Source organism: Chryseobacterium sp. Marseille-Q8038, assembly GCF_965111995.1.
The window spans coordinates 2131111-2188781 of the sequence record NZ_CBCOPN010000002.1; the positions used below are offsets into that span (position 1 = coordinate 2131111).

The 57671-nt window shown below is 36.8% G+C and carries 51 protein-coding genes, 4 tRNA genes and 1 riboswitch (2 of these 56 only partly in view); of the genes, 36 read left to right on the top strand and 19 right to left on the bottom strand.

Annotation, left to right across the window (positions count from 1 at the left end):
• The 18 genes from ACWPWS_RS23605 to ACWPWS_RS23690 form a co-directional block, all read left to right on the top strand.
• Nucleotides 1–2742, top strand: the 3' portion of a protein-coding gene (locus ACWPWS_RS23605; RefSeq protein WP_454048118.1) for a CusA/CzcA family heavy metal efflux RND transporter. 1620 nt of this gene lie to the left of the window's left edge; only the last 2742 of its 4362 coding nucleotides appear in the window; the start codon falls outside the window, past its left edge; it ends in the stop codon at nt 2740–2742.
• A gap of 82 nt (nt 2743–2824) precedes the next feature.
• Nucleotides 2825–4054 carry an efflux RND transporter periplasmic adaptor subunit gene (locus ACWPWS_RS23610; protein ID WP_309511686.1) on the top strand — a complete coding sequence of 410 codons (1230 nt, stop codon included), beginning with the start codon at nt 2825–2827 and terminating at the stop codon, nt 4052–4054.
• Nucleotides 4055–4187: 133 nt separating this feature from the next.
• Nucleotides 4188–5069, top strand: a complete 882-nt coding sequence (locus ACWPWS_RS23615; RefSeq protein ID WP_454048119.1) for a bestrophin family protein — start codon at nt 4188–4190, stop codon at nt 5067–5069.
• 16 nt (nt 5070–5085) lie between these two features.
• The gene (locus ACWPWS_RS23620) at nt 5086–5982 is read left to right on the top strand and encodes a cation diffusion facilitator family transporter (RefSeq protein ID WP_209786207.1); all 897 of its coding nucleotides are present in this window, start codon (nt 5086–5088) and stop codon (nt 5980–5982) included.
• 17 nt (nt 5983–5999) lie between these two features.
• On the top strand, nt 6000–6419 hold the full coding sequence (locus ACWPWS_RS23625; RefSeq protein WP_034691375.1) for a Fur family transcriptional regulator: 420 nt from the start codon (nt 6000–6002) through the stop codon (nt 6417–6419).
• Nucleotides 6420–6797: 378 nt separating this feature from the next.
• The gene (locus ACWPWS_RS23630; RefSeq protein ID WP_454048210.1) at nt 6798–8447 is read left to right on the top strand and encodes a heavy metal translocating P-type ATPase; all 1650 of its coding nucleotides are present in this window, start codon (nt 6798–6800) and stop codon (nt 8445–8447) included.
• A gap of 771 nt (nt 8448–9218) precedes the next feature.
• A complete protein-coding gene (locus ACWPWS_RS23635; RefSeq protein WP_454048120.1) occupies nt 9219–9599 on the top strand; it encodes a hypothetical protein in 381 nt (126 codons plus the stop codon).
• Nucleotides 9600–9771: 172 nt separating this feature from the next.
• Nucleotides 9772–10047, top strand: a complete 276-nt coding sequence (locus tag ACWPWS_RS23640) for a YHS domain-containing protein (protein ID WP_454048121.1) — start codon at nt 9772–9774, stop codon at nt 10045–10047.
• Nucleotides 10034–10711 carry an SCO family protein gene (locus ACWPWS_RS23645; protein WP_209786202.1) on the top strand — a complete coding sequence of 226 codons (678 nt, stop codon included), beginning with the start codon at nt 10034–10036 and terminating at the stop codon, nt 10709–10711. Before ACWPWS_RS23640 ends, ACWPWS_RS23645 begins: the two co-directional genes overlap by 14 nt.
• Nucleotides 10712–10898: 187 nt before the next feature.
• Entirely contained in the window at nt 10899–11573 is a 675-nt protein-coding gene (locus tag ACWPWS_RS23650; RefSeq protein ID WP_105683287.1) for a superoxide dismutase, read from the top strand.
• A 4-nt stretch (nt 11574–11577) separates the two neighbouring features.
• Entirely contained in the window at nt 11578–11946 is a 369-nt protein-coding gene (locus ACWPWS_RS23655; RefSeq protein ID WP_454048122.1) for a hypothetical protein, read from the top strand.
• 186 nt (nt 11947–12132) lie between these two features.
• The gene (locus ACWPWS_RS23660) at nt 12133–12963 is read left to right on the top strand and encodes an MbnP family protein (protein WP_309511679.1); all 831 of its coding nucleotides are present in this window, start codon (nt 12133–12135) and stop codon (nt 12961–12963) included.
• On the top strand, nt 12956–14005 hold the full coding sequence (locus tag ACWPWS_RS23665; RefSeq protein WP_454048123.1) for a cytochrome-c peroxidase: 1050 nt from the start codon (nt 12956–12958) through the stop codon (nt 14003–14005). Before ACWPWS_RS23660 ends, ACWPWS_RS23665 begins: the two co-directional genes overlap by 8 nt.
• A gap of 12 nt (nt 14006–14017) precedes the next feature.
• Complete coding sequence (locus ACWPWS_RS23670; RefSeq protein ID WP_454048124.1) at nt 14018–14965, top strand: transporter; 948 nt, start codon at nt 14018–14020, stop codon at nt 14963–14965.
• 93 nt (nt 14966–15058) lie between these two features.
• Nucleotides 15059–15243: riboswitch (cobalamin riboswitch) on the top strand.
• A 109-nt stretch (nt 15244–15352) separates the two neighbouring features.
• Nucleotides 15353–17386, top strand: coding sequence for a TonB-dependent receptor plug domain-containing protein (locus ACWPWS_RS23675; protein ID WP_454048125.1), 2034 nt, complete (start codon nt 15353–15355; stop codon nt 17384–17386).
• Nucleotides 17383–18516, top strand: a complete 1134-nt coding sequence (locus tag ACWPWS_RS23680) for a YncE family protein (protein ID WP_454048126.1) — start codon at nt 17383–17385, stop codon at nt 18514–18516. The genes ACWPWS_RS23675 and ACWPWS_RS23680 overlap by 4 nt, the downstream gene beginning before the upstream one ends.
• Before the next feature lie 14 nt (nt 18517–18530).
• A complete protein-coding gene (locus ACWPWS_RS23685) occupies nt 18531–19724 on the top strand; it encodes a cell surface protein (RefSeq protein WP_454048127.1) in 1194 nt (397 codons plus the stop codon).
• Nucleotides 19725–19760: 36 nt separating this feature from the next.
• Complete coding sequence (locus ACWPWS_RS23690; protein WP_454048128.1) at nt 19761–22019, top strand: DUF5074 domain-containing protein; 2259 nt, start codon at nt 19761–19763, stop codon at nt 22017–22019.
• A gap of 165 nt (nt 22020–22184) precedes the next feature.
• Here ACWPWS_RS23690 and ACWPWS_RS23695 read toward each other — a convergent pair whose 3' ends face one another.
• From ACWPWS_RS23695 to ACWPWS_RS23735, 9 genes are all read right to left on the bottom strand, one after another.
• Nucleotides 22185–22973, bottom strand: coding sequence for a T9SS type A sorting domain-containing protein (locus ACWPWS_RS23695; RefSeq protein WP_454048129.1), 789 nt, complete (start codon nt 22971–22973; stop codon nt 22185–22187).
• 224 nt (nt 22974–23197) lie between these two features.
• Nucleotides 23198–23971 carry a T9SS type A sorting domain-containing protein gene (locus ACWPWS_RS23700; protein WP_454048130.1) on the bottom strand — a complete coding sequence of 258 codons (774 nt, stop codon included), beginning with the start codon at nt 23969–23971 and terminating at the stop codon, nt 23198–23200.
• A 291-nt stretch (nt 23972–24262) separates the two neighbouring features.
• Nucleotides 24263–24334: transfer RNA gene (locus ACWPWS_RS23705), tRNA-Glu, on the bottom strand.
• A 63-nt stretch (nt 24335–24397) separates the two neighbouring features.
• Nucleotides 24398–24469, bottom strand: a tRNA-Glu gene (locus ACWPWS_RS23710).
• 82 nt (nt 24470–24551) lie between these two features.
• Nucleotides 24552–24623, bottom strand: a tRNA-Glu gene (locus ACWPWS_RS23715).
• A 10-nt stretch (nt 24624–24633) separates the two neighbouring features.
• Nucleotides 24634–24888, bottom strand: a complete 255-nt coding sequence (rpsT, locus tag ACWPWS_RS23720; RefSeq protein WP_002983073.1) for a 30S ribosomal protein S20 — start codon at nt 24886–24888, stop codon at nt 24634–24636.
• A 66-nt stretch (nt 24889–24954) separates the two neighbouring features.
• On the bottom strand, nt 24955–25275 hold the full coding sequence (locus ACWPWS_RS23725; protein ID WP_105683297.1) for a hypothetical protein: 321 nt from the start codon (nt 25273–25275) through the stop codon (nt 24955–24957).
• A gap of 347 nt (nt 25276–25622) precedes the next feature.
• Nucleotides 25623–25694: transfer RNA gene (locus ACWPWS_RS23730), tRNA-Glu, on the bottom strand.
• A 59-nt stretch (nt 25695–25753) separates the two neighbouring features.
• Nucleotides 25754–27040: an N-acetylmuramoyl-L-alanine amidase family protein gene (locus ACWPWS_RS23735; RefSeq protein ID WP_454048131.1), complete on the bottom strand. Its 1287-nt coding sequence runs from the start codon at nt 27038–27040 to the stop codon at nt 25754–25756.
• A 53-nt stretch (nt 27041–27093) separates the two neighbouring features.
• Here ACWPWS_RS23735 and ACWPWS_RS23740 point away from each other — a divergent pair, with 53 nt between their 5' ends.
• From ACWPWS_RS23740 to ACWPWS_RS23750, 3 genes are all read left to right on the top strand, one after another.
• Nucleotides 27094–29679, top strand: coding sequence for a putative LPS assembly protein LptD (locus ACWPWS_RS23740; protein WP_454048132.1), 2586 nt, complete (start codon nt 27094–27096; stop codon nt 29677–29679).
• 141 nt (nt 29680–29820) lie between these two features.
• Nucleotides 29821–30201, top strand: a complete 381-nt coding sequence (locus ACWPWS_RS23745; RefSeq protein WP_034694591.1) for a RidA family protein — start codon at nt 29821–29823, stop codon at nt 30199–30201.
• Nucleotides 30201–30656 (top strand): hypothetical protein, encoded by a 456-nt coding sequence (locus ACWPWS_RS23750; protein WP_454048133.1) that lies wholly within the window; start codon nt 30201–30203, stop codon nt 30654–30656. The genes ACWPWS_RS23745 and ACWPWS_RS23750 overlap by 1 nt, the downstream gene beginning before the upstream one ends.
• Nucleotides 30657–30723: 67 nt before the next feature.
• On the opposite strand, the gene ACWPWS_RS23755 is transcribed toward ACWPWS_RS23750, so the two are convergent.
• The gene (locus tag ACWPWS_RS23755) at nt 30724–32253 is read right to left on the bottom strand and encodes a trypsin-like peptidase domain-containing protein (protein ID WP_454048134.1); all 1530 of its coding nucleotides are present in this window, start codon (nt 32251–32253) and stop codon (nt 30724–30726) included.
• Between the two features lie 362 nt (nt 32254–32615).
• On the opposite strand from ACWPWS_RS23755, the gene trhO reads away from it, so the two are divergent.
• Together trhO and ACWPWS_RS23765 are read left to right on the top strand one after the other, a co-directional pair.
• A complete protein-coding gene (gene trhO, locus ACWPWS_RS23760) occupies nt 32616–33977 on the top strand; it encodes an oxygen-dependent tRNA uridine(34) hydroxylase TrhO (protein ID WP_209786188.1) in 1362 nt (453 codons plus the stop codon).
• 71 nt (nt 33978–34048) lie between these two features.
• Nucleotides 34049–34624 (top strand): 5-formyltetrahydrofolate cyclo-ligase, encoded by a 576-nt coding sequence (locus tag ACWPWS_RS23765; RefSeq protein ID WP_454048135.1) that lies wholly within the window; start codon nt 34049–34051, stop codon nt 34622–34624.
• Here ACWPWS_RS23765 and ACWPWS_RS23770 read toward each other — a convergent pair.
• Both ACWPWS_RS23770 and ACWPWS_RS23775 read right to left on the bottom strand, forming a co-directional pair.
• Nucleotides 34573–35154, bottom strand: a complete 582-nt coding sequence (locus ACWPWS_RS23770) for a hypothetical protein (protein ID WP_105683303.1) — start codon at nt 35152–35154, stop codon at nt 34573–34575. The two genes, ACWPWS_RS23765 and ACWPWS_RS23770, sit on opposite strands and share 52 nt — an antisense overlap.
• Nucleotides 35138–36319, bottom strand: a complete 1182-nt coding sequence (locus ACWPWS_RS23775; RefSeq protein WP_454048136.1) for a hypothetical protein — start codon at nt 36317–36319, stop codon at nt 35138–35140. The genes ACWPWS_RS23770 and ACWPWS_RS23775 overlap by 17 nt, the downstream gene beginning before the upstream one ends.
• A 183-nt stretch (nt 36320–36502) precedes the next feature.
• Here ACWPWS_RS23775 and ACWPWS_RS23780 point away from each other — a divergent pair, with 183 nt between their 5' ends.
• The gene (locus ACWPWS_RS23780) at nt 36503–36832 is read left to right on the top strand and encodes a hypothetical protein (protein ID WP_454048137.1); all 330 of its coding nucleotides are present in this window, start codon (nt 36503–36505) and stop codon (nt 36830–36832) included.
• Between the two features lie 119 nt (nt 36833–36951).
• Here the strand turns inward: ACWPWS_RS23780 and ACWPWS_RS23785 are convergent, their stop codons facing one another.
• Both ACWPWS_RS23785 and rmuC read right to left on the bottom strand, forming a co-directional pair.
• Nucleotides 36952–37719: a TrmH family RNA methyltransferase gene (locus tag ACWPWS_RS23785; RefSeq protein WP_454048138.1), complete on the bottom strand. Its 768-nt coding sequence runs from the start codon at nt 37717–37719 to the stop codon at nt 36952–36954.
• 145 nt (nt 37720–37864) lie between these two features.
• Nucleotides 37865–39370 carry a DNA recombination protein RmuC gene (rmuC, locus tag ACWPWS_RS23790; RefSeq protein ID WP_454048139.1) on the bottom strand — a complete coding sequence of 502 codons (1506 nt, stop codon included), beginning with the start codon at nt 39368–39370 and terminating at the stop codon, nt 37865–37867.
• Between the two features lie 179 nt (nt 39371–39549).
• On the opposite strand from rmuC, the gene ACWPWS_RS23795 reads away from it, so the two are divergent.
• From ACWPWS_RS23795 to ACWPWS_RS23815, 5 genes are all read left to right on the top strand, one after another.
• Nucleotides 39550–40224 carry a response regulator transcription factor gene (locus ACWPWS_RS23795; protein ID WP_105683307.1) on the top strand — a complete coding sequence of 225 codons (675 nt, stop codon included), beginning with the start codon at nt 39550–39552 and terminating at the stop codon, nt 40222–40224.
• A 2-nt stretch (nt 40225–40226) separates the two neighbouring features.
• Nucleotides 40227–41588, top strand: coding sequence for an ATP-binding protein (locus ACWPWS_RS23800; protein ID WP_454048140.1), 1362 nt, complete (start codon nt 40227–40229; stop codon nt 41586–41588).
• 306 nt (nt 41589–41894) lie between these two features.
• Nucleotides 41895–43169, top strand: coding sequence for a TolC family protein (locus tag ACWPWS_RS23805; protein ID WP_454048141.1), 1275 nt, complete (start codon nt 41895–41897; stop codon nt 43167–43169).
• A gap of 3 nt (nt 43170–43172) precedes the next feature.
• Nucleotides 43173–44288, top strand: coding sequence for an efflux RND transporter periplasmic adaptor subunit (locus ACWPWS_RS23810; protein ID WP_454048142.1), 1116 nt, complete (start codon nt 43173–43175; stop codon nt 44286–44288).
• Nucleotides 44288–47386 carry an efflux RND transporter permease subunit gene (locus tag ACWPWS_RS23815; protein ID WP_454048143.1) on the top strand — a complete coding sequence of 1033 codons (3099 nt, stop codon included), beginning with the start codon at nt 44288–44290 and terminating at the stop codon, nt 47384–47386. The genes ACWPWS_RS23810 and ACWPWS_RS23815 overlap by 1 nt, the downstream gene beginning before the upstream one ends.
• Before the next feature lie 60 nt (nt 47387–47446).
• Here ACWPWS_RS23815 and ACWPWS_RS23820 read toward each other — a convergent pair whose 3' ends face one another.
• On the bottom strand, nt 47447–48202 hold the full coding sequence (locus ACWPWS_RS23820) for a DUF5995 family protein (protein ID WP_454048144.1): 756 nt from the start codon (nt 48200–48202) through the stop codon (nt 47447–47449).
• Between the two features lie 141 nt (nt 48203–48343).
• On the opposite strand from ACWPWS_RS23820, the gene ACWPWS_RS23825 reads away from it, so the two are divergent.
• Nucleotides 48344–49744, top strand: a complete 1401-nt coding sequence (locus ACWPWS_RS23825; RefSeq protein ID WP_454048145.1) for an MAC/perforin domain-containing protein — start codon at nt 48344–48346, stop codon at nt 49742–49744.
• Nucleotides 49745–49810: 66 nt separating this feature from the next.
• Here ACWPWS_RS23825 and ACWPWS_RS23830 read toward each other — a convergent pair whose 3' ends face one another.
• Entirely contained in the window at nt 49811–50044 is a 234-nt protein-coding gene (locus tag ACWPWS_RS23830) for a hypothetical protein (RefSeq protein ID WP_105683314.1), read from the bottom strand.
• Between the two features lie 259 nt (nt 50045–50303).
• On the opposite strand from ACWPWS_RS23830, the gene ACWPWS_RS23835 reads away from it, so the two are divergent.
• Nucleotides 50304–50471: a bacteriocin-like protein gene (locus ACWPWS_RS23835; protein ID WP_156121331.1), complete on the top strand. Its 168-nt coding sequence runs from the start codon at nt 50304–50306 to the stop codon at nt 50469–50471.
• A gap of 34 nt (nt 50472–50505) precedes the next feature.
• Here ACWPWS_RS23835 and ACWPWS_RS23840 read toward each other — a convergent pair whose 3' ends face one another.
• From ACWPWS_RS23840 to ACWPWS_RS23850, 3 genes are all read right to left on the bottom strand, one after another.
• Nucleotides 50506–50976 carry a YciI family protein gene (locus ACWPWS_RS23840; RefSeq protein WP_454048146.1) on the bottom strand — a complete coding sequence of 157 codons (471 nt, stop codon included), beginning with the start codon at nt 50974–50976 and terminating at the stop codon, nt 50506–50508.
• Between the two features lie 124 nt (nt 50977–51100).
• The gene (gene pncB, locus ACWPWS_RS23845; protein WP_209786175.1) at nt 51101–52279 is read right to left on the bottom strand and encodes a nicotinate phosphoribosyltransferase; all 1179 of its coding nucleotides are present in this window, start codon (nt 52277–52279) and stop codon (nt 51101–51103) included.
• A gap of 96 nt (nt 52280–52375) precedes the next feature.
• Nucleotides 52376–52852, bottom strand: coding sequence for a Dps family protein (locus ACWPWS_RS23850; protein ID WP_105683318.1), 477 nt, complete (start codon nt 52850–52852; stop codon nt 52376–52378).
• Nucleotides 52853–53310: 458 nt separating this feature from the next.
• Between ACWPWS_RS23850 and rpsL the strand changes: the two genes are divergently transcribed.
• The 5 genes from rpsL to ACWPWS_RS23875 all read left to right on the top strand — a co-directional run.
• Complete coding sequence (gene rpsL / locus ACWPWS_RS23855; protein ID WP_002983146.1) at nt 53311–53724, top strand: 30S ribosomal protein S12; 414 nt, start codon at nt 53311–53313, stop codon at nt 53722–53724.
• A gap of 23 nt (nt 53725–53747) precedes the next feature.
• Nucleotides 53748–54224: a 30S ribosomal protein S7 gene (rpsG, locus tag ACWPWS_RS23860; protein ID WP_034694654.1), complete on the top strand. Its 477-nt coding sequence runs from the start codon at nt 53748–53750 to the stop codon at nt 54222–54224.
• A 6-nt stretch (nt 54225–54230) separates the two neighbouring features.
• Nucleotides 54231–56348 (top strand): elongation factor G, encoded by a 2118-nt coding sequence (gene fusA / locus ACWPWS_RS23865; RefSeq protein WP_105683319.1) that lies wholly within the window; start codon nt 54231–54233, stop codon nt 56346–56348.
• Between the two features lie 16 nt (nt 56349–56364).
• The gene (rpsJ, locus tag ACWPWS_RS23870) at nt 56365–56670 is read left to right on the top strand and encodes a 30S ribosomal protein S10 (RefSeq protein ID WP_002661363.1); all 306 of its coding nucleotides are present in this window, start codon (nt 56365–56367) and stop codon (nt 56668–56670) included.
• A gap of 323 nt (nt 56671–56993) precedes the next feature.
• On the top strand, nt 56994–57671 hold the 5' portion of the coding sequence (locus ACWPWS_RS23875; protein ID WP_454048147.1) for a TonB-dependent siderophore receptor. Its footprint extends 1494 nt past the window's final position; only the first 678 of its 2172 coding nucleotides appear in the window; the start codon lies at nt 56994–56996; its stop codon lies beyond the right edge, outside the window.

The following is a 57671-nucleotide window of genomic DNA, read 5'->3' on the forward strand; positions in this document are numbered from 1 at the left end:
GTTTCAGCAACGGCTGTAGTCTTCCTTATCTCTGCGTTTATTTTTAAAAATATGGGTGGTGAGTTTATTCCTCAGCTGCAGGAAGGAGATTATGCATTTCACTGTATTTTACCGCAGGGAAGTTCATTGAGCCAGAGTATAGAAACCTCCATGCAGGCATCAAGAATTATCAAACAGTTTGATGAGGTGAAAATGGTAGTCGGAAAAACCGGTTCTGCTGAGGTTCCTACAGACCCGATGCCACCTGAAGCAACCGATATGATTGTGGTATTGAAACCACAAAGCGAATGGAAAACCAAGAAATCTTACGACGAACTGGCAGATGAGATCAGTGAGAAACTGGAAACGATTCCGGGTGTATTCTTTGAGAAAAACCAGCCTATCCAGATGCGTTTCAATGAATTAATGACAGGAATCCGACAGGATGTTGCTGTAAAGATTTTCGGAGAGAATCTTGATTCATTAGCCGTGTATGCAGATAAGGTGGGGAAAATTATTCAGACAGTAGATGGGGCTACTGCGCCTCAGATTGAAAGAGTGAGCGGTCTTCCGCAGATTAATGTTCAATATGACAGAACAAGAATCGCTAATTATGGATTGAATATCGAAGATGTCAACAATGCCGTAAGTACAGCCTTTGCAGGAAAAGCTGCAGGACAGGTTTTTGAAAATGAAAGACGTTTTGATCTCGTAGTCCGTCTGGATAGCCTTCACAGAACCGATATTTCGGATGTGAATAACCTGATGATCACTTCTGCTACCGGAGCTCAGATTCCACTATCACAGGTAGCAAATATAAGCTACAAATTAGGACCCGCACAGATCAGTCGTGAACAGGGAAAACGTAGAATAGTTATCGGATTTAATGTAAAAGACCGTGATGTGGAAAGTGTGGTGAAAGATATTCAGGCAAAACTCGATAAAGTGAAACTGCCTTCCGGATACTACTTTACCTATGGTGGACAGTTTGAAAACCTGCAGGAAGCAAGCAAACGTCTGATGATCGCTGTTCCGGTCTCATTGCTTCTTATTTTTATGCTGTTGTATTTTACTTTTCGCTCATTCAAACAGGCTGCATTGATTTTTACTGCGATTCCTATGAGTGCTATCGGTGGAGTATTTGCCCTTTTAATAAGAGATATGCCATTCAGTATCAGTGCCGGGATTGGATTTATTGCCCTTTTTGGAGTGGCAGTATTGAACGGAATTGTTTTGATCGGAACATTCAACCAGTTAGAAAAAGAAGGTGAAACAGATATTCTGAAAAGAGTATTTGAAGGAACAAAAACCAGATTGAGACCTGTATTAATGACCGCTACAGTGGCTTCACTAGGGTTTTTACCGATGGCTATTTCCACCGGAGCCGGAGCCGAAGTACAGAAACCTCTTGCCACAGTGGTGATTGGTGGTCTGGTGACGGCTACATTCCTTACGTTATTTGTTTTGCCGATGCTGTATATCATTTTTAACACAAAAATTTTGAAAAGAAAAAACAATAATCCGGGAACATTTACAGTAGTTCTGGTATTAGGATTCATGATGCTGGGACAAACTTTTAAAGCGCAGTCCAGACCGGTTTCCGTAGAACAGGCGGTAGAACAGGCAGTCAATAATAATTTAACCTTACAGTCGAAAGACTTAAGCATTAAGTCTGCTGAAGCATTAAGGGCAACTGCGAAAGAGCTTCCTAAATTAAGCTTTGAAGCTCAGCTTGGACAATACAACAGCCCGAAGTTTGACCAGTCGTTTGCCATTTCACAGAGCATTCCTTTTCCTACCCTTTTTAAAGCAAGAAAAGATGTAATTACTGAGAATATTAAAAGCAAGCAGATTGATAAAGAAATCACAGCTAATGAACTGGTAAAACAGGTTCGTACCTATTATTATCAGATTGAATATCTTCAGTATAATAAAGCCCAGCTGACCAGTCTGGATAAATATTATGAGGAATTCATCAGAATTGCAACCGTAAGATTTAAAGCGGGTGATATCAAAAAGATAGAAATCAGTACTGCAGAAACCCAGAAAGGAGAAATTGATCTGCTGCTCAGACAAAATGAAGTCTTTCTGAATAATGCCTATAAAAATTTAAAGACTTTGATGAACACATCAGAAGATCTTGAAGTTCCGTTTAATAAAGACTATGTTCCTTTAAAAGCAGAAAATGTACTGGACAGTGCCGTGGTGGCCAACAATCCGTCTGTAAGAGCTTTTTACCAGGAAATGGAAATTGCTGAGAAAAATAAGAAAGTAGAAAAATCTCTTGGACTTCCAGATTTCAGCTTAGGATATACCAATCAGTCTTTGATAGGCCTTCATACCATCAACGGACAGGAAAATTTTTATAACTCGGGAAAACGTTTTCAGTCGGCAACCGTAGGAGTAGCAATTCCTTTGACCTTTGGAGCAACAAAAGCAAGAATTCAGGCATTGGAATATGACAGGCAGGTTGCGGAAACCAATGCCAAAATGCAGAAGAAACAACTTGCTGCTCAATTGGAAAACGCTTTTAGCCAATACCAGCAGGATATTCAGCAGTATGATTATTATACAAGCCAGGCACTGCCCAATGCAGAGAAAATTGTAAAGGCTGCCCAGTTAGGATATAAAACAGGGGAAATTTCCTATGTAGAATATCTTTTTGCCCTGCAAACGGCTACCAATATTCAGTTAAAATATCTGGAATCTATCCAGCAGGTGAATCAATCTGTTGTAATCATCAATTCAATCATTAATAAATAATATGAAAGTGCTGTTATCAAAATTTCCTGCCAGACCCATGAAAATGATGGCATACGGCATCAGACAAAATACATTTTTACTTATGAAACTCAAATATAATATCATTCCTTTTATCCTGATTTCACTATTGCTAACAAGTTGTGGAAAAAAAGAAGCTGCAGAAGAAAAAGCTCCTGAAAAAACAGAACAGAAAGAGGCGGCACATGAAGAAGCTCCACAAACGATAGCTTCACTCACGGAGGATCAGATGAAATCTGTAGGAGTAGCTTTAGGAGCCGTAGAAATGAAAGAGCTTACGTCCACCATCAAAGCAAATGGATTGCTGAGTGTTCCCAACAGTAATAAAGCAACCATTACTTCCCTGTATGGAGGGATCATCAAAACCATCAATATTCAGGTAGGAAGTATTGTGAAAAAAGGACAGGTTATTGCTACCATTGCCAATCCGGAATACATTCAGCTTCAGGAAGATTATCTGACTACCAACAGCAGGATAACGTATGCCGAACAGGAATACAGAAGACAACGAGAACTTTTTGATAATGATGCCGGAGCCAAGAAAAACCTTCAAAGTGCTGATGCTGAACTGAAAACATTAAGAACAAAAAGAGCTTCCCTGTTAAAACAGCTTCAGATGATGGGCATAAGCCCGGGGAAAGTAAATAATGGAAATATGCGATCAGGTTTGGTTATCACAGCACCTATCAGTGGTACGATCAGCAGTATCACAGCGCAGATTGGAAGCTATGTAGATATCTCTTCTCCGGTTGCAACCGTAATTGATAACGGTTCCATTCATCTCGATCTTCAGGTGTTTGAAAAAGATCTTCCCAAAATGAGAGTTGGGCAGATTGTTCATTTTAAACTGACCAATAATCCGGAAACAGAATATGATGCCAGAATTTACAGCATAGGATCTTCATTTGAAAATGAAAGCAAAACCATCTCTATGCATTGCGAAGTAATCGGAAATAAATCCGGTCTGATCGATGGAATGAATATCACAGGAATTGTAAGCCTCGATAAAAGTACAACCCCTGCAGTTCCTACCGAAGCCATCGTAGAAGCAGATGGTAAATACTTTGTATTTGTTCAGACTGATAAAAAAGTAGAGGAAGAACATGATGAAAAAGGAAAACCTCATCCGAAAACTTTAAACTTTGAAAAAATAGAAGTGGTAAAAGGAACTTCTGATATGGGATATACGGCGATAACTGCGGTAGGAAATATTCCGGACAATGCAAAAATAGTAGTGAAAGGAGCATTTTTTGTGAATGCGAAACTTGTGAATTCCGGGGAACACGAGCATTAATGAAAGTGGCTGGAGCCAGTAAAATGTCGATTATTATCCTTAAATTAGAGCTGTTTACGGAATTTTTTATTGAATAAAAGCGGCAGGAAAAAAGTAAAGATTATCTACCCTAATTTTAATAAATAACCTGATTATGTTATTAAACAAAAAAATATCAGTCTGGTATTTCATCCGTGAAATAAAAAGCCAAATTCTGTTTATCGGAATATTCGCTGTAGCCATCGGTCTTTTGGATATGTTGCCATGGTTTCGTAAAATTTCACTGCCTTTGAATATTCCGGCATTGCTGGGAACGGCAGTGTCTTTACTGCTGGCTTTCCGTACTTCCCAGTCCTACGAAAGATGGTGGGAAGCCAGAACCGTTTGGGGAGCTATTGTAAATGATTCCCGGACTTTTGTAAGGTTAATCATCCAGTTTATGCCGGCGGGAGAAGATAAAACAGTAAAAGATTTTGCCGAAAGACAAATCATCTGGACTTACGCGCTGGGAGAAGCCCTCAGAAAATTGCCATTCTCTGAAAAAGTTCAGCAATATCTCGATCAGCATAAGATAAAAGCGGTGAATATTCCCAATGCTATTCTGGACGAACACTCCAGACAGCTTAAAGAAATTGCCGCTTCCAAAGGACTGACCGATTTTCAACAGATGCAGCTGAATGATATCATTACAAAACTTTGCGACAGTATGGGGAAATGTGAGAGGCTGAAGAATACGGTTTTTCCACGTTCTTATAGTGTTTTAGTCCATATTTTGATTTATGTTTTTGCAGCAATACTTCCGTTTGGACTTGATGATTCACAGCTGGCAGTTGAAATTGCGATTACTTTCCTGGTTCCGGTAACATTCATTGCGATTGAAAAAACATCAATCATTATGCAGGATCCCTTTGAAAATAGCCCTGTAGATACTCCGATGACTTCTCTGGCACAAACCATAGAGATTAATATCAGACAAATGATTGGTGAGCAGAATGTTCCACCCAAAAAAGAAAATACATCTTATTATGAAATGTAATTAAACCATACACAATATGGAAAACACACCCACACAAACCGTTTCTGCAGGAAGCAGACATAAAAAGAACCTCCTTATCGTACTCTGCCTTAGTGGGACCTATCTCATTGCTGAGGTGATAGGAGGAATTGTTACCAACAGTCTTGCGTTACTGGCAGATGCAGCGCATATGCTGACAGATGTGGTAGGATTGTTGCTGGCATTTATAGCCATCAAAATAGGAGAAAGAAAAGCAGATCCTTCCCGAACTTACGGATATTATCGTACCGAAATATTGGCAGCTGTTATCAATGCGGTTGTTTTACTAGGAATTTCGATCTATGTTTTGTTTGAAGCTTACAAGCGGTTTCAAAATCCACCGGAAGTACAAAGTAAATCAATGCTGATTGTAGCAGGGATCGGATTGATCGTTAATATTGTCGGAATGATGATTCTGAGAAAAGACTCGGAAGGCAGTCTCAATATGAAAGGAGCTTATTTTGAAGTCCTTTCAGATATGCTTACTTCAGTAGGAGTGATGATTGCAGGAGTAATTATGCTGACAACAGGCTGGTATTATGCTGATCCCCTGATCTCAGCCGCAATTGGATTGCTGATCTTCCCAAGAACATGGAGACTGTTGAAAGAAGCCATTAATGTCTTGCTTGAAGGAACTCCTAAAGATGTGGATATTCATGAACTTCGTAAATCTCTGGAACAAACTCCGGGCGTGAAAAATATTCATGATCTGCATGTATGGTCACTGACATCAAGCGTCAATGCAATGAGTGCCCATGTGGTAAAAGAAGCAGCATATGCTCAGAATCAATTATTAAAAACATTGACAGATACTACTGTGAATAATTTTAAAATCAGTCATACCACTTTTCAGATAGAAGAGGAAGGCTATGAAGAAAATGAAGTACATCTGTAAAACTTTAAAAGCGTACAATGAAAAAAGATATAGAACACAAACTCATTGATAAAAATACCAAACCCACAAGCATGAGGATTTTGGTCTATGATTTTTTAAGCTCTCAGGAAGCTGCTTTATCCCTTTCTGAGATAGAAAATCATTTTGAAAATGCTGACAGAATCACCATCTACAGAACACTGAAAACCTTTGAAGAAAAAGGAATTGTTCACAGCATTCAGGAGAATACCACCACAAAATACAAGTTATGTGAAGACGATTGTGATGAAAAAACACATAAAGACTGGCATCTCCATTTTTATTGTAAAATCTGCAAGCAGACAACCTGTAAAGAAGATATTTCCTTCCCTGAAAACATACAGACCAACTTCAGGATTGATGAAATAAGATTGTTTGCCAAAGGAATCTGCGAAAATTGTCTCGAAAGTTTGCAATAGCATTGCATCAGTCTCACCTTTAAATTTGTATAAAAATATTCAGTTATGGAAAAATGCTGTAGTACAACCCCGGAAAAACCCGATACAAAAGGACACAAACATAATCATGCAGAAGGAGACGGCCATGACCACGACGGCCATGATCATTCTCACGACTCCGGAGATCAGACAGTCTTTCAGATGTTTCTTCCCGCCATTATATCCTTTGTTATCTTATTATTGGGAATTGCCTTTGATAACTATATAAAACCCGCATGGTTCACAGGCTGGGTACGCCTGGTATGGTTCCTGGCAGCGTATATTCCTGTAGGATTCCCGGTATTGAAAGATGCTTATAAAAGTATTATCAAGGGAGATGTGTTTTCAGAGTTCTTTTTGATGAGTATTGCAACGATTGGAGCTTTTGCCATCGGAGAATATCCTGAAGGTGTAGCGGTGATGCTGTTCTACGCAGTAGGAGAGGTATTCCAGTCTATGGCGGTTACCAGAGCCAAAGGAAATATAAAAGCCTTATTGGATCAGCGTCCTGATGAGGTCACCATTATAGAAAATAATCAGCCCAAAACGATAAAAGCAAAAGAAGCAAAAATCAGTGATGTTATCCAGCTGAAACCCGGTGAAAAACTGGCTCTCGATGGAGAACTGCTTTCCGATTCAGCTTCATTCAATACAGCAGCTTTAACAGGAGAAAGTAAACCCGATACCAAAAATAAAGGTGAAGCGGTTCTTGCAGGAATGATCAATATGAACAGTATTGCCTTAGTAAAAGTAAATACAGCCTATGAAGACAGTAAACTGAGTAAAATTCTTGAACTGGTTCAGAATGCAACAGCTCAAAAAGCCCCTACAGAACTATTCATCAGGAAATTTGCTAAAGTATATACGCCTATCGTTGTATTTCTTGCCATTGGAATCTGCTTGCTGCCTTATTTCTTTGTTAGTGATTATCAGTTCAGAGACTGGTTGTACAGAGCATTGATATTCCTTGTGATTTCTTGCCCTTGTGCCTTGGTGATTTCTATTCCGTTAGGATATTTTGGAGGAATTGGTGCCGCAAGCCGAAACGGAATTTTATTCAAAGGAAGTAACTTCCTGGACAGCATTGCAGAAATTCAGAATGTAGTGATGGATAAAACCGGAACGATGACAGAAGGCGTATTCAAAGTTCAGGAAGTAAGTATGGCTCCTGAATTTAATAAAGAGGAAATCCTTCAGATGGTGAATGTTCTTGAGAGCAAAAGTACCCATCCTGTGGCAACAGCTATTCACAATTATGTAGGAGATATCAACCACAATATTCTACTAGAAAATGTAGAAGAAATTGCAGGACACGGACTCAAAGCTACGATTAACGGAAAAGAAATTCTGGTAGGGAACTTTAAGCTGATGGATAAATTTAATATCAATTATGATCTTAACCATGCCAATATTGTGTACACGGTCATCGCAGTGGCTTATGATAAAAAGTTTGCAGGATATATCACCATTGCAGACAGCATAAAAGAAGATGCCAAAGAAACAGTAGACAATCTGCATAAAATGAATGTAAAAGCTACAATGCTGAGCGGTGATAAAAGTACCGTTGTGAAATATGTAGCAGATCAGTTGGGCATAGACAATGCATTCGGAGACCTTTTGCCTGAAGATAAAGTCAATAAGGTTAAAGAAATTAAAGCCAGAAAACAAACCGTAGCTTTCGTAGGAGACGGAGTGAATGATGCCCCTGTTGTTGCTTTAAGTGATGTGGGAATTGCAATGGGAGGATTAGGAAGTGATGCTACCATTGAAACGGCAGATGTAGTCATTCAGGATGACAAGCCAAGTAAAATCCCAATGGCAATCAATATCGGAAAGCAAACGAAAAAAATCGTTTGGCAGAATATAATCCTTGCTTTTGCCGTAAAAGCAGTGGTTTTAATCTTGGGTGCCGGTGGACTGGCAACTATGTGGGAAGCTGTTTTTGCCGATGTAGGAGTTGCCTTGCTGGCTATTTTAAATGCGGTAAGAATTCAAAGAATGAAATTTTAAAAAGCAAATAATAAACACAACTCAATTATATTCAATAAAAGCTCTGCTGAATTTCAGCGGGGCTTTTGTTTTTAAATTATACCCCATGGCATTCATTCCATTGAAATCCTATACTATTGAGACTGTTACTGAGTGAAGAAGAGAATGCCATTACTTTAGTATAAACCATGACTGACAATTACAACGGGTATAAAGATAATACACACACTTTGTCATTCCGTAGGAATCTCTGCAAAAACATTAGAGAGATAAATCAAACCAGCATTGCAATTTTATCGGAGATAAAATCCTTGCGCCTTAAAAAAACAGTAAGCATTTAAAAAAACTTGCGTCTTTGCGTTTCCAACATCACGTCAAAACTTAATTTAGAAAGGTAATAGTTTTTTTGTTGGATAAACGCAAAGGCGCAAAGAAGATAAAAATTGTGTTGTTTTTAAGGACGCAAGAAAATCAAAGATTTTCAGCCAGTTTACTTCTTAATTGAAAGTTTTATTCAAAAACATTAAATATTCGGAAACATTTTTAGCGCCTTTTGATTCCCAACAAAACATAAAAAAGCTCTGCCAAAAACATCAGCAAAGCTTTTATCAACAAGATTAAATTGTATATAAAGAACTAAATTTTTATTTAGGTCTAAAGTCTTACTCAAAGTTCGTGATAAAATTATACAGGTGACAGGCACAGTTTTATAATTTTTGTGGGTAACAGTAAATAACCATCAATGACATTCATCATAAATTATACATAAAACAGTTTTGAAGTAGTATATTTGTGACAGAGAAAAAATCGTTGAGGTTATTTATTTCCATATTCGTCATTTTTACCATTGCATTACGTCCCGTTTTGCCATTGGTAAACTATGCGGTGAACTATGATTATATTGTGAAAAACCTTTGTGAGAACAGAAATGTACCACAATCAACCTGTAAGGGAAAATGCTATGTGGAAAAAGAACTGGCAAAAACAGAAAAACAGTCCAATAGCTCTCAAACCATAAAGATTGCAGGATTAGATGCTTTTATCTCTCATGATATCCTTTCCTTCTCTTCACTACTCAACCCGGAATTGATTACTGAGATTCCTGATTCAAGTTACTTTAATTCTCATTCTTCAGAATATTTTTCCAGGGTTTTCCATCCTCCATTAGCTTAATTTTATTTTAAACTATATTTTTAGTTTATGAATTGGAGGTGCTGAAACTTTCAATTAAAAGTCATTACTACACTTTGCATCATTAAATTTGGGGTTAATTTCCCACAATTTATAACGCTGTGCTTTGTGTTCTAAGTTAATTTATCATTATTAATTTCAATTTAACATTAAAATGAAATCTCCTCTTATTTTGACGGCAATGCTGTCAATATCATTATTGTCGTGTGCCAAGGAAACGCCTCAGGTAAAGCATGCAAGCCACATGGATTCTTCCGGAAAGAAAATAGAAAATGTACAGGTCGTCAATGAAGAAGACCCGATCTGCCACATGAAAACGGCCGGATCTCTGAAAGATACAGCGGTATATAAAAATAAAACGTACGGTTTTTGTAGTGTTTACTGCAAAAGTGAATTCAAAAAAAGCCCTGAGAAATATGCCCAAAAATAACAAGACCAATAATAAAAGTAAAGTGATCATACCCATTGTGGTTTTTGCATTGCTTTTCCTGGGAATCGGTGTCGGAATGGGGTATTTTAAAAAGAGCCTTTATACCGTAATGAAAGTTCCGGATTTTGAACTGACAGATCAGAACAGTAAAAAAATCACCAATAAAGATATGCTGGGAAAGGTCTATCTCGTAGAATTTTTCTTCAGTAAATGTCCTACAATATGTCCGGTGATGAATACCAATATGAAGGCTATTCAGAATCAGATCGATGATCCGAATTTTGGTATTATCTCCATAAGCATTGATCCGGAAAATGATACTCCATCAGCACTGAAAGAACATGCTCAAAGAATAGGAGCGAAGTCTCCAAACTGGCATTTCCTGACCGGAGACCGTACCTATATTGGTGATCTCGCGGATAAATTTAATATCTATGTGGGGGACAAAGAAGATGAAGGAGAAAGCCTGAACCACAGCGGAATGATCGCCCTGGTAGATCAGGATGGAAATATCAGATGCAGATACAATAAAGAAAATATGCCTATTCTGTATTATTCAGGATTGAATTATGAAGATCCGGAAGGTAAAACACCTATGCTGACCGGAAAATACCATCCGGACAGAGAAATTCTGATTGAGGATATTAAGAAATTATTGAAATAAGGGAGATGGGAGCGCGAAGCTGGAAGCTGGATGTACTTCCAGACGGTGAAGCTCTGGCGATTTTTGAGATAGCTGTAAAAGCAAATAAAAGTTGAAGAAGTTATGTTATGACATTCATTACTTCCAGCCTCCATCTCCCATCTTCCAGCTTAGCAAAAAACATTGTTCAACCATAAACAAAAACATTATGAAGATTTTGAAAATAGCTGCTGTAACTGCAGTTTTCGCGGCCCAGTTTACACTGGCTCAGTTTAAGCAGACTCCTTTACCATACGCCTATAATGCTTTGGAAGGGAATATTGATGCCCAAACGATGGAAATTCATTATTCAAAACATGCGGCAGCGTATGTCGCTAACCTGAATAAAGCAATTACAGGAACTCCACAGGAAAAAGAAACGTTGTTTCAGATTCTTTCCAATGTTTCAAAACTGCCCGCTGCAGTAAGAAATAATGCAGGAGGACATTACAATCACGAACTGTTCTGGACGGTTCTTACTCCTCAGAAGAATACACAGCCTTCTGCAAAATTGGTAAAAGCCATCACTGAAACTTTCGGAAGTATGGATGCTTTTAAAGAAAAGATGGCTAAAGCAGGAGCAGACCGTTTTGGATCAGGATGGGCATGGCTTTCCGTAGATAAAAATGGAAAATTGTTTGTTTCTTCAACGCCTAACCAGGACAATCCTTTGATGGATGTGGTGGAAGAGAAGGGAACTCCTATCTTCGGAATTGATGTCTGGGAACATGCATATTATTTGAAATATCAGAATAAAAGAGCAGACTATCTTACCGCGATCTGGAACGTTACCAACTGGAAAGAAATCAGCAGAAGATATGACGAAGCTTTAAGCAAGAAATAATCTGATGAAATTATTTTACAGCATACTTTTTACTTTTTACATGGTGCTAAGACCTTTAGTACCCGTGGTAGAGTATGCTGTAAATTATGATTATATCGTTAAAGTTCTCTGTATTAATAAATCCAGGCCAGAGGTTCACTGTAACGGAAAGTGTTACCTGAGTAAAGAATTGGCTAAAACCAATGATTCAGAATCTTCACCTTTTCAGAAACTCAAAAGCTCAGGACAGAAAATTCTTGATACCTATATCCTGCCTGAAACCGCAGAGATCATTACTACTGAAAAACAACCGTTTTTCAATTTCAACTTCACTTATGAAACTGCCTATTCTTTTCTGTTTCTTACCCATATTTTCAAACCACCGGTTTTTTAAGTTAAACGATCACTATTCAACCACAAAAGTCACAAAAGCATAGATAAATAGAAATGCTTAGGTGTTCTTATTGTGCATAAAAATTACCACTTGATATACCTTAAGTGTAAGAGCTTTGGTGCCTTTTGTGGTAAAAAAAAGAATGTCTTCACATTCAAGATTGTATTCAACTTAAAAAAATCAACAATGAAAATTTATAAATTTTTATCACTATTCTTTATTGCCTTTACTTTATTCTCTTTTGTAGCCTGCGAAAACAGCAGAGATGACGAAAATCCACAGGATACTACGCCCGGAAAACTTCAGATTAAATTTGAAAACGGATTTAATAATGTAGGAGATATTGTCCTGAATCAAACGGTTCAGACTTCTTCTAATGGACAGAAACATAATTTTTCTGCTTTAAAATATGTAATCAGTAACATTTCCCTGATAGACGAGAACGGGAATGAATTTAAATACAATGAAAACAACCCTGATAAAGGTGCTTTCATCGTGGATCAGGCTGATGCGGTAGCCGGAATTATATACCTCAACCTGGAGGGTATTCCGAAAAATAATTATAAAAAAATAAAATTCGGATTGGGAATCAGTCAGAAAGCGTACTTGCTAGGGCAGGACGGGCAAGCTGAATTCTGGACAAAAGCCAAGCAGAAAGGGATGTCATGGTCATGGGCAGCCGGATATGTTTTTGTAAAACTGGAAGGGAAATATGGAGCAGATTCTCCATCAAAGGAATTCATGAATCATACAGGAAATATGGGAAATACTACAGAAAATAATACCCCTGATCTTTATCGTGAAATTACGTTGAATCTTCCAACAACAGCCAGAGTAACAGGACAAATTCGCCCTTCTGTTCATATTCTGGCAGATCTGAATCAGTTTTTGAGTGGAGATAAAGCGCTTACCCTTACCGCAACTAATGATATGCTGATGGGTTCAAATCAACATCTGGTAGACGTTACCAATAACCTTACAAAAATGTTTAAAGTAGATCACGTTCATAATGATTAATTTTTTTGTAAAAACAATACTGGTTCTGGGTGTATTTCTGCTGAGTTGTATTTCCTGTTCAGATGAGGTGATACAGCCGCTGGAAAAAGATGAAGCCTATAATCTGCAGTTTCCTTCTTATTTTCCGGAAATGACTTTTGATAAATCAACGAATCCGGTGACAAAAAACGGAGTAGAATTGGGAAGAAAATTATTCTACGAAGGAAGACTTTCCCGAAATAATACCATTTCATGCGGTTTCTGCCATATTCAGGAAAACGCTTTTACCCATCATGGGCATACTGTAAGCCATGGGGTAGATGACAGAATTGGAATCAGAAATGCTCCAGCCATTCAGAATATGGCTTTTTTGAAAAGATATATGTGGGACGGTGTCATTCATAATCTTAATGAACAGCCCATCAGCCCTATTACAGACATCAATGAAATGGACAGCTCTATACCGGAAGCTATTTCAAAAATAAAAGATGACCAGAAGTATAAAAAACTTTTCAGGGAAGCTTATGGAGATGAAACAGTTACGGGAGAAAGAATTCTAAAAGCACTGTCACAGTTTATGGCTTCGCTGATTTCTGCAGATTCAAAATATGATAGATTCAGACAGGGAAAAGAGCAGCTAACTTCAGCAGAATCCCAAGGAATGGCTTTATTCGGTCAGAAATGTGCCTCTTGTCATAGTGGAGAATTATTTACCGATGAAAGTTTCCGCAATACAGGAATGTATTATAACACCGAGTTCAAAGATGCAGGACGCTACAGAGTTACTCTTAATCAGGTAGACTGGATGAAATTCCGTGTTCCGAGTCTGAGAAATGTAGAATATACAGCACCTTATATGCATGACGGAAGATTTTACACCTTAGAGGCAGTACTCAATTTCTATTCAGGTCAGGTAGAAGATAATCCCAATCTGGATTCGCAGCTGAAACAGAATGGGCATATAGGTATTGCTATGAACAGTCAGGAAAAACAGTCGATCATTGCATTCCTGAAAACATTATCAGATAAAAGTTTTATATCCAATCCAAAATTTGCAGAATAATTTATAGAAAACATGAAGAAGATTATAGTAATACTAAGTTTAATCCTGTTTGGGCAATATCAGGCAAAAACCATCAGAGATAGCGCATATATAGCTCCGGACAGCTTTAGCAGATTTGATTTTGATGATGATTGTGATGCCTGTGGCTGTGCTGCAGGAAATGGTTCTTCCGGCTTTGAGTCTTTATTGAATCCACAGTTTATCGGAATCAAATACTTTGCACAGCATTACAAAGCAAAAGAAAACCTATTTGTGAAAGATCTTACACAGGATCAGTATTTCAATACCTTACAGCTTTGGGGAAAGATTCCTTTAACTAAAAAACTGAGTGTATATGCAAGTCTGCCATTCCATTTCCATGAAAAGAAAACCCAACAGGGAGATATCAAAATCAACGGAATCGGGGATCTTAACCTGATGGGAATTTATCAGCTGATGAGTTCTAAAGATAATTTTCACCACTTAAGCGGAGGGTTGGGTGTGAAAATTCCTTTGGGGAAATTCGATGAGAAAGGAGCTTCCGGCGTTAATCCGAGTTTTCAGCTGGGAACCGGAAGCTGGGATTATCAGGCCGCTTTGAATTATAAGTTTCAGAAAAATAAAGTGGCTGTGTTGGTGAATACAGATTATACCATCAAAACGGAGAATAAGAAAAATTACCGATTTGGAAACCAATGGAATTATGCTGCAACAGGTTTTTATCAGGTTGCGGGGAATGAAAAATCTATTTTTTCTGTAAAAACGGGAGTGCAGGGAGAAGTGTATGCCCAGAATAAACAGTTTGACGAAGCGCTGCCCAATACTGCAGGAAGCGCATTGTATGGAAAGTTAGGATTTGAAGCTTCCTATAAAAGGCTGAGTTTGGGAAGTGAACTCATGCTTCCTATGTATACCCATCTGGCAGGAGGTGATATCGAAGCAAAATCAAGATTCAGTATTTTCCTGAATATTGGGATTTAAATAAAAACCCTTTTGAAAAATCATGTTAAAGCTCCTTTGGGAGCTTTAATTGTTTATGAATCATTATTTTAATTGGGGGTTAGGAATAATTTTTTATCTTTGCCGGAATTTGGTGAGCCCTAAAAAGCTCTTAAAAGGGAATCCGGTGAAAATCCGGAACAGACCCGCTGCTGTAAGCTCCACACCAAGGTTTTTGAAGAATATATCCACTGTTTTTTAATGGGAAGGATTTCAAAAATGGAGTAAGTCAGAAGACCTGCCAGAAAATAATCGTTTGACGCTTTCGTGGAATAAAGCTTAGGACATCAATGATTCTGTGCAGTGACAGCTGTGCTTTGTCGTTGCTTTCTTATATCCATTAGCGTCTTCATTATCCTAAATGAGCTAATGGCGGCAAAACAAACTACTTCTGCAATTCATAAAGCTGTTTTCACAATACTGGTGATCACATCTCAACTTTTATATTCTCAAAAAAAGAAAAATGACACTCTGAAGGAAGAATCCATCAAGGCGATCAGCCTTTATAAAAAGAATTTTAAAGAAATTATTCCGGCACAAACCCTGCAGGGTGAGCAGCTGGAAAGACTGAACAGCCATTCAGTGGCAGATGCTTTGCGGTATTTTTCCGGAGTTCAGATCAAAGATTATGGAGGGTTAGGTGGTTTGAAAACCATTAATATCCGCAGTATGGGAAGCCAGCATGTTGGTGTTTTCTATGATGGAATTCAATTGGGAAATGCCCAAAACGGACTGGTGGATCTGGGAAGATATTCTTTAGACGATCTGGAAGAAATATCGTTGTATAATGGGCAGAAAAGTGAAATTTTCCAACCTGCAAAAGATTTTGGCTCTTCGGGATCGATCTATCTGCAGCCCAAAACACCTGTATTTAAAGGAACAAGAAAAACCAATCTCGTTATAAGAGCAAAAAGTGCTTCCATTGATCTTTTCAATCCGTCATTCCGTTTGGAACAAAAAATATCAGACAGAGTTTCTGCCAGTTTCAGTGGAGAATTCATGCAGAGTGACGGGATTTATAGATTTCGTTATGCTAAAAAATATCCCGATGGCCAGCAGGCTTATGATACCATCGCAAAGAGACAGGATTCAGATATCAGGGCAAAACGTTTTGAAACGTCTATCAACGGCAGTCTAAATAACGGAAGCTGGAATATCCGTGGCTACGGTTATATTTCAAACCGTGGGATGCCGGCACCTATCGTCAACGGCCGTTTTGGTGGAAGAGGAGCGAGACTTTCTGACGAAAATTATTTTGTACAGGCCAATCTGAGAAAAAAACTGTTCCCAAAATTTGAAACACAGCTGAAAGCAAAATTCGCCTACGATTATACTCATTTCATGGATACGGTTCGTTCGCAGTCTATTATTCATACCGATAATACCTATATCCAAAGAGAGCTCTATCTTTCCTCATCCAATATCTATTCTATCACACCCAATTGGGATGTGAGTCTGAGCGGAGATTTTCAATACAATAATCTTGATGCTAATCTGGATAACTTTTCTTACCCTACGCGCTACACAACATTGGTGGCATTGGCAACAACCTATCAGTGGAACAGGTTCAAAATTCTGGGAAGCCTTTTAGGAACTTTTACGTTTGAAGAAGTAAGAAAAAACAAAAGACCGGGAGACAGCAGAGAATGGACACCTGCCGTATTTATGAGTTATCAGCCTGAGATTATTCCTGAACTTACGCTTAGAGCTTTCTATAAACGAATTTTCCGACTTCCCACTTTCAATGATTTATATTATACCAATATCGGAAATACTTATCTGAAACCGGAATTTACCAATCAGTATGACGTAGGATTTACTTATCAGAAGAATTATACCAACCATTTCTTTAAAACCTTTTATGCTAAAGTAGATGGTTACTACAACAAAGTACAGGATAAAATTGTAGCGGCCCCTAACGGAAGTATGTTCCGCTGGCTGATGATGAATCTTGGAATGGTTGAAATCATTGGAGCGGATGTAAATATTCAGACTGAAATGCAATTAGGAAAGGTAAAGCTAAGACCATTGCTCTCTTACACATATCAAAGCGCAAGAGATATAAGTGATCCGGAAGACACCTTTTATCGTAATCAGATTCCTTATACCCCATGGCATAGCGGATCATTCAGTTTGATGGCAGATTATAAAGACTGGAGTTTCAATTACAGTGCAATGTATGTAGGAGAAAGATATGATGTGAATCAGGACAATATTCAATACAATTATGTACAGCCCTGGTATACTCACGATCTGTCTGTTCAGAAAAAATTCAATTGGGCGAATCACCAATTTAAAGTGAGCCTTGAAATGAATAATATTTTCAATCAATATTATGATGTTGTCATCAATTATCCGATGCCTGGAAGAAATTTTAAACTTATTCTAAACTTCACCTTATGAGAAAACTAAACTTTTATTTTTTATTTCTGGTATTAGCTTTTCTTACTTCATGCCGTACAGATGATATTATTGTCCGTCAGGAAGTGGTAGAAGGACTTCCTTCAGAAAATACAGCAATAAAAGGTTTTTACATGCTGAATGAAGGGAATATGGGAAGCAATAAATGTACGCTGGATTTTTTTGATTACACCAAAGGAACCTACTACCGGAATATCTATGCTGAAATCAATCCGAATGTGGTAAAAGAGCTGGGAGATGTAGGAAATGATATCAAAGTCTATGGAAGTAAACTCTATATCATTGTGAATGTTTCTAATAAAATTGAAGTGCTGGATGCTAAAACCGCTAAACGTATTACTTCCATTCCCCTGCAAAACTGCAGATATCTGGCCTTCAAAGACGGGAAAGCTTATGCGAGCAGCTATGCCGGACCTGTAGCCATTAATCCCAAAGCACCAAAAGGAAAAGTAGTGGAGATTGATACCACTTCTCTTTCTATTCAACGTGAGGTGGTGGTGGGATATCAGCCGGAAGAAATGGAAATTGTAGGCAATAAGTTATTTGTTGCCAATTCCGGAGGATACAAAGCTCCCGATTATGACAATACGGTTTCTGTAATTGACCTGAGCACTTTTACGGAAATTAAAAAAATAGAGGTTGCCATCAATCTTCATCACATTAAAAAGGACAATTATGGTGATCTGTATGTAAGCTCAAGAGGAGATTATTATAACGTTCCTTCAAGCCTTTATTTAATTGATGCAGCTACAGGAACTGTTAAAAAAGATTTCCACCTCTCAGTCAGTGAAATGACAATCGTTAATGATAAACTCTATTTCTACGGAAATGAATTCAACTACAATACCCACAGTTATAAAAAAACATTTGGAATCATTGATGTGAAAACAGAAGAGATTATTGCCAACAAAATTTTTGACAAAGAATACGAAACCGCCATTAAAACACCTTACGGCATAGCAGTAAACCCCATCACAGAAGATATCTACATCACAGATGCCAGAAATTATGTATCCATGGGATTTGTGTATTGCTTTGATAAAAACGGACACTTTAAGTGGAAAACGGAGGGAGGTAATATTCCTGCCCACTTTGCTTTTTTATACAAATAATCAAACTTTAAGAAATGAACAGAAATACCTTTACCTATTTAAAAATCGGATTTTTATCAGTTGTCCTCGTAGGAGTGATAGCCTGTAAACATGATGATGAAGATGAATTTACATTTAACGGTCTTGATGATTCCTATTCCATTGAGCGTTTTAAAGTTTTGAGTATTCCTACCCATGCATCAGGATCGGTTACATGGAGCATTAATGATTCTATCATTTCTCAAAATTCAGAACTTGAATTTATCAGTCCGGACGCAGATGTGTACCCTCTGACTTTGAAGATCAACAATAAAGGGAAGGAGCAGATTTATCATTCTAAAATAATCGTTACCAAAGAAAAAACACCTTATAGTAAATATATTTCCAAAGTATTAGAGTTCCGCCCTGCTGTAGGACAGTTCATGAATGAAATTCCGGAATATATACCTGGAAATACAGCTGCGAATATGCTTCAGAAAGCAAATGAATCATTGGTGGGAGGGAATTCTACGATGATCAGCCTTGGAGGATATGGCGGTTATGTCGTTTTCGGTTTTGATCATACAATCCCCAATCTGAATGGAAGAGATTTTAAAGTGCTTGGAAATGCATTCTTTGGAAATGATGCTAATGATCAGCGTTCAGGATCTTGTGAGCCTGGAATTATTATGGTAGCCTACGACAAAAATAAAAATGGGAAACCCGATAATGATGAGTGGTACGAAATTGCAGGCAGCGAATATTTCAAAAATACAACCGTAAAAGATTATAGCATAACGTACCATAAGCCTAATGAAAATAAAGTTCCTGTACCCGGGACCGAATTCTGGCAGACTGATGTAGAATATATCAAGTGGAATGATAATCTGGGAAATCAGGGATTTAAAACAAAAAATACGTTTCATGCACAAAGCTATTATCCTTTATGGTTTACAGATCCTTCTTACAGTTTTTCGGGAACCAGACTGGCGAATAACTTCTTCGATCAGAGCGGGGACGGATCCTATTGGGTAGGAAAATCATATGAATTCGGATATGCGGATAATGCTCCGAATACTGATGATGCCTCCAATATTGATATTTCCTGGGCGGTAGACAGAAGCGGAAAATATGTGAAACTTCCGGGAGTCGATTTTATGAAAATATACACAGGAGTTAATCAGGAAGCTGGCTGGCTGGGAGAAGTTTCCACAGAAGTGGCGGGAGCCTACGATTTACACTTCAAATAATAAGTCAATAATACAATCTATTTAAATTAATAAAAAATGAAAAAGTTTTATCTTTTTATGATGCTTTTTCTGTTTGCATGCTTATCAAATGCACAGATAAAAGTTCAGGGTGTACCCAGAAATGATATTTCAGGGATCAGTAAGCTTAATACCACTACAATCAGTTTTTCTGATATTCAGTATTGGGTAGGATCAGGCACCAACCAGGCTGCTTTTGTAGTACAGTGGAACGATGGCAAAAACCCTGATGCTATGGTTTGGGGATTCAAATGGAACGGAAATGCTACAGGTGAAGATATGCTGAAAGCTATTGCTAAAGCAGACCACAGATTATATACACTGCTTTATCAGGGAACGCAGTTTGGATCCGCTGTTGGAGGAATAGGGTTTGACCTGAATGGGCAGAATACCAATGCACTGATCAAAAGCGGAAATGCCACTTATCCACTATATCCGGTGAATGGCTTTGTGAATACTACAGCTTATGATTTTGACAGCTATACGATTGTAGATGCTGCTAATGATCACTGGCAGTCAGGCTGGACCGTGAACGGATACTGGGCATATTGGGTAAAGAACCCTGCGGATGCCGATTTTGGATATTCTAGTGTGGGAGCCTCTTCACGTGTTTTGGAAAACGGTTCATGGGATGTTTGGAATTTTAATGTAGGATTTAATGAAACTCCTATTTCTTCTACCATCACTCCGGTTTCTCCTTATGTAGCTTCCAATAACTTTACCAATGGATATTTCATGGTGAACGAAGAATGGTTTGGTCATACTAATGGTTCTGTGAACTTCATTGATAATAACGGACAGATCAACTACCGTGTGTACAGCAATGCAAATAATAATCAGGCTTTCGGTGCCACTACACAATACGGAACAATCTACGGAGATAAATTCTATTTCATATCAAAGCAGGCCGCTGATGGAGGAGATACTCAATATACTCCGGGTGGCAGACTGGTTGTAGCCAATGCACAGACCATGCAGAAAATTGCCGGATTCAACAATATCGGAGGAGGTGACGGAAGATCATTTGTAGGAGTAAACGAACATAAAGGATATATCGGTACTTCTACAGGAATTGTTACTTTCAATATCGATAATTTACAGGTAGGTTCTTTAATTACCGGAACGGGTGGAACAGGACAGATCGGAAATATGATCCGTACTTCACAATATGTATTTGCGGTGAAACAAGGAGTAGGGATTTTAGTTATAAATCCTAATACAGATACCGTAGTGAGTACTATTGCCGGAGGTTTTTACTCAGTTGCTCAGGCTAAAGACGGAAGTATATGGGGAATTCAGGATCAGAAGCTGATCAGCATCAATCCTACTACTTTTGCAACACAGGTTTACAATATCCCAACAACAAAATATATCGGTGACTGGGGAGCATGGAATGCAGGTAAATTTTCAGCAAGTAATAAAGAAAATGCTTTATATTGGATCAATTCAATCAGCAGCTGGAGTTCAGGAACACAGATTGTAAGATTCGATGTTACTACGAAAACATTTAACGAAAATTTTGCTGCAATTCCGGGACAGACGGGACAGTTTAAGCAAATCCCTTACGGTGCGGCGCTTCGTGTAAATCCTGTTACCGGAGAACTGGTTCTGAATACAACGGAAAGCGGATATGGAGCTCATTATCAGAAAAACTGGATTCATACCTATGATATGACCGGAGCTCTTATCAATACAAAAACACTGAACGATTATTATTGGTTCCCTGCATTGACAGTATTTACCAACAATTCCGTTCCTGTTGTAAGCAATGTTTTACCTTCACAGATTACAGTTGGGAATACCACAACCGTTGATCTGAAATCAATAGTTTCTGATGCGGATAACATGGCGGTATCTGTGGTAAAAACTATAAAATCAAACAGTAATCCAACAGTCGTTTCAGCTGCTATCAATAATAGTGATGAATTGGTTCTGACGCCGCTTGTTTCGGGAACATCTGATATCGTGATCAGCTTTAACTCAAATGGTAAGCTGGTAGAAAAGACAATTACGGTAAACAGTACCACATCAACTTTAGCTACAGCTGAGGTGAAAAAACTGGAATTCAGTATTTATCCGAATCCTGTAACTGATATTCTTATGATTAAAACTCAGGAGAAAATTCAGAATGTTTCTATGTATGATGCTTCAGGCAGAATAGTGAATACACAACTGAATAACGGACAGATCAATGTAAGTTCACTTCCAAAAGGTATTTATATTTTGAAAGCCGTGACAGATAAAGCTGTATATCAGCAAAAAGTAATCAAAAACTAATAGTATTTTAGTTCGTAATCTTGTTAATAAAACCCCTGATCAAAACTGATCAGGGGTTTTTATTTATCATTCACCATCATTATGAACCGGATATGATTCTAGATTGGATATAAAAAACCCGGCAAGCTTGAAAAGCTTGCCGGGTTCGATTTGTTATGTATTTTTTTATTTAACGATCACTTTTTTAGAATATGTTTTTCCCTCTTTAGTGGTAATATTCATGATGTATACTCCTTGTGGCTGTTTTGTTTCAAATGTATTTGATGTCAGCTTAGAACGGAATACTTCTTTTCCTGATGTATTCGTTAGAGTAACCTCTGAACCTTCAGCAGAAACATTTTTGTCAAGAGTGAATTGCCCGTTCTGGCTGTGAGCCATGAAATTGATGAATGGATCTTTGTACTGATAAGCATAGTATACTCTAAGCTCACCGCCAATATTCAATAACCCTGAATTCACATTGATTTTGATGCGGTCAAAAGGAATGTTCATGTTAAGTTCAATTTCAGCTTTGCTCGGATCTCCGGCTCCAAGGTTGATCAGAGTATTGGTAAGACTTTGGTAGTCGTTGTTGGTAACATCTCCGTTAAATGTTTCAATAGTTACACCTCCCAATACCTGAGCAGATAATGGAGTCCCATTGGAACCAATTCCAACCACAAGTTTATTGGTGTTGTTCGCGATATTGGTTGTTGGGAAGATCAATGTCTGTTCTGTTCTTGCCAAAAGACCTACTGAAACCTGAATGGTGGAGTAATCACTTTCGTTACTTCCTAAAGCGTTTTCAGGATTCAATACACCACAGCCTAAGCATACTCCAAGTACCTGATTGGTCTGGCTGCTTGCATAGGTTTTTACAATCTGTGCAAAAGACATTGTGCTTGTTAAAAATAGGAATGATGCCAAAACTGCAGCTTTCATCGTGCGCTGGCTAAGTAATAAATAAGTTTTCATATGTTGGAAAATTTTGGGTTTTAGCTTTTTGTAAATTTATAAATAAAATGATTATGTTGCTTATTTTATTTCATATTTCTGTGATTTGTTAATGATTTGTTGATATTTATGGTTGTGAATTTGTTTTTATTTAATGATATATGTTTTTGTATTTCTCTGAAAATGAAGACAAAAAATACGGCAGACCTAAAAAGACTGCCGTATTTATTTTATCGCTTATTGAATTATTTGATTAAAATTTTTCTAGAGTATGTTTTCCCTTCTTTAGTTTTTACATTCATGATATAAATACCTTCTGATTGTCTGGATTCAAAAGTATTTGATTTCAATGTAGAACGGAACACTTCTTTTCCTGATGTATTATATAGAGTAACCTCAGAGCCTTCCAAAGCTACGTTTCCTCCAAGAGTTACCTGTCCGTTTAAGCTGTGGGCCAAAATGTTTGCCAATGGATCCTGATAAGCATAATAAATTCTGAATCCGCCACCAAGACTTAGTACTCCTCCTGTTAAGCCTATTCTTATGCCGTCATAAGGTTTTGTTGGTTTAAATTCTACAGTACCTCTGTTCGGCGTGGCTCCCAGTTTAAGAAGGCTGACATCAATGGTTCTGCGGTCGTCATTAGAAGTTCCTCCGTTCATTGTTTCAAGAGTTACTCCGCTTAATAGTTGCACAGATAAAGGAATATTGTCTGTGCCGATTCCTACAACCAGCCTTGTGTCTGATCTTAGGTCAGGGAAAATCAGTGTCTGCTGAATTCCTCCCAATAGAGCTGTTCCCAATACCATTGTTGAATAATCATCTTCGTCATATCCTACAGCATTAAGTGGATTGTCTATACGACATCCCAGGCAGGCTACTCCGAATACACCCGAGCTTTGGGCATGGGCGTAAATTCTGTCTTGTGCAAAAGACATTGTGCTGGCTGAAAATAGAAATAAAGCCATCAGCCCGGCTTTGAAAGAGAATGGATTCCCCGAAAGTAAATTGAATTTCATGTTATATATTTTAAAATGAATAGTTTTATTCAAATTTAAGGATTAGTGGAATAATGAGAAAGCAATATTTCCATTATTGGTGATATTTTTAATGAAATTTAATATGACTGTAGAGTAGAGTATAAACAGTTTAGTAAATGGGGAGCGCTATTCAGGAAAAAGATTGTTTTATCCGGTAGTAATCCGTATAATCAATTGGTGAGAATGCTTAAAACGTTGGTGTTTTTGGAAAAGAAGTACCGGAATGTCATGTATAGAAACAAAAAAAGGACTTTCTAAAAAGTCCTTTTGTAGCCCGTAGGGGAATCGAACCCCTCTTACCAGAATGAAAATCTGAGGTCCTAACCGATAGACGAACGGGCCCTCTATCTTCCATTACCGAAGTAATGTGTTAGTTTTTGTTTTTATAAGTATCAACTCTTATTGTAGCCCGTAGGGGAATCGAACCCCTCTTACCAGAATGAAAATCTGAGGTCCTAACCGATAGACGAACGGGCCGGTTAGATGTATTTTGTTATAGCTTTTTCTACTGTGATCTTTATAAAACCACCGTTATTACAGTGGTTTTATAAGATGTAAGTAGCCCGTAGGGGAATCGAACCCCTCTTACCAGAATGAAAATCTGAGGTCCTAACCGATAGACGAACGGGCCAGCTATATTATTACGCTAATTTGTTAACGTGCTTTGTTAATTTGCTTTTCAAGTTAGCTGCTTTGTTTTTGTGGATAATATTTTTCTTAGCTAATTTATCCAATAAAGCGATAACTTTTGGCAATTGTTCTGTAGCAGCAGCTTTGTTCTCTTCATTTCTTAAAGCTTTTAAAGCTGTTCTAGCAGTCTTGTGGTAATATCTGTTACGAAGTCTTCTAGTTTCGTTTTGTCTGATTCTTTTTAGTGCTGATTTATGATTTGCCATATCGTTTAAATGTGAGTGCAAAACTATAAACTTTTTTTTAAACTACCAAATTTATTTTCAAAAATTTTAATTTTCTTCTGAAAGGTACTTTCTAAGTTTATTTATTGCTTGTTCTATTTTTAAATTTTCTTGTTCTTTTTCTAATTTTTTGATCGTATTTCCTAGCATGATCAGTGCATTATTCCATTCTCCAGTGGTGTTGGTGAAAGTAAGTTCGTCAATTGTTACTTCAAAAGCAACCCTTTCTCCAGTCCTGTAAAGTCTGAAACTGATTTTATCATCTCTGCCTGTAATCCCGCCTTCATTGATTTGTAAATCATAACTTTTTGGGTTAGAGTGGATTTTCTTAAAAAGCAATTTAGCTTCTTGTATTTTTAAATCCGGCATGATATAAAATTTGATAGCCTGTAGAAAACTACAAACAATGATTTATCAATAATATTTTTCATCAGTGTGACCATATTTGGGTGACCAACTATGGCTAAAATTTTTGCAAATATAATGCTTTTGTAACATATAACATAGGCTGAATGCTTTTTTCAAATAAAAGTAAACTTCTTTTTAATATAATGACAGTAATTATCAGAGTGTCAGCATGCTAAAAATCCATTCCCTTTTCATTAATAATATAATGACAAATTTGAAAGGCACTCCAAGCTGTTAAAATTTTAAAAATAAGAACATAAGAGCCCATAAAAAAACCTTTAACTGATCAGCTAAAGGTTTATAAGTTGTAGCCTATAGGGGAATCGAACCCCTGTTGCAAGAATGAAAATCTTGAGTCCTGACCACTAGACGAATAGGCCAAATTTTGAGGTTGCAAAAGTAATCATTAACTTTTTAACTTCAAAATTATTTTTTTAAATTATTTGTAGACTTTCTGTATCACAGTATTTTTGACACCTTTAGCTTCAAGTTCTTTTTGAAGTTTTACAGCATCTTCTAAGGTGTATACTTTTCCATACGTGTAATAAAATATACCACTGTCCTTATTTCGCTCCACATCTTTTAAATTCTGAAGGATATAAGAATTACCATTCAGCTTATCACCGGAATATACTTCTATCGTATAATATCCCATGCTGATTCTCTGGTTAGGCATAAATCCTACCGCAAAAGCATTTCTGAAGCCTGCATCCTTGGCCGTTTTAAGATTGATGTCTTTCACGGAAGCCATATTGGTTACAGCGTAATAGTACTTATATTGTCCGTTTTCCTTAAGGGTAAGAATATAGTTCAGTCCTTTCAGTGCTGGATCATTTTCATTGTATTTAGTAGGTGAACTCATTAAGAGAATTCTGAAATCATTTTTCAAAGGAACTTCTGCCGGCTTTTCAGGTTCAGGTTTTCTGACAGCAATAGAACCTCCGGATTTTCTGTCAATAGCTTTTTTATAATCAATAATAGCATTGTAGATACTTTCCGCAATTTCACTCTGTCCTTTGTCTGATGCAATGTAGTGGCTTTCCTCAGGATGATTGATGAACCCCGTTTCTATCAGAACAGAAGGCATGGCATTCATACGGAGAACGTGAAGGTTCTTCTGGAATACACCTCTTGAAGATCTTTTATCTTTATTCACAAAGTTATCTTCTACCAATCCTCCCAAAAGAAGACTTGATTCCAAATATTTACTTTGTTGAAGCTTCAGGGCAATTAATGATTCTGGTGAATCCGGATTATACGATCCGAATGTCTGCTTATCTTTTTCATCCAGAAAGATCACATCATTTTCTCTTTTAGCAACCTCCAGGTTTTCATTATTCTGGTTAGGTCCCTGTACATATGTTTCAGTACCATATGCTGTAGGTCTTTGAGAAGAATTACAGTGAATAGATACAAAAAGATCTGCCTTGCTCCTGTTGGCCAGATTGGTTCTGTCCGACAGAGAAGGATATTCGTCAATTTTTCGGGTATATATTACTTTGAAGTCTCTGTTTTTCTCTAACATTGCCCCTACTTTTAACGTAATGGCAAGTGTAATGTCTTTTTCTGCGACTCTTCCAATGTCAGAATAAGTCCTGTTGGCTCCATGATCACTTCCTCCGTGACCCGCATCCAGAACGATAGTAAACTTCTTTTGGGAGAAAATAAAGTTGCTGGTAAGGATAAGGAGAAATGATAAAATTATTTTAAAATTTTGTTTGTACATCTTACAGTTATAAAAATTATATTAATTTTGAGCCTTAATTATATAGTATAAAATTGGCCAAAACCGTCTTCAAAAATATATTACAAATTTTAATTATCCTAATTTTTAACAATTTTTTAGCACAGAAAACTCCTGAAAAATTGCCTAAAAATGCGGTTAATGATACTATTTCCAAAAAGGATACCATAGTTGTAAAAAAAGAATCTTTAAATGATGTTCTTCGTACCAAAGCGGATGATCAGAGAAGAGATGTCCCGAAAAAAATGACATTCCTGAATAAAAATGCTCAGGTAAAATATCAGGATATGCAGATTGATGCAGACTACATCTCTATTGATGATAATAAAAGTCTGATCTATGCCAGAGGAAAACAGGATTCTTTAGGGAAGATTATTGAACCTGTAATTACCACGCAGGCAGGAAAAAAATACGAAACCAACGAATTCAGCTATAATACAAAAACGAAACAGGCCATTGCTTTCAATGCAAGAACAGAAGAAAGTGAAGGGGTAATTATAGCTCAGAAAACAAAAAAATATAATGATTCCGTATTCGCGATGAGAAAAGCGGATTATACAACGGATGATTATTTCATTAAGAAAAAAGATACGGCAGCGGATTATTTTATGAGAGCTTATAATATTAAGCTGATTAAAACCAAGAATAAATCCCAGATCGTTACAGGTCCTATTCAAATGTTTATTGAGCAGGTTCCTACGCCGCTTTATCTTCCTTTTGCCATTTTGCCGTTCTCGGATAAAAGAGCAGCGGGTATCCTGATCCCGAGTTTCGGGGAAAGGGAAGATGTAGGTTTCTTCCTGAATGGAATAGGATATTACCAACCCATTGGAGAACACTTCGATCTTAAAGTTTTAGCTGATATCTATACAAAAGGAAGCTGGAATTTACGTCCTCAGATGAACTATCAGAAGAAATACCGTTACTCCGGAAACTTTACGGCAGATATCGGTACCATGGTAAGAGGAATTAAAGGACTGGATGATTATACCAAAAACAGTACCTACAGAATAAACTGGACGCATTCTCAGGATTCTAAAGCTAATCCTTTCCTTACATTCAGTGCTTCAGTAGATATTGTAAGTACCAAGTTCTATAACAATCCGCTTAATAACAACTACATTTTCAACCAGAATGTATTGAATACCCAGCAGAACTCTACGGTAACCCTTACCAAGAGATTCCTGAAACTTCCGATGACGATTACAGGAACGGCTTCTTATTCTCAAAACTTTGCAACGGGATTGGCAGACCTTCGTCTTCCGCAAATGAACGTAGCCATCAACCAGTTTTATCTGTTTAAATCAAGAACAGGAATCAGACAGGGACTTCTTGAAAATATTACAGTAAATACCGGATTCAACCTTACCAATTTCGTAAACACTCAGGAAAATGAGCTGTTTAAAAAAGAAATGTGGGATAAGATGCAGACAGGGCTTAAAAATAACATCGCTTTAGCAACCAATACAACATTGGCGAAATATTTCACTTTCAGTTTAAGTGCGAATATTGATAACGCTTTGACAACAAAAACGCTGAACAGATATTATGATCCCGTAAAAAATGTAACCGTTGACGAGATTAATAAAAACTTTACAGGATATTCTACCTTCTCTACTTCTGCAAGTCTTCAGACAACGCTTTTCGGAATGATGAAATTCAAAAAAGGATCTACAGTGGAAGCGGTGAGACATATGATGACTCCGAGTGTGAGCTTTACTTATTCACCGGACTTTTCAAGTCCTAACTTCGGATATTACAAGAATTATTACAATGCCAACGGAGCACTAACCCCTTATTCTATTTTTGAAAAAGGGATCATCTCAAGTCCGTCAAGTGGTATGCAGGGAGCTTTAGGTTTCAATATCGGTAACAATATTGAGATGAAAGTAAAGTCTAAGAGTGATTCTACAGGAGTGAAAAAAATCAAGATTTTTGAATCTTTAAACTTTGCAGGAAGCTACAACTTTGCCGCTAAAGACCATCCTTGGTCTGTATTTTCAATCAATGGACAGTCTTCTTTTTTCAACAATAAACTTACGGTAAATACCAGTCTGGCACTGGAACCTTATAAAATTGACTTCTCATCAGGACAGGATACAGGAATAAGAACAGAACAGTTCGGGCATTTCAGTGTACAGGGATTCAACGTTCAGTTGTCTTATCCTTTAAGCAGCGAAATTTTTGGAGAGAAGAAAGATTATGCTAAAAAGTATTCGTCGAAAGGAGAAGTCAGAAATGAAAATTATTATTTTGATGATGATCATTATGCTCACTTTGATCAGGCATGGACTTTGAATATTAGTGCCAATTATGCCTACTCAAAAGGATTAAGCAGGTTTGGTAATAAAATTGCATCTTTAGGTTTGGATGGTAGTATTAAACTTACCCCTTACTGGAATATCAACGGAAGTACGCATTATGATATGGTGACTAAAGAATTGGCGTATACAAGAATTGGTTTTTCAAGAGATCAGCGAAGTTTTACCATCAATTTCAACTGGGTTCCTTTCGGACAGTATAAAGTATATGACTTCTTTATCGGGATCAAAGCCAATATCTTAAGTGATGCATTGAAGTACAAAGACAGAAGCTTTACCCAGCCTAATGCACCTTTCTAATATCAGATTGGCATTTGAGAATATAAATTTTATATTTGCAAGCAAAATAAATTCTAATGAAGTCACTGCTAACGAGATTTTCTTTTTAATGAATACCGTAGATGTGACTGCCTATAACTTTAGAAAAAATAATATCCACATATGAAACAAATAATCAACACAGTTAATGCACCTGCAGCTATCGGACCTTATTCACAAGCTAATATGGCAAATGGAGTTTTATATATCTCCGGACAGATTCCTGTAGATCCTGCAACTGGTAAATTGGTAGAAGGAATTGAAAAAGAAACGCACCAGGTAATGAAAAACCTTGAAGCGATCCTTACTGAAGCTGGTATGACTTTTAAAAATGTTGTAAAAGCTACCATCTTCCTTAAGAGTATGGATGATTTTGCTGTAATGAATGATATCTATGCTTCTTACTTAGATTCAGAAAGCTACCCGGCCCGTGAAACCGTACAGGTTTCTTGCCTGCCTAAAAATGTGGATATCGAAATTTCTATGATTGCACATCAGGATTAATGAATTTTATAAGAAATACAATTGCGGTTCTGGTAGGTCTTGGTATTGCAGGACTTATTATTACTCTTGGTATAAGGGTGTTTCCGCAATGGGTAACTTTTGAGGCTTTTGCTCCGTTTGAGCACTGGCAAAGGTTTCTTTTCAGCATGAAAGATGACAAGGCATTTTTCGGCTTCCTGTTGTTTATTTCCGGTCTGGGAACTACAATTGGAGGAGTCGCAACAGCTATTATTGTAAAATATGCTAAAGTAGCCTATGCTATTCTGATCGGATTTATTATGCTCTTTATCGCAATGCTGGATGTTATTATTTTTCCTTATCATCCCACATTTTATAAGATCTCTATTTTCCTTACATTCTTTCCGTTTTCCTGGATTGGAGGTAAGATTGTAGAAGTGATTTATGAGCGGAACAGGAAGAAAGTAATTTCTGAAAAAATGAATAAGCCTAAATAAAATATAAAAAACGCTGCAGATTTCTGCAGCGTTTTTTTGTTGATATGAAAACCAATTTGTGTTCTGATTAAGGCATTTTAAATCCTTTCGTATAAATTCTTCCGTAGTCATCCACAAATTTCACCTGTACATTCCCCTGGTATTTCTCAAGAGTCTTTTCTACATCTTTCTGTGAATTTACTGGTTTGCCATTTACTTCAATGATGATGTAGTTGTCAACGATTCCGATTTTAGCCATTTCGCTGCCTTCAGATACATTTTTTGCTACAACACCACTGTTCAGTCCGTATTCTGTTTTGAAACGCTCTGTAAGAGGATCAAATTCAGCTCCGATTTTTTCAGTCACACTAAGGTCGGCTTTCGTTCTTGTAGAAGTTCCTCCTTTCTGGTCTCTAAGCGTTACAGAAGTAGTTCCTTCTTTACCATTTCTAGAATACGTTACCTGTACTTTATCACCAGGACGTTTGCTTCCGATAGACATAGAAAGGTCAGCAAAATCCGTGATGTCGTAGTTGTCTACTTTAGTGATTACATCTCCTTTTTTAAGTCCTGCATCTTCAGCGCCACTGTTTTCACCAAATCCTGTAACATAAATTCCGGAACCTACTTTCAGATTTGTTTTGAACTGCTTGTTGTAAGAAGTTACCAATTGATCATTTGAAAGATCTAAAGACTGAACTCCAAGGAATCCTCTCTGTACAATTCCGAATTTCTTGATATCCTCAACAATTTTTCGTGCCAGATTAGCAGGAACAGCAAATCCGTATCCCTGGTAATATCCTGTAGTAGACTGAATCGCAGAGTTGATCCCGATAAGTTCCCCATTCGTATTCACCAAAGCTCCTCCTGAGTTACCTGGATTAATGGCTGCATCGGTTTGAATGAAACTTTCAATAGGATTCGTTGCTTTACCCTGGCTTCCCAGAATTCCGATACCTCTTCCTTTAGCAGAAACAATACCAGCGGTTACGGTAGAGTTTAGTCCCAATGGGTTTCCTACTGCCAGTACCCATTGTCCTACATCAATATTGTCTGAGTTTGCAAAATTTAAATAAGGAAGACCTTTTTCTTCAATCTTTAATAAAGAGATATCCGTATTAGGGTCTGTTCCCACCAATGTTGCAATATATGATTTCTTGTTGCTCAACACTACTTCCAGCTTATTAGCACCTGCTACAACGTGATTGTTTGAAATGATATAACCGTCCGGAGAGATGATTACACCGGAACCCATTCCTGATGGCATATTTTCAGGAGCCTGCTGTTGCTTCTGTCTTTGCTGGCCTCTTCCTCCGAAAGGATCTCCAAAGAAAAAGTCGAACAAGTCCTGCTCTGAAGCCCTGCTTGCTGTTCTGCTTTGGTAATTCTTAATGGTAACTACAGCGGGAACAGTTGTTTTCGCTGCTTTTACAAAATCATCACCTACAGCGCCCGTATTCATTCCTGCGAATGAAGTATTAGGTGCAGCGGTTGTAAAATAAGATTGATCTCCATTGTTGGATTTGTGTCCGAAATATTGTAAACCTCCAACGGTAGTAGCTCCGGAAATGACTCCAACTACTGCAAATGGTAATAGTTTTTTTAAAGTACTCTTCATTGTATATCTTTCTTGTTTATTAATTAATTTCTTTTTTATGTTTTTGAGTAAACAAATTTAATGTTAAATAAGTAAGCAATTAGTATGCTATGTTTCAATTTTAACTAAAATTTAACGGCTATTATATCAATTTGTGTCTTATGTCATAATTGTTAATGCCAGAGTTAACAAAACTTAAAAAAAAATTAAAGAAAATATGACAGAATGTTGGTTAAAATATGCTGGATTTTTTACTCTTTTATTACAAATTGTTTACTTCTGATCACTGATTGTTCACAACTCGTGATTTCTGTCATCAATATACTTAATTCTAAAATTCTTATCTTTGCAAAAATTTTATTCTCACTTAAAACGTTTATAGCATGCAACTGTATAACACCTTAAGCGCAGAAGAAAGAGCTCAACTTATTGATGAAGCCGGTAAAGACCGTCTTACTTTGTCTTTCTATGCGTATGCCAAAATCGAAGACCCCAAAAAATTTCGCGACGAATTATTTATAGCCTGGAATGCCCTTGACGCCCTTGGCCGTATTTATGTTGCAACAGAAGGAATCAATGCTCAGATGAGTGTTCCTGCAGACCAGTTTGAGGCTTTTCGAGATACGCTGGAAGTGTATGACTTCATGAAGGGAATCCGTTTGAACGTAGCGGTAGACCAGGACAATTACTCTTTTTTAAAATTAACCATAAAAGTCAGAAACAAAATTGTTGCTGACGGTTTGAATGACGAGACTTTTGATGTTACCAACAAAGGTATTCACTTAAAAGCTCAGGAATTCAACAATCTCCTTGAAGATCCCAATACTATCGTAGTAGACTTCAGAAATCACTACGAAAGTGAAGTAGGACATTTTGAAGGAGCTATTACTCCGGATGTGGAAAACTTCAGAGAAAGTTTACCAATTATCAATGAGCAGTTACAGGATTTTAAAGAAGATAAAAACCTGTTGATGTACTGTACCGGAGGAATCCGTTGTGAAAAAGCCAGTGCTTACTTCAAACATCAAGGGTTTAAAAATGTTTATCAATTAGAAGGCGGAATTATTGAATATACCCGCCAGATCAAAGAAGAAGGAATAGAAAGTAAGTTTATCGGTAAAAATTTTGTATTTGACCACCGTTTGGGAGAAAGGATTACTGATGATATCATTGCCCAGTGCCACCAGTGTGGAAAACCTTGTGATAATCATACCAACTGTGCGAATGATGCTTGCCACCTATTGTTTATCCAGTGTGATGATTGTAAAGCAGCCATGGAAAACTGCTGTTCTACAGAATGTCTGGATACGGTACATTTACCTTGGGACGAGCAGCTAAAATTAAGAAAAGGACTGCAGGTTGGGAATAAAGTATTCAGAAAAGGAAAATCTGATGCCTTGAAATTCAAAAATTCAGGGGATTTAACTGATAAACCTTTAGCGAAAGCTGAAACAAAAAATATCCGTCAAAAGATTGCGGTTAAAAAAGAACTGATTGGAAAGGCAGAGCATTATTTCTCAAAATCAAAAATTGCACAGTTCTTAATTGAACATAAAGACTTGTCAGTTGGAGATAAAGTATTAATTTCCGGTCCTACAACTGGGGAGCAGGAAGTTACTATTACTGAAATCTATGCGAACGGAGGGCCTTGTGAAACAGCAAAAATTGGAGATCAGATTACCTTCGAACTTCCATTTAGAGTTCGTTTATCTGATAAACTGTACAGAATTGTGCAAAACGCATAATCCGGAATAAGCGATAAAGCTGCAAAAGCTTGTCAGGTACAAATTATTTCAGTTCAAATAACTTAATAATTATGCTAAAAGCTGAGCTTAGAAAAAAATACACTCAAAAAAGAAAAGCCTTGTCTCCTGATGAGGCTTTCTTGTTATCAGAGAATATTTTTGAAAATTTCATTCATTATTTCAATCCAAAAGAATCGGAAAAAGTACATGTTTTTGTCCCAATTCCGGTAAGAAAGGAAATTGATACCCAAATCTTCATACGCTATTTTCTGGCTCATAATATCCGTGTTTATGTGCCTAAAATTGTAGGTGATCAGCTTATTAATATAGAAGTTTTTGAAGAAACGGTCTTTGAGACCAATAGTTGGGGGATTTCTGAGCCTGTTTCCAATGAAGATTCCGGTGAGAATGCATTTGATTATGTGATTACGCCTTTGTTGTATTGTGACAAAAAAGGAAATAGGGTAGGATATGGCAAAGGGTTTTATGACGGATTGTTTCAAAATGTGTCCGCTGAGACCAAAAAAATCGGAGTCAATTATTTTGACCCCGATGAATATGTGGATGATGTCTGGGAAAATGATATTCCCCTGGACTATTTGGTTACTCCTACTAAAGTACTGTCATTCTTAAGCGGTTTGGAATAAAAATCTAAAAAGTAAAACTTAAATTCTTTTTTAAGCTTGGACGTTGAAAGCAGAATGTATTGTGCATTCTTTTCAAAGCTTCCCAAAGACTTGTTTTTATTGTCAAAGTACTCAACATTGAACTTGGCGTAGTCTAAAGTGTCCTTTTTATAGAATTCTTTATACACATTCAGGTTGCTGACTTTTGCTGATTTTGCTTTAAGGCTGTCCAGTTCCTTCAATAATCTTTTAAAAGTCAGAGAATCCGGTTTATGGAAATAGCTTTCCATCTGTGAGTAAATAACCGTGTCTATTTCTGTATTTCTGTTTCCACTAAGGTATAGAGTAGACAGATCCAGAAGTTCCTGAACTTTTTGTTTAGTAATGGAATTGATTGCCTGCATGCTGTCCATTTGTACTGCAGGATAGCTTTTTTCATTGTTGCTGTTTCGTAGTTTATCGAGGTCGCTTACCTCTGAGGTTTTATTATTACAGGCAATAAATAATGTCAGAAGCACGGTGAAAATTAAAAAATTACTTATTCTTTTCATCTGTGGTAGCAATTTTAAATTTGATGGATACAATCTTACCTTTGTTATCCTTTTTCATTTCTATTACATTCAGGTTTTTCAGAGAAGTGGTAGGCGTGGTTACCAATGTGATATATTTCTGCTTATTCAGGCTTTCTATACCATACGTATCATTGTCATAAACCTGGTAGATTACAGCATTATTACTGATCAGGTTTTCCAGCTGATTTCTTTTCTGCTTAATAAGAGCAACCTGTTCATCAGGATTTCCTCCTTTAATGTCTTTTATAGAGAAATAATAAACGGCCATCTTATAATCATCCGGTTTAAGCTCGATTTTTTCTTCTTCCGGAGCATTTTCAAGATTTCGATTTACCTCCAGAGGCTCGTAGAAAGGAGCACTGATTCGCATTTTTAAATTTTTATCCTTCGTAGAATAATAAAAACACTCGCCCGGCTTTATTTTATACATCAACGGAGACTCATTTTCTTTCACCACCATTATTTCCAATGTATTGATAACGGAAACTCCTCTGTCTTTATCAATGAAACAATATTTGTAAGTTTTTGAAAAAAGTACATCCTTAAATCCTAAAAGTCCGGTAATGGTAATCAAAACGGAAGTAACAAGTGCCCAGGCATTTTTTTTGAAGAAATTTTTCTTAGGCGGAACCGATGAAATTTCAATTTCATTAGTTGGTATGTTGTTTTTTGTAACGTTTTGATTATCAGTATTTGATTTTTGTAAATCAGTATTTTGTGGGGTCTTTATTTCCGGTTTTTTAGGCTGAATTTCTGTTTTTGGAAGTTCAGGTGCCGAAGAAACTGTTTTTTCTAGTTCATTGATTTCTTCTTCCTCCAGATTTTCATTTTCCAGTAATAATTCACCGGCAAAAAGATGTTGTTTTTTGAATTCATACCAAGAGTCATAACCTGTATAAATACTCAATAAATTGAGCATATCTATTCTAGGCAATTTAGTAACAGGTGAAGTTTTAAAATAGGTGTAAAATGACTTTTCACTGATGTTACCTTTTGCTTTTTTCCGCAGGTCTTCCTGGAAATATATAATATCTATACCCTTCCACTTGGAGATATCATCCTGTGAAGGGGTATATTCTTTTAAGTATTGACCCTGAACTTCCTTTTTTAGCTGTTCAAAGTGTAATAGATCTAAATCTGTCAATTTTTCAAAAAGTAATTAAATTGTTGATTATCAGCTATGTTTTTTTGTAAAACTATTTTACAAAGGTATTACAATTATTTTTCATAGACAAATTTTCTAACTGCTCTACCTTTGTCTTGTTCAAATAACAGAACAGAAGAAAATTTTATAAAACAATATTAACAAAATTAAATTTAATTTATTATGAAAAAGTCATTATTCGTAGCTGCTATCGCTGCAATCTCTCTAGTTGCTTGTAAAAAAACTGAAGCTACTGCTACTGAAGGTACAACTGATTCTGCTGCTGCTACTGTAGCTGATTCTGCTGCTGTAGTTTCTGATTCAGCTGCTAAAGTTGTTGATTCTGCTGCAATTACTGCTGTAGAAGCTACTAAAGATGCTGCTGCTGCTACTACTGCTGCTGGTGCTGAAGTTGCTAAAGATGCTGCTAAAGGAGCTGCTGACGCTGCTAAAGGTGCTGCTGATGCTGCTAAAGGAGCTGCTGATGCTGCTAAAGATGCTGCTAAGAAATAATTCTAGCATACGCTTAACAATAAAAAAACCGTTTCACCCAGTGAAACGGTTTTTTTGTGCTTAGTCATTGCGAGCCAAAGGCGAAGCAATCTTATATTATTAGAGGGATAAACTATTGTCTATCCTTTTTTCTGTCTTAAAGATTCATAGCAGGTAATCGCTACTGCATTGCTCAGGTTAAGAGAATCAATACTTCCGGCCATAGGAATCAGCGTGTTTTTTCCTTTTCCAATCCAGAAATCGCTCAATCCCGAATGTTCTGTACCGAATAATACCGCCGAACGTTGTCTGAAATCTCTTTTATAAAGGTCTTCAGCACTTTCATCCATGAGTGTAGTGTAGATATTGAAACTATTCTTTTGCAGGAATTCCAATGTTTCTTCATTTTCAGCCTGATATACTTCCATTCCAAAAAGACATCCTACACTGGATCTGATTACATTAGGGTTATAAAAATCGGTTTTTCCGTCAGCAACAATCAATGCATCTACTCCAAAAGCTTCACAGCTTCTTAAAATAGCACCAAGATTTCCTGGTTTTTCCACTCCTTCTACAATAATTACTGTAGAATTTTCTTTAGGAATAAATGAAGAAAGTGGCATTTCTTTGGCGTGGTAGATCCCGATAATCCCTTCAGAACTTCCTCTGTACGCTATTTTTTCATACACTTTTTCACTTACATAATGAATTTTTCCACCAGGAAGGGTTCCTTTAAAAATATTTTCACAGATAAAGAACTCCATCGGTTCAAAATCATACTGCATGGCTCTTTCATTTTCCTGTTGGCCTTCTACTACAAAAACTTTTGATTTTTTACGAAACCTGTTGTCAGTAAGGAGCTTAGTGACATTTTTTATTTTATCGTTTTGAAAACTTTCTATCAACATTCCGCAAAATTATGCAAAATTTATGATTGAACTTCCCTGGTTTTCATAAAAAGGCTGTTCCATTTAACTTCAAATAGAATTTATTTTTCTTTTTACACAAAACTTAAATCTGAACTTTCTGTGGTAAGCGACTTCTTTATGAGGATTAGCTGTCTGACGGTTCAATAAGATTACTATTATCAATAAGACTTTGAGGCAGTTCTTTTTTGTTTTTAATTCCCAATGACTTCAGCTTTTGAGTTTGGGTAATGAGATTGTCATTTCCGGTGTGAAGTTGTTTGTAGGCATCATTATATACATTCTTTGCCTGATCCAGATTTCGCCCTACTTTTTCCAGGTTTTCTACAAAACCTACAAATTTGTCATACAGTCTTGCCCCGCGATCAGCAATTTCTATAGAATTTCTATTCTGATACTCACGTTTCCAAAGATCAGCGATCAGTTTAAGAGAAGTGATCAGATTGCTTGGATTAAGCAGAAGTATTCTTTTTTCATAAGCATAGTTCCATAGATTATGATCAGCCTGCATGGCTGCAATGTAGGCTGGTTCACTAGGAATAAACATCATGACGAAATCCATAGACTTGTCGTAGTCGTCATAAGCTTTTTGACTAAGCTGTGAAATGTGGTTTTTGATAGATCCAAGATGCTGGCTCAGCTTTATGGCATAAACGTCCGGATCGGTTTCGTCTACCAAATCTGTAAAGGCAGTCAGGGATACTTTGGAATCAATGATGACATTTCTTTCATCCGGATATTTTATCACTGCATCGGGGCGCATTTTTTTTCCGGAAAATTCGGAGAATAAAGCGTTGTTGTCTTCATCGCGTAATTCATGTTCCAGAAAATATTCTCTTCCTTTTACCAGACCGGATTTTTCAAGAATGCTTTCAAGGATCATCTCACCCCAGTTTCCCTGAGTTTTGCTTTCTCCTTTCAGAGCCCGGGTAAGTTTTTTGGCATCATCAGAAATCTGTTGGTTAAGTTCTGCAAGTTCCTTTACTTTTTCTGCGAGGGAGAATCGTTCTTTATTTTCCTTTTCGTAGGCCTCGTTGACTTTATTTTTTAAATCAGCAATTTTCTCCTGAAAAGGTTCCAGAATGTTTTTTAAATTATTCTGATTTAAAGTGGTGAATTTCTCTGTTTTTTCTTCTAAAATTTTGTTCGCAAGGTTTTCAAACTGAAGTTTTGAATCTTCCTGTATCTTTATAATTTCTTCTTTCTGAGTGTCAAGAGATTTTTGTAGACCTTCATTCTTTGCTGAAAGTTCGGAGTTTTTTGCAAAAATAGACTGCTTTTCAAGAATATGGGTTTCTATCTGCGAAGTTTGTCTTTGATGGGTTTGCTTTAATTCCTGAAACTGAGTGTTTAAAGAAGCATATTCGGCAGAAATTTTAGAAAATTCATTTTTCAAATCATCCAGATGGTCCTGCTGTAGGATATTGGCTTCCTTCTCTTTATTGATATTTTGATTAAGTTCCTGAATCTTAAGATTGGAATTTTCAAGATCAGACCGGTTTTTAATAGATAAGGTATTCAGCTCATCATAAGAACTCCTTGAAACCATTGATGATTTCAGTGCAAAATATAATATAATAGCGCCCAGTACACCACCGGCAACCAACCCAATAATTAAATATATCATCTCCATCTTCCAAAATTATGAAAAAAGGGTGGAAGAAGTATGGACAATAGGTGTTTGTTCTACTATTTTAAAAGATGGATGAAATGTCTGAGACTATTTGATAGAGCTTCATTACCTCTCTCTTCCAGCTTCCAGCCTCCTTTATTAATTAGAATACCTATATTTATAGGAAATTTCAGAGACTTATGAATATTTTGTTGGTAGAAGATGATCAAAGAATCAGCAATTTCCTGATAAAAGGTCTTTCCGAGGCTGGCTATCACATGACGCTTGCAGATTCCGGGGAAAAGGCTCGTGAACTTCTTCATACCTATGATTTCGATATTATTTTAATGGATATCATGCTTCCCGGACTGGATGGGATGCAGCTTACCCAGATTATCAGATTTAAAGGAAATTATACTCCGATTTTAGTTTTAAGTGCATTGAACAGTCCGGATGACAAGATCAAAATGCTGGATATGGGTGCGGATGATTATTTATCTAAACCTTTCCATTTTGAAGAACTGATTTCAAGGATTAAAGCTTTAACAAGACGCAATAAACTGAGCTATCAGAAAGAAGACCAGTATCTGTCATGTGGAAATATCACCATTGATACAGACCTCCATAAGGTTACTCAGAATGATAAGGAAATTGAGTTTTCTCCTACAGAATACAAGCTTTTCACTTTTCTTATGGAGAATAAAAATAAAGTGCTGAGCAGAACCCAGATCTTACATAAAGTGTGGGGAATTGATTTTGATAATACAACGAATGTAGTAGACGTTTATATTTCCTACGTGCGTAATAAGATTGACGAAACAGAACAGAAAATAATCCATACGGTGAAAGGAACCGGCTATTTGATTAAAGACTGAAAATGACTCTCAGAAACAGGTTCACCCTTATTTCAAGCCTTTCGTTCGGCATTGTTTCTATCATCACATCTGCGGTGATATTCTTTGCTTATTATGACAGTACCAAGATTTTTTATTTTGAAAAGCTTAGAAATACAGCTCTTATTTCTGCTATTTATTACCTTGAAAAAGATGAGCTTCCAAAAGACCGTCATGCTCAGATCAAAAAAGAATATAATCACCTGATTCAGAATAACAGGGTAGCGGTTTACAATCAGAATAATGAAGTTACCTTTGGACATAATGTGAATGATAAGAATATAAAACTTTCTCATCTGCAGGCTGTCCGAAATAATAAAGGAATTCAGTTTATGTCTGATAATCAATTCTACTATGGAATTTTTTATCCGGATAATCAAGGTGATTTTGTGGTTTTTGTAAAATCATCAAACGATTCTTTTCAATCACAGATATTGAGGCTTGCCATTATTATGCTTTCTGTACTGGTAGTGGGTTTGCTGGCGATTTATTTTCTGAGCAGGTATCTTTCAAAGGTGGTTTATAAGCCTATTTCCAATGTTGTAGAACGTATTAATAAAGTGGATTACAATAATATTTCTACGGCAATTACTTCTACCAATACCAATGATGAAATTGAAGATCTTATAAAATCTTACAATAAACTGTTGGGAAGGATTTCTGAAAATGTTCTCTTACAGCAGAATTTTATTAATTATGTTTCTCATGAGTTTAAAACTCCGCTGGCAGCAATTTCCGGAAACCTGGAAGTCTTTGCTCAAAAGGATAGAACTCCGGAAGAATATAGAGAAGTGGCAAAAGAATCATTAGATCATGTTTATGAGATTGAAAATATTTTAAACAATCTTCTGCTGATGTCCGGAATGTCTAAACTGGAATCTTCTCATAAACTGATGAGAGTGGATGAGCTGATCTGGAAAATCTATGAGAAATTAGAACCGAAAGCAAAAGAAAACAATTCATCCATTAAAATACAGCTTCAGGTAACAAAACCTGCTTTGCTGGAATTTCCAGGAAATGAAACTCTGCTATATTTGGCATTATATAATATTGTTGAAAATGCCATCAAGTATTCTTATGATAAACCTGTAGTGATTGTATTATCAGAGAAAAATAGTCAGTTGTATATTGAAGTAAGAGATGAAGGAAGGGGAATTCCCGCGGATGATCTTATGAAAATAGCTGAAACTTTTTACAGGGGAAAAAATGTAGACACAGTGAAAGGCAGTGGAATTGGTTTATCCCTTTCTAAAAGTATTTTTGATCATCATCATATTGCAATGAAAATTGATTCCGTTGTAAATGTTGGGACCAGTGTTCTTCTTGAATTTCCAGCTCATTCTTGATTTTTTCTCTCACAAATTTCCCAGATCTCGCAAATTGATAATTTTAGATTCATTTTAAATCTTAAAAATCTGTGTCATCCGTGAAATCTGTGAGAGATTTGAATATTCAATAGCAGCGGGTTAAAACCGCTTACAAAATGCATTCAAAATCCTTCGGCTTTAGCCAAAACATATTAATTCAACACACTTCCCAGAAATAAAAAAAGTTCTAATCAAACTCTAATGTTGAACTAACCGAATTCTAATTTTCTTTACAATTCCCTCTAATATTAGACAAATAGCTTTGTAGTCATAAATAAAAGACCCTTGAAGAAGCTATTTTTTACCCTATTTTATATTCATTGTTTCAGTTTCTTTTCAGCGCAGATTTCAGACACTATGAAGATCAGCAGAAAGGAAGCTGAAACTATTTTTCTGGCTAAAAACCTCGACCTCATTGCACAGAAGCTTGAAATTTCACAAGCTGAAGCAAGAGCGGTTCAGGCTAAATACTGGCCTAATCCTACATTGAGCATCAGTGAAGTAAACCTATGGAGAACTTATGATATTGAAGAGCAGCCGGCACTGATCGGAAATTGGGGAAAGAATACCCAAATCTCTGCAGAGATAGAGCAGGTGATTCAGACAGCAGGTAAAAGGCGAAAAAATATCGAGCTGCAGAAAATAGAAGTGGAAGGAGAGAAGTATGAGTTGCAGGAAGTTTTACGTGAGCTTAAAAAGACACTCAGAAATACCATTACTGAAATCCTGTACAATCAGGAACAGCAGAAAATCTATCAGGGACAGATTGCTTCCATTGAGAAAATAACAAAATCCTATAACAATCAACTGAATTTGGGCAATATCAGTAAAGCTGAATATGTCCGCCTAAAAGCACAGGAAATTGAATTTAAAAAGAAGCTGATTTCATTAAAACAGGAAATCGAGGATCAGCAGGTAGAGCTTAAAGCTTTATTGATGCTGCCTTCCCAGTCTTATCTGGTTATATCGGATTCATTTGTGATGCCCGAAAAACAACTTTCCGAATTAGAGGTTGCCCAATGGATGGATAAAGCAAAAGAAAACCGTCCTGATATCATGATTTCAAGGAATAAAGAAAAGCATGCGGCTAAAAATCTGGAGATTCAAAATGCTATGAAAACTCCCGATGTCGCCGTTTCTATTGGCTATGACCGCGGAGGAAATATCATGAAAGATTTTATAGGATTAGGTGTTTCTATGGATCTTCCCATTTTCGACCGCAATAAAGGAAATATTCAGGAAGCGAAGCTTGAAATTGAGAAAAGCAAACTTGAGACCCGCAAAAATATGCTGAAGTCTGAGAATGAAATTGTCTCTGTTTTCAGAAACTATATCCGTACCCAACAGGTTTCAGAAGAAATTGATGAAAATTATGAATCTACACTGGACGGCTTGCTGGTAAGTCATGAGAAAAATTTCAGACTAAGAAATATCAGCATGCTGGAATACATGGATTTTCTGGATACCTACATCGGAAATAAAATGATCATTCTGGATACTAAAAAAGAACTTAATCAATACTACGAAAACCTGCAGTATGTTGTAGGACAAGATTTATAAGATATGAACAAAAATATTACCCAATACATTGCTGCAGCTTATCTGTCTGCCCTCATGATCTTTACAGGCTGCGCCGGAAAAGAAGAAAATAAAGAAGCCGATAAAACTTACTGCATCAGCAAAGAACTTAAAAAAGATATTAAGCTGGTTAAAGCAGAAATGCTTCCCATAGAAGAAAGTATTACCCTTACCGGAGAGGTGGAAAGTAATTCAGATAAAACGGTTCCTTTTGTAAGTCTTGTGGACGGAGTGGTGATTGATACTTATTTCTCTCTTGGCGATTATGTGAAAAAGGGACAAACCCTGGCAAGTGTAAAAAGTACGGCTGTGAATGAAATGCAGGATGATACCCAAACTTTACAGGCACAGTTGGCAGTAGCCAAAAGAAAACTATCGTCTGTAGAAGCCATGTATAAAGATGATATTGCTTCTCAGAAAGATTTACAGGAAGCCCGTTCGGAAGTTGCCATTTTGCAATCTAATATTTCCAAAACACAGAAAAACATGCAGCTGTATTCAGCAGGAGGAAATACCATTCAGATAAAAGCTCCGGCAGACGGATATGTTATTTCAAAGAATATTGCTAAAGGAATGCCTGTTACTGCTGGTGGAGATCAGCTGTTTACGATTTCCAATCTGGATAAAGTCTGGGTCATGGCTAATGTATACGCAACCAATATGAGACATGTTTATGTAGATCAGCCCGTAGTGGTAAAAACACTGGCCTATCCGGATGACAATTTTTCAGGAAAGATCAATAATATTTCCCAGGTTTTTAACGAAAATGAAAGGGTTCTCAAAGCCAAGATCATTATGGATAATAATGGAATGAAGCTAAGACCCGGAATGTCTGCAGATGTTGTATTACCCGTTAACTCACAAAACAAAAGTGCATTGGCTATTCCTGCAAAAGCTTTGATTTTTGATAACAACCAAAGTTATGTAGTGGTTTACAAAAAGGACTGTGAGCTGGAGATAAGACCTGTAACGGAAATAGCTTCCAACAGCAAGTATATTTATGTAGAAGGAAATTTAAAACCAGGTGAAAATGTGATTGCTTCCAACGGATTGCTGATTTATGAAAACCTGAAAAACCAATTAAATAACTCCACGAAGTAATGCGAAAATTTGTACAGAATATAGTTTCCTTCTCTTTAAAAAACTCATTGATTGTTCTTCTGGGAACTTTCCTATTGCTGGCCGGAGGAATCTATTCTTATTTACATACCCCCATTGAAGCATTTCCGGATGTTACCAATACCAGAGTAAGAGTCATTACCCAATGGCCTGGAAGAAGTGCTGAAGAAATAGAAAAATTTGTCACCTTACCTATTTCTAAGGAAATGAATGCCATCCCGAATAAAACTTCGGTACGGTCTATTTCCCTATTTGGATTATCAGTGGTGACTGTTATTTTTGATGATCATGTCAATGATTTTTATGCACAGCAGTATGCTTCCAATAAACTCGGAAATGTAGAACTTCCTGGCGGAGCAGAATATAGTATTGAACCTCCGTCCGGAGCTACCGGTGAAATTTACCGGTATATTATCAAGAGTAAACTTCCCATCAAAGAAGTGACGGCAATCCAGGATTGGGTGGTAGAAAGAGAATTGCTTGCGGTTCCCGGTGTTGCTGATGTAGTAAGCTTTGGAGGTGAAGAAAAAACATATGAAATAAAAATTAATCCTACGGAATTACACAATTACGACCTTTCCCCCCTGGATGTGTATGAAGCGGTTTCGAAGAGTAATATTAATGTAGGAGGAGATGTAGTGGCAAAAGGTGATCAGGCTTATGTAGTGCGGGGGATTGGTCTTTTGGAGAAAAAAGAAGATATTGAGAATATTCAGATTGAGGTAAAAGGTTCTACTCCTATTTTGGTAAAGCATGTTGCTGAAGTAAAAATTTCGGCAAAACCAAGATTAGGACAGGTAGGATACAACAAAGAAAATGATGTTGTAGAAGGAATTGTCATCATGCTTCGTGGTGAAAATCCAAGTGAAGTGATTGCGAAACTGAAAGACAGAATAGAACAGTTGAACGGAGGAGAACTTCCCGGTGATGTTCAGATTGTTCCAATTATTGACCGTACAGAATTGGTAAATACTACCGTTCATACCGTTTCCAAAAACCTTATTGAAGGAGTTATTCTGGTTTCCATCATTGTCTTTATATTCCTCTACAACTGGAGAACAACTTTCATTGTAGCATCAGTAATTCCTTTGGCTTTCTTATTTGCAATTATTATGTTGAAAATTCAGGGGCTTCCGGCAAACCTGATTTCGATGGGAGCACTGGATTTCGGACTGCTTCTGGAGGGAACGCTGGTCATTGTTGAACATGTCTTTGTTGCCCTCGAACTTAAAGCCAAGAAGATAGGGCTGAAAAGATTCAACAAAATTTCAAAACTGGGAATTATTAAGAAAAGTGCCGGAAGTGTAGCAAGTTATATTTTCTTCGCTCTATTGATTCTTATCGTTGCCCTGATGCCGATTTTCTCTTTCCAGAAAGTGGAAGGAAAAATGTTCTCACCGTTAGCATTTACGCTTGGATATGCTTTGTTAGGATCATTGATCTTAAGTTTAACCTACGTTCCGGCAATGTGTAAACTGTTACTGACTAAAAATATTGAAGAGAAAGAAAACTTTATCTCGAGATTCTTCAGAGTTAATATCTACAGAATCTATGAGTTCAGTGACCGTCACAAAAAAGGATTCATGATTGGCTTTGTTGCTTTACTTGCCATTTGTGGATGGAGATTTTCAAATTACGGATCCGAATTTTTACCAAAACTGAACGAAGGAGCCATCTACGTGAGAGCAACTCTTCCCAACAGTGTTAACTTGGATGAATCTGTAAGATTGACCAAAGAGATGAAGGAGATTCTCATGAAATATGATGAAGTGAAATTTGTCATGACCCAGACAGGCCGTCCCAATGACGGAACTGATCCCACCGGTTTTTTTAATATTGAATTCAACATTCAGCTGAAGCCGGAAAACGAATGGAAGAAAAAAATATCCAAAGAAGAACTCCTTGAAGAAATGAGAGTCTCTCTTGAAAAGTATCCTGGTATCAACTTTGGATTCAGCCAGCCAATACAGGATAATGTGGAAGAATATGTAGCAGGAGTAAAAGCCCCGCTGGTGATTAAAATTTTTGGGAATGATCTTTTCGAACTTGAAAATTATGCCAATAAAGTAGCCAATTCCATCAGAACAGTTCCGGGAATATCCGATGTGAATGTTTTTAAAAATATTGGATTGCCGGAATTGAGAATACAGCTTCATGATTCTAAAATGGCTAAGTATGGAGTTTCCACAGCAGATGCACAGGCAGTCATCGAAATGACGATTGGCGGACAGGCTGCCACTAAGTTTTATGAAGAAGAAAGAATGTTTGATGTCATGCTGAGATTTGAAAAAGATTACAGAGATACTCCTGAAAAGATGGGGAATATTCTCATCCCGACTCAGGATAATAAAAAAGTTCCGTTGAAAGAAATCGCAACGATTGATTATCATACAGGACCATCATTTATTTACCGTGAAGGAAACAGCAGATACATCGGGGTTGGATTTAATATTGAAGGGCGTGACCTTGGAAGCACCATCAAAGAGGCAAAAGCAAAAGTAGAGAAAGAAGTAAAACTTCCGAAAAACCATAAAATGACCTGGGCCGGAGAATTTGAAAGCAAAGAAAGAGCTGCAAAACAGCTGGCAATGGTAGTACCGATCTCTTTAGTTCTTATTCTGATGCTGTTGTACTTCAACTTTGGAAACATAAAAGATACGCTGATTTCATCCATTACACTGGCATTTGCGTTTATCGGAGGATTTTTATCCCTTTGGTTTACGGGAACCATCTTCGGAATCTCAGCGGGAATCGGGTTCATTATCCTTTTTGGTGTTGCAACGATAGATGGTATCGTCCTGATTGGAGTGATGAAAGAAAATCTCCAAAACAGAATGTCTCTCAAAGAATCCATTGCAGAAGGAGTGAAGAGTAGAATTCGTCCAGTGGTGATGATTGCCCTGATGGGATCTATGGGACTTCTTCCCGCAGCGATGTCAAACGGAATGGGCTCAGAAATTCAGAAACCTTTAGCCATTATGATTGTTGGAGGATTGATTGTCTGTATGCTGCTGTCCTTTACAATACTGCCTATTATTTTCCATTATGCTTATCGTAAAAAGCATAAAGGAGCAATATAGTTTCTTTTATTTTGTTCATTATGAGGCCGGGATCCGTGAGGAAGATCCCGGCCTTTTTTGTTAAGTATTTTTTGTAGACTCTAAAATCTCAATATTCTTCACCACATCACTGCTTTCACATTTTTTAAGTTCTTTTAAAAGAGCAGGGGTGAGGATCTTCGGGTTCAGAATTTGTGTAGCGACTTTTGCTGCTGCATAATCTACAATACCGGTTACAGATTCTCTTAAGAAAATTGGAGTATTGCATGCAATGACTGCTGTTGCCCATGAGGTGTCTCGTGCTTTGGAAATTGCAAAATCAAGTACCACATTATCCTTCCCATTAGAGAGTTTGTCAATAAGATCTACAGGATAACAGATTTTGTTCAGAGAATCCTGAACATTCTGATTAATGGAAGCAATGACATTATTAATATTTTCAAAATCTTTTTTCAACGGATTTATTTTCCGGTAAGGCATGATAGATGCAGCGGAAATACCCAAATCCAGATTGATGTGAGCATTCATACCAAGAAATATATGCTGCAATATCAATAGATTTTTATTTTTAGCAGCTTCAAATGCGATGTACCATGAATTGGTGCATCTTTCGCCTTTGCTGTAGCTTTCCCACGCCTGAATATATCTCTGGGCAAAAGCAAGGTCGAGCAACGTCATCCTTGGGTTATCCTCAAACTTTTTCTGCTGGATTCCTTTCAGAACCTGGGCTGTCATGATTCGGTAGGTACAGGCAAAATATCCTGCCGGACTTTGATTTTCTTTACACCAGATAATGATTTCATCCAGTTTTTTCAGAACTTCCTCAATGGTTTTCATGGTAGATTTTTATTTAAAGATATTGAGAAATTATTATTGCAGTATAACATTGCATATTTTTTAATTAATTCCCTTATATATGATTTATGTCATTTTGGCTTTGAGTACAAAGAGGTAAGTTTACAGACTTAAAATAAAAATATGAAAAAACTAAGTTTCCTGTTTGCCAGTATTATATTACTGTTTGCAGCTTCTTGCTCTACTGATGAGCTGGAAAATCCTAACCTAAATGAAAACTCAAAAAAAAATTCAGGGAGAAATTTTGCTAAAAGCGCTGGTGATGGTATCTATGATGTCTTAGGATACGGTTATAATGCCACGGGGGAATATGCTAATTCTAATTCTTCAGGATATCAGGTGATTGATATTGAGAAATTTAAAACCGAACAGGCAGGTAGATTGATCACTGATAATGTATTCTCTCAGGAATATCTTGAAGAATACGGGGAAAATGCAGAAGCTTATTCAAAAATGGTCTCTACGAAAGTAGGAGCTTCAGCTGGATTCTCTTTATTTAAAAAACTTATTTCGGTTACTTTTAGTTCTGCGGTTAGCAACACTACTACCAACAAATTTGATGCGAAGTACATTTATGGAAGTTATAATCTTTTAATTAAGCAAAGAAGATTTAGATTTAATGCTACTCCTGTCTTATTATCCGATTATTTGACACCGGAGTTTTCCAGTGATTTACAGAATAACAGCCCTGCGCAGATTGTAAACGATTATGGAACCCACGTTGCCATTGATATTTATACAGGAGCTAAGTTAGATGTTATGTTTCAATCTGAAACCACCAATCAAAGCCGTGAAAAAGCAGCCAGAGTTGGAGTTAAAGTTGGGGTAAAGAGTATTTTTGATGCCAATGTTGATAATGACATCGATACTTCAGAATCCAGTAAAAACTTTTCCAGAAAATTATCCTTTAAAACCAGAGGTGGAGATCCATCGAAGAGTTTGGTGGGAGAGCTAAACCTTGACCAGGCAAATCCTAAAATTAATATTTCAAGCTGGCAAAACAGCTCAACACCAGCTAATGCAGTGTTGGTAGAATTTGGAAGCAATGGCTTGATCCCTCTTTATGAATTTATTAAAGATCCTGTAAAGAAAGCTCAGTTAAAAGCTTATATAGACCAATATTTAATTGATAATCAGGTGAGACTGGATTACACAAATACTGCAAACCTTGTGAATGGTAATTTTGTTAGAAATCCTGCTACCAACCAGATATTTTTTATGTTTGAAAACAAACTTAGATATATTCAAAGTCCTATGACTCTTTACGGATTGTTTAATATTACCAGCGGTGAAATCGCGACTGTGAGTCCAAGTAATTTGTCAACAGTAGAGCGCGGGGCGGATTTAACACCTGATAATGATCTTAAACAGGATAATTATACCAATAAGATATATATGAGGGAAGGTAATACTTTAAGATATATTCCTAATATTGGTATCTATAATAAATACAGATTTAATAATAATGCGGTTAAAAAGATAAACGGTACCAATGGTTATATCATCGGCAGCGATATTTTTTAAGGTAAAATTATAATTGTAAAAAAAAGAGACTGTCGGAAAAACAGTCTCTTTTTTTTATTCATCAGATTACGGGGTGATGATAATCGGATCTGGAAAAGGTTCAAGAACCAATGGTTTGCACATGGCTGCCGGTTGACAGGTTCCTCCCATGCATATAAAATTAGTCATAGTAGTGGTGCCGTCAGGACATCTGATCATGCCTTCACCATGGCATCCTCCGGGACATTCTGCAGGATAAAGAGTTCCTCCGAATACATTTTTCAAATCTGTTCTTAAAAGTTTTGTTAAGTTCTTTTTCATGGTTTAATTTTTAATTATGATATTGGTTTATCACTTATTTACAGTGAGTTATGTAAGGTATATTGCTTTTGAGCTAAAATAATTAAATTAATTCATTGTGACAAGATGTATTTCTTAAAATAATTGTTTTTTTTATGATAATGATCTGAAATTCAGAATTTTTAAAAATAAACCGTATATTTAATTCCATATAAAGAGAGATAAAAAGAGGAATCCGAAAATCTTCAAGAGTAGGAAACTAAATTAAACTAAATTAATCATGAAAAATCTAAAAAGCTTAAACAGAAAAGAGTTAAAAACTGTTTTGGGTGGTGCAGCATTAGCTTGTGAGGCACCCGTAGATGGAGGTTGTCCGGCAGGATACATATTCTGCAGTAATCCTTACTGTTGTTATCCCCCAAGAAAACCGTATATCTGTTTTGATTAATAAAAAATCCCTCAATTGAGGGATTTCTTGTTTATTAAGGATTTTCTTTTGCAACTTCATCATGATGTTTAAGATATAAAGGCAGGGCAGCAGAACCATACCATGGGAAAATTTCATAACTGAAAACACCAGCCTGAACTGCAGGATCTGTTTTTACCCATTGTTCGGCTTCTTCTTTAGATTTGGTATTGAAAATAAACATGCCGCGGTAGTTTTCTTTATTCTTTTCGAGGAAAGGGCCGGCGACAACAATTTTACCTTCATCAGCCAGTTTCCCGATATTGGTCATGTGCCCTTTCATGAGCTCGCCCATTTTGGCTTTATCTTCAATCTTAGCGGTACCTGTCGTCAGCATGACAATAGTATAAGGTTTCATTCCATATTTGTCAGCCCCTAAAGATGTTGCCAATTCCTGATTGTATTTAGGTTTATCTGCTTTCTTTTCCTGAGCAAAAGATAATGCTGATAGGAGGAGACCTACAATGAGTAAATTTTTTGATTTCATCTTGTTTTATTTTGATAAATATAATAAAATCTTAAAGATTTTTGAATTGAATTTCAAATGAGGGCATGATACAAAAAAACCTCGATGGATACGAGGTTTATCTTATTGTTCAGATGAGTTTATTTTAATCTTTTATTCTTAAAAATTCTTTCGCCAGTTCAATCATCTTTGGATCGCCTGTATATTTACCGTGTTCGTCAGAAAGTTTTACAGTAGGAATCCATTCTTTATTGGGAGCCTGTACACCGATGAGTTTCATCACAATGTTCATTGGTTTTAATCCCACATCATTGGTAAGGTTGGTTCCGATTCCGAATGAGATCCCAATTTTCCCTCTGCAGTAATTGGTGATTTCTTCTACTTTTTCAAGATTTAATGCATCAGAAAAAATAATATATTTAAACATAGGATTAATGCCATTTCTTTGATAGTGTGCAATGGTTTTGTCTGCAAATTCTAAAGCATCACCACTGTCATGACGCACCCCGTCAAAAAGTTTTGCAAATTTTTTGTCAAACTGCTGGAAGAAAACATCAGTAGTATAAGTATCAGACAGGGCAACTCCAAGATCACCTCTGTAGACATCTACCCAATGTTCCAGTGCCATTTCATTGGCCATTTTGAATCCATATTCAGCGGCATGGAACATAAACCACTCGTGTGCGTGTGTTCCGATAGGCTTTACGCCATACTTCATAGCAAAATGAACATTTGAACTTCCTATAAAAGTTGATTCTTTTTTCTGGGTCAAAGCTTCCATCACCAGATTCTGTACCTTATAAGAATGTCTTCTTCTGGTTCCAAATTCTGCAAATGTTACTCCAAGTCTGCCTAGTGAATCTGCTTTTTCTATCGTCTTGCTCATTACGACCTCATTAGAATCTCTTTCCATGTGGTTCATTTCATAATGCAGCTCACTGATCAGTGCAAGCAAGGGAACTTCCCAGAGGATGGTTCTGTACCAAAGACCCTCCACCGTAACAGAAAGATCGCCTCCTTCCTGATGTATTTTTACTTCGGATGGATCATAATGATACCCTTCTAAAAAATCAAGATAAGGAAGATCTATATAAGGACAGGTTCTCGCCATGAACTTTTTCTCGTCTTTCGTAAGTTTAAGTTCAGCCATCTTATTAACGGCCTCTCTTAAAGCGGCATCAAATCCATCCGGAAAGTGGTGTTTTCCCCTGTTGATAAATTCATATTTTACAATAGAACCCGGGAATAGTTTTACCACTGCATTCTGCATGGTTATTTTATAGAAATCATTATCGAGAATAGAGTTTAATCTTACGCCGTTCATAATATGTGTAATTTTAACGCAAATATAAAAATAAAAAATAAAAATCGCCTAAATGTAAGGCGATTTTTTTGAAATATTTCCATGCTTTTGATGGAGTTATTTTCCAAGATAAGAATTGTACATCCAAACTTCTTTCTCCTGTTCCGTAATATAGTCGCTCATCTGAGAGTTGGTGCCTTCATCTCCAGCTTTATCTGTAATGTCTAAAAGTTCTCTCTGGAGATCAATGACTACTTTAAATGAATTAAGAATCTGCTCAACACTTTTAGTACCGTCTGTCACTTCTTTACTTTCTTTAATGGTTGCTACCTTTAAATAATCAGAATAATTATGTGCAGGAGTAGCTCCCAGGGTAAGAATTCTTTCTGCAATTTCATCAATTTTTAAAACCAGACTGTTATACAATTCTTCAAACTTTGGGTGAAGGGTGAAGAACTGTTCTCCTTTAATATTCCAGTGAGAGCCTCTGGTGTTCTGATAGAATACAGAATAGTTCGCTAACAGTACATTTAATTTTTCTGAAATGTTTTTGCAGTCGGCTTCTTTAAGGCCAATAATACTTGCGTTTTTCATATGTATATATTTATTTTTTTATGGTCGTATACAATCACAGCTTCTATTAAGTATAGGACGAGGCTTTGTTGATGTGATAGATCGTTTATTATTTTGTATACTTCAAATTTACGAAATATCGTGCCGAACACCTCTGATTATTAATAGATGATAACTATAAGAAAGTTTTTAAATATAGTTTGGATATATCGGAGAAGGAGTCCGGAATCTGTTTACAATGAAAAATTTTATATATCATCTTTAAAAAGATAAATTTCATAATTATTTAATATCCATTTTTAAAGCTCCAAAATATAAATTTTTCTGTCTCTTTTTCCGCATGTAGATTGTACTTCCATAATGGTACTTATGAAATGTGATTGATTTGGGATGTAAGTATTTGATTTTAATTTTTATATAAGTATTTGCAGATTAAAAAAATATTACTATTTTTGCACCCTAAAATAAAAAGCAATTAAATGCCTACTATTCAACAATTAGTAAGAAAAGGAAGAGCCACGCTTGCCAAGAAGAGCAAATCGGCTGCCCTTGATTCTTGTCCACAAAGACGTGGAGTATGTACGAGAGTATATACTACTACACCTAAGAAACCTAACTCTGCACTTAGAAAAGTAGCAAGGGTAAGACTTTCAAACGGTAAAGAAGTTAACGCCTATATCCCGGGCGAAGGACATAATCTTCAAGAGCACTCGATAGTATTGGTTAGAGGCGGAAGGGTGAAAGACCTACCGGGAGTACGTTACCACATCGTAAGAGGTGCATTAGACACCGCTGGTGTAAATGGAAGAACTCAGAGAAGATCTAAGTACGGAGCTAAGAGACCTAAACCAGGACAAGCTGCTGCAGCTCCTGCAAAAGGAAAGAAAAAATAATCATTAAATAAGGTACAAAAGCAATGAGAAAGACAAAAGCGAAAAAAAGACCGTTGTTACCAGATCCGAAATTTAATGATCAATTGGTAACGAGATTCGTAAACAACTTAATGCTAGACGGTAAGAAGTCTATCGCATTCAAAATTTTCTATGATGCATTAGAGATCGTAGAAACTAAAAAAGGAGATAACGAAAAAACTGCACTTGAAATCTGGAAAGATGCACTTACAAATGTAATGCCTCACGTAGAAGTACGTTCTAGAAGAGTAGGTGGAGCTAACTTCCAAATCCCTATGCCAATCAGAGCTGATAGAAAGATTTCTATGGCAATGAAATGGTTAATCAAATATTCTAAAGCTAGAAATGATAAGTCTATGGCTTTGAAATTAGCTAACGAAGTTGTAGCTGCTTCAAGAGAAGAAGGTGCTGCTTTCAAAAAGAAATCTGATACTCACAAAATGGCGGAAGCTAACAAGGCTTTCTCACACTTCAAATTCTAATCTGAAATGGGAAGAGATCTTAAATTTACAAGAAATATTGGTATCGCTGCTCACATTGATGCAGGTAAGACTACCACTACAGAAAGGATTCTATTCTACACAGGGGTAAACCACAAAATTGGAGAAGTTCACGATGGTGCTTCTACAATGGACTGGATGGAGCAGGAAGCAGAAAGAGGTATTACTATTACTTCTGCAGCTACCACTTGTTCTTGGAACTTTCCAACAGATCAAGGAAAACCTGTTGCTGATACTAAACCTTACCACTTCAACATCATTGATACACCGGGACACGTTGACTTCACAGTAGAGGTAAACAGATCTTTAAGAGTATTGGATGGATTGGTATTCTTATTCTCTGCAGTAGATGGAGTAGAGCCTCAGTCTGAAACAAACTGGAGACTTGCTGACAACTACAAAGTTGCAAGAATGGGATTTGTAAACAAAATGGATAGACAAGGTGCTGACTTCCTTAACGTGGTAAACCAGGTTAAAGAAATGTTAGGATCTAACGCAGTTCCAATCGTTTTACCAATCGGTGCTGAAGAAGATTTCAAAGGTGTTGTTGACTTAATTAAAAACAGAGCGATCATCTGGGATGAAGCAGGACAAGGAGCTACTTTCGAAGTAGTGCCAATTCCTGAAGACATGAAAGATGAAGTTCTTGAATACAGAGAGAAATTAGTAGAAGCTGTTTCTGAATATGACGAAACTTTGATGGAGAAATTCTTCGAAGATCCGGATTCAATTACAGAAGAAGAAATTAATGCTGCATTGAGAGCTGCTACTATCGATTTATCTATTATCCCAATGACTTGTGGTTCTTCATTCAAGAATAAAGGAGTACAGTTTATGTTGGATGCAGTATGTAAATACTTGCCTTCTCCATTGGATAAAGATGATATCAAAGGTACTGACCCAAGAACAGATGCTGAAATTACAAGAAAGCCATCTGTAGATGAGCCTTTCTCTGCTCTAGCATTTAAGATTGCTACTGACCCGTTCGTGGGAAGATTAGCATTCTTCAGAGCATACTCTGGAAGACTGGATGCTGGTTCTTATATCTTGAACACTCGTTCAGGAGATAAAGAAAGAATCTCTAGAATCTATCAGATGCACGCTAACAAGCAAAACCCAGTAGAATATATTGAAGCTGGTGATATTGGTGCAGCGGTAGGATTCAAGTCTATCAAGACTGGTGATACAATGTGTGACGAGAAAAACCCAATCGTTCTTGAATCGATGGTTTTCCCTGATCCGGTAATTGGTATCGCTGTTGAGCCTAAAACTAAAGCTGACCAGGATAAAATGGGTAACGCTCTAGCTAAATTGGCTGAAGAAGATCCAACGTTTACGGTTAGAACTGACGAAGCTTCTGGACAAACGATCATCTCTGGTATGGGTGAACTTCACTTAGATATCATTGTTGACCGTATGAAGAGAGAATTCAAGGTTGAAGTAAACCAAGGACAACCTCAGGTAGAGTACAAAGAAAACTTAACAAAAGTTGCTCAACACAGAGAAGTTTACAAAAAACAATCTGGTGGTAAAGGTAAATTTGCTGACATTGTATTTGAACTAGGACCTGCAGAAGAAGGTAAAATTGGTTTAGAATTCATCAATGAGATCAAAGGTGGTAACGTTCCTAGAGAATTTGTTCCTGCAATTGAAAAAGGCTTTAAAGCTGCAATGAAAAACGGTCCTTTGGCTGGTTTCGAAGTTGAAGGTATTAAAGTTATTCTTAAAGACGGATCTTTCCACGCGGTGGATTCTGATGCTCTTTCATTTGAAATGGCTGCTAAATTAGGATTTAAAGAAGCGGGACGTGCTGCTAAGCCAGTAATTATGGAGCCTATTATGAAACTGGAAGTTGTAACTCCGGAAGAATATATGGGTAACATCATTGGTGACCTTAACAAAAGAAGAGGTACTATCAGTGGTCAGGAAGAGAAAAACGGTGCTGTTGTAATCAAAGGTTCTGTTCCACTTTCTGAAATGTTTGGATATGTAACTACTCTAAGAACACTTTCATCAGGAAGAGCTACTTCTTCTATGGAATTAGAGAAGTACCAAGCTACTCCACAAAACGTTGCTGAAGAAATCATAGCTAAAGCAAAAGGTTAATTTTTAAATTAAAGAAATGTCACAAAGAATCAGAATAAAACTAAAATCTTACGATTACAACTTGGTAGACAAGTCTGCTGAGAAAATCGTAAAAACGGTAAAGGCTACTGGTGCTGTTGTAAACGGTCCAATTCCATTGCCAACGAATAAGAGAATCTTCACAGTATTGAGATCTCCGCACGTAAACAAGAAAGCAAGAGAGCAGTTCCAACTTTCAGCTCACAAGAGACTAATGGATATCTACTCTTCTTCTTCTAAAACTGTTGATGCTCTAATGAAATTAGAACTTCCTTCAGGTGTAGACGTTGAAATTAAAGTGTGATAAATGCATACTTTGCAATGATTATACAAATCCGTTCCTTTTTAGGAACGGATTTTTTTTGGTGATTGCTTAACGGAATCAAAACGATCAAAAGCAGATTGGAAAACCTTCAAATCTGCTTTTTTTGCATTGTACTTTCTATAACCATAAAAGACGTTGGAGGAATAACCTTTAATGATGTTATGAATCTGTTTGGAGATTATAATGGGTCGTAGGATAAGATTAATGATCTGATATTAATACTTCTTTTTCAGGTGACATATGTCACTCTTGTTTATTTATTTAGAATGAATAAAAATAATAATTTTGCAAAAAATTATCAGATGAATAAAGTAGTATCCTTTTCTCTGCTTGTGTTAGGTGGGGTTTTTGTAAATGCACAGAAAGTTAATGATTCTATTAAAAAGTCGAAGGAAATTGACGAAGTAGAATTATTCGGTGAAAGAAAAAAGCAACCACAAGGTTTGGAGACAATCACAAGATTGCCATTAAAAACCAGAGATCAGATTCAGAGTATTTCAGTAATCTCCCATAAAGTAATTGAGGATCTAGGAGGGTTAACGGTTACAGACGTTGCAAAGAATGTTCCTGGAGTAACTCAATTCGGTAGCTATGGCGGAACCAGAGAAAGTATGTCTATCAGAGGATACAGAGGAGTTCCGGTTTTAAAGAACGGGGTTCAGATGGATTCTGATTTCCGTACTGCAGGAATGCTTACTGATATGCAGGGAATAGAAAGTATTCAGATAATTAAAGGATCTGCGGCTGTAACACAGGGAATAGGTGACGGTTTAGGTTCTGCAGGTGGAGTGATTAATGTGGTCACTAAAGTTCCTAAATTTATCAATCAGACTAATGTTGGCTTCAGATACGGAAGCTGGGATTTCTATAGACCAACAGTTGACTTCCAGAGAGTATTAGATTCTCAGGGTAAAGTTGCTGTCAGACTAAACGCAGCGTACCAAAATAATAATAGCTTCAGAAGATTTATTAATACAGAA

Coding starts and splice junctions, on each gene's coding strand:
- ACWPWS_RS23660 (WP_309511679.1), top strand. CDS start 12,133: ATGAAAATTTATAAATTTTTATCACTATTCTTTATTGCCTTTACTTTA.
- ACWPWS_RS23830 (WP_105683314.1), bottom strand. CDS start 50,044: ATGAAAAAGAACTTAACAAAACTTTTAAGAACAGATTTGAAAAATGTA.
- ACWPWS_RS23835 (WP_156121331.1), top strand. CDS start 50,304: ATGAAAAATCTAAAAAGCTTAAACAGAAAAGAGTTAAAAACTGTTTTG.
- rmuC (WP_454048139.1), bottom strand. CDS start 39,370: ATGGAGATGATATATTTAATTATTGGGTTGGTTGCCGGTGGTGTACTG.
- ACWPWS_RS23630 (WP_454048210.1), top strand. CDS start 6,798: ATGAGTATTGCAACGATTGGAGCTTTTGCCATCGGAGAATATCCTGAA.
- ACWPWS_RS23815 (WP_454048143.1), top strand. CDS start 44,288: ATGCGAAAATTTGTACAGAATATAGTTTCCTTCTCTTTAAAAAACTCA.
- ACWPWS_RS23680 (WP_454048126.1), top strand. CDS start 17,383: ATGAGAAAACTAAACTTTTATTTTTTATTTCTGGTATTAGCTTTTCTT.
- ACWPWS_RS23840 (WP_454048146.1), bottom strand. CDS start 50,976: ATGAAATCAAAAAATTTACTCATTGTAGGTCTCCTCCTATCAGCATTA.
- ACWPWS_RS23780 (WP_454048137.1), top strand. CDS start 36,503: ATGAAAAAGTCATTATTCGTAGCTGCTATCGCTGCAATCTCTCTAGTT.
- ACWPWS_RS23655 (WP_454048122.1), top strand. CDS start 11,578: ATGAAATTATTTTACAGCATACTTTTTACTTTTTACATGGTGCTAAGA.
- ACWPWS_RS23675 (WP_454048125.1), top strand. CDS start 15,353: ATGGCGGCAAAACAAACTACTTCTGCAATTCATAAAGCTGTTTTCACA.
- rpsT (WP_002983073.1), bottom strand. CDS start 24,888: ATGGCAAATCATAAATCAGCACTAAAAAGAATCAGACAAAACGAAACT.
- fusA (WP_105683319.1), top strand. CDS start 54,231: ATGGGAAGAGATCTTAAATTTACAAGAAATATTGGTATCGCTGCTCAC.
- ACWPWS_RS23810 (WP_454048142.1), top strand. CDS start 43,173: ATGAACAAAAATATTACCCAATACATTGCTGCAGCTTATCTGTCTGCC.
- ACWPWS_RS23800 (WP_454048140.1), top strand. CDS start 40,227: ATGACTCTCAGAAACAGGTTCACCCTTATTTCAAGCCTTTCGTTCGGC.
- ACWPWS_RS23785 (WP_454048138.1), bottom strand. CDS start 37,719: ATGTTGATAGAAAGTTTTCAAAACGATAAAATAAAAAATGTCACTAAG.
- ACWPWS_RS23745 (WP_034694591.1), top strand. CDS start 29,821: ATGAAACAAATAATCAACACAGTTAATGCACCTGCAGCTATCGGACCT.
- ACWPWS_RS23615 (WP_454048119.1), top strand. CDS start 4,188: ATGTTATTAAACAAAAAAATATCAGTCTGGTATTTCATCCGTGAAATA.
- ACWPWS_RS23850 (WP_105683318.1), bottom strand. CDS start 52,852: ATGAAAAACGCAAGTATTATTGGCCTTAAAGAAGCCGACTGCAAAAAC.
- ACWPWS_RS23820 (WP_454048144.1), bottom strand. CDS start 48,202: ATGAAAACCATTGAGGAAGTTCTGAAAAAACTGGATGAAATCATTATC.
- ACWPWS_RS23670 (WP_454048124.1), top strand. CDS start 14,018: ATGAAGAAGATTATAGTAATACTAAGTTTAATCCTGTTTGGGCAATAT.
- pncB (WP_209786175.1), bottom strand. CDS start 52,279: ATGAACGGCGTAAGATTAAACTCTATTCTCGATAATGATTTCTATAAA.
- ACWPWS_RS23695 (WP_454048129.1), bottom strand. CDS start 22,973: ATGAAAACTTATTTATTACTTAGCCAGCGCACGATGAAAGCTGCAGTT.
- ACWPWS_RS23765 (WP_454048135.1), top strand. CDS start 34,049: ATGCTAAAAGCTGAGCTTAGAAAAAAATACACTCAAAAAAGAAAAGCC.
- ACWPWS_RS23725 (WP_105683297.1), bottom strand. CDS start 25,275: ATGCCGGATTTAAAAATACAAGAAGCTAAATTGCTTTTTAAGAAAATC.
- ACWPWS_RS23735 (WP_454048131.1), bottom strand. CDS start 27,040: ATGTACAAACAAAATTTTAAAATAATTTTATCATTTCTCCTTATCCTT.
- ACWPWS_RS23650 (WP_105683287.1), top strand. CDS start 10,899: ATGAAGATTTTGAAAATAGCTGCTGTAACTGCAGTTTTCGCGGCCCAG.
- ACWPWS_RS23625 (WP_034691375.1), top strand. CDS start 6,000: ATGAAAAAAGATATAGAACACAAACTCATTGATAAAAATACCAAACCC.
- ACWPWS_RS23770 (WP_105683303.1), bottom strand. CDS start 35,154: ATGAAAAGAATAAGTAATTTTTTAATTTTCACCGTGCTTCTGACATTA.
- ACWPWS_RS23700 (WP_454048130.1), bottom strand. CDS start 23,971: ATGAAATTCAATTTACTTTCGGGGAATCCATTCTCTTTCAAAGCCGGG.
- ACWPWS_RS23620 (WP_209786207.1), top strand. CDS start 5,086: ATGGAAAACACACCCACACAAACCGTTTCTGCAGGAAGCAGACATAAA.
- ACWPWS_RS23645 (WP_209786202.1), top strand. CDS start 10,034: ATGCCCAAAAATAACAAGACCAATAATAAAAGTAAAGTGATCATACCC.
- rpsG (WP_034694654.1), top strand. CDS start 53,748: ATGAGAAAGACAAAAGCGAAAAAAAGACCGTTGTTACCAGATCCGAAA.
- trhO (WP_209786188.1), top strand. CDS start 32,616: ATGCAACTGTATAACACCTTAAGCGCAGAAGAAAGAGCTCAACTTATT.
- rpsJ (WP_002661363.1), top strand. CDS start 56,365: ATGTCACAAAGAATCAGAATAAAACTAAAATCTTACGATTACAACTTG.
- ACWPWS_RS23640 (WP_454048121.1), top strand. CDS start 9,772: ATGAAATCTCCTCTTATTTTGACGGCAATGCTGTCAATATCATTATTG.
- ACWPWS_RS23685 (WP_454048127.1), top strand. CDS start 18,531: ATGAACAGAAATACCTTTACCTATTTAAAAATCGGATTTTTATCAGTT.
- ACWPWS_RS23610 (WP_309511686.1), top strand. CDS start 2,825: ATGAAACTCAAATATAATATCATTCCTTTTATCCTGATTTCACTATTG.
- ACWPWS_RS23690 (WP_454048128.1), top strand. CDS start 19,761: ATGAAAAAGTTTTATCTTTTTATGATGCTTTTTCTGTTTGCATGCTTA.
- rpsL (WP_002983146.1), top strand. CDS start 53,311: ATGCCTACTATTCAACAATTAGTAAGAAAAGGAAGAGCCACGCTTGCC.
- ACWPWS_RS23795 (WP_105683307.1), top strand. CDS start 39,550: ATGAATATTTTGTTGGTAGAAGATGATCAAAGAATCAGCAATTTCCTG.
- ACWPWS_RS23755 (WP_454048134.1), bottom strand. CDS start 32,253: ATGAAGAGTACTTTAAAAAAACTATTACCATTTGCAGTAGTTGGAGTC.
- ACWPWS_RS23825 (WP_454048145.1), top strand. CDS start 48,344: ATGAAAAAACTAAGTTTCCTGTTTGCCAGTATTATATTACTGTTTGCA.
- ACWPWS_RS23665 (WP_454048123.1), top strand. CDS start 12,956: ATGATTAATTTTTTTGTAAAAACAATACTGGTTCTGGGTGTATTTCTG.
- ACWPWS_RS23750 (WP_454048133.1), top strand. CDS start 30,201: ATGAATTTTATAAGAAATACAATTGCGGTTCTGGTAGGTCTTGGTATT.